Origin of the sequence: Neisseria iguanae (assembly GCF_003013245.1) — a bacterium.
GTDB classification, from domain to species: domain Bacteria; phylum Pseudomonadota; class Gammaproteobacteria; order Burkholderiales; family Neisseriaceae; genus Neisseria; species Neisseria iguanae.
Window position 1 is genome coordinate 1 of record NZ_PXYY01000006.1, and the last position, 52,156, is coordinate 52,156.

The window sequence follows — 52,156 nt, forward strand, 5'->3', positions numbered from 1 at the left end:
CCGTACGCAAACCGATTTATACGACCAATGCGGCAGAGGCGGTACACCGCCAGTTTCGGAAGCTGGCCAAAACCCAAGGCGCATTCCCCAATGAAACCGGCCTGCTGAAGCTTTTATATGGCGGTATCGGTAAGGCTTCGGGGAAATGGACGATGCCGATTGCAAACCGGGGGCAGACGCTCCTGCAGTTGGCGGTTTGTTTTGACGGCCGGACGGCATTATCCGGTTGTAGAATTCAAGCTGACACAGGATTTTGAACGGCCTCTGAAAATCACACATTAAACAAGAAGTGCATCACATCACCGTCTTTCACCACATATTCCTTGCCTTCCACACGCATTTTTCCTGCCTCTTTGGCTTTGGTTTCGCCGCCTAAGGCAACGAAATCCTCGTAGGCAATCACTTGGGCACGGATAAAGCCGCGTTCAAAGTCGGTATGGATTACGCCGGCGGCTTGTGGGGCGGTATCGCCTTTGTGAATCGTCCAAGCGCGGACTTCTTTCACGCCGGCAGTGAAATAAGTTTGCAGATCCAAAAGGTCGTAACTGGCACGGATCAAGCGGTTTAAACCCGGCTCTTCCAAGCCCATTTCAGCTAAGAATTCGGCTTTTTCATCATCTTCCAACTCAGCGATTTCGCTTTCCATGGCGGCGCATATGGCAACCACAGGTGCATTTTCTTTGGCGGCCAGTTCTTTTAAGCGGTTTAAGTGCAGATTGCTTTCAAAACCGTCTTCGGCGACGTTGCCGACATACATGGCCGGTTTGGCCGTAAGTAGGAATAATGGGCGTAACATCGCCGATTCTTCGGACTCAAGGCCGAATGAGCGTACCGGCTTGCCTTCGTCCAAATGCGGCAGCAGTTTTTTACACAAATCCACTAATTTCTGTGCATCTTTATGGCCGCTTCGGGCGCGTTTTTCTTCGCGGATAATGGCTTTTTCCACGCTGGCCAAGTCAGCCAATGCCAATTCGGTGCCGATGGTTTCGATGTCGGCAATCGGATCGACTTTACCGGCAACGTGTACGATGTTTTCATCATCAAAGCAGCGCACCACATTCATAATCGCATCGGTTTCGCGGATGTTGGCCAAAAATTGGTTGCCCAAGCCCTCACCTTTGCTGGCGCCTGATACTAAGCCGGCGATGTCGACAAATTCCACAATAGCAGGCTGTATTTTTTGCGGATTGACGATTTTTGCCAATTCAGCCATGCGCGGGTCGGGCACTTCGACAATGCCGACATTCGGTTCGATGGTGCAGAAAGGGTAGTTGGCCGCCTCAATGCCCGATTGTGTCAGGGCGTTGAACAGGGTGGATTTGCCGACATTGGGCAGACCGACGATGCCGCATTTTAAGCTCATGTTTTTTCCTGTTATTTGCTAAAATTTTCAAACGGGCAATTATAGCATAATTCGTTTGTGTGTTAGCCTGACAAGGCCGTCTGAAAGAATGGTTTGCTTTTCAGACGGCCTTGTGTGATTAAAATGTAAGGGCTGGATGATTCATGGCGGTTAATAAGGAACCTAGGCAGTCTGAAACCTAATTGTTCAGACAGCCTGCTTTTATTTAAAAATCAAAATCAGCAGCAAAGCAATGGCAATCAAACCGAGCCACAAGCTTTGGCGTTGCTGTACCTTAATCAGGTGCAGATAGGCATTGTGCATTCCCTGCCGGTGGTTTTCATCGGCCAGCGCGTTGAGTTTGCGCGGCAGACCGGGTAGGATTTGCGCCCAAGCGGGTGCTTCGTTTTTTAGATTGTTGAACAGGGCTTTGAGGCCGATTTGTTCGTCCATCCATTTAGTGAGAAACGGCTTGGCGGTTGCCCACAAATCCAAATCAGGATCGAGCTGGCGGCCTAAACCTTCGATATTGAGCAGCGTTTTTTGCAGTAAAACCAGTTGCGGCTGGATTGAGACATTAAAGCAGCGGCTGACTTCAAACAAGCGCATCAGCACCAAGCCGAATGAAATCTGTGAAATCGGTTTGTTGAAAATCGGTTCGCATATGCTGCGCACAGCGGCTTCAAGTTCTTCTGCGCGCGTGCCGGCGGGTACCCAGCCCGATTCGATGTGGGCGGTGGCAACGCGGTGGTAGTCTCGGTTGAAAAAAGCAAGGAAGTTAATCGCTAAATAGCGTTTGTCGTAATCGGTGAGGCTGCCGATAATGCCGAAATCGAGGGCGATGTAGCGGTTGTCGTCAGCAACCAAAATATTGCCCGGATGCATATCGGCATGGAAAAAGCCGTCGCGAAAGACTTGGGTAAAGAAGATTTCCACGCCGTAATCGGCGAGTTTTTTCAAATCAATGCCTTTGGTTTTGAGCGTGGGAATGTCGGATACCGGTGTACCTTCCATCCATTCGATGGTTAACACGTCGCGGTTGCAATAATCGTAAAACACTTTGGGAATAACCAGCATATCGCTGCAGGTGAAATTGCGGCCAAGCTGGCTGGCATTAGCGGCTTCGCGCATCAAATCCAATTCGTCATGCAGGTATTTGTCGAATTCGGCCACCACTTCGCGCGGCTTCAGGCGCTTGCCGTCGGCGAACAACCGTTCCAGCCAACCTGCGCCCAAACGCATCAGTGCCAAATCTTGTTCGATAACCGGCAGAATATTCGGACGCAATACTTTCACTGCCACTTCTTCGCCGCTGTGCAAACGGGCTTTGTGTACTTGGGCAATGGAGGCACTGGCGACTGGTTCGGTTTCAAACTCGGCATACAGGCTTTCGATGGATTGGCCTAAGGCTTTTTCGATTTGGCGGCGTGATAATTGCGCGTCAAACGGAGGCACACGGTCTTGCAGTTTAGCCAGTTCGGTGGCGTATTCATAAGGAATCAAGTCAGGGCGGGTAGATAATATTTGACCGAACTTGATAAAAATCGGGCCAAGGCTTTCCAAAGCCAAGCGCAAGCGGACGGGAAGGGATTGGTCTTGATATTCGACAGACTGCGGCAGTTTGCCGACTAAGTTGCGCAACCAGTCTTGACGGATATGGTGGGCGAATAAGTCGGTCAGTCCGTAAAGATAGAGAGTACGAAAGATGGTTTTAATGCGTTTGAGCCATTTCATGGTGGTCATTCGGTTGCGCTGAAGATGGACGAATTATAAATCATTGCATGGGTTACGCCAAAGCTTCTATTGGGAATAATGCAATAATATAAATACAATAATATAAAAAAGAAAAGCCGTCTGAAAAATGACACTTTTCAGACGGCTTTTTTCAAAAACCTTACAGATATTTGGCAGCAAAATAGCCGACTGCGATTAATAAAATCATGAAGATAAAAACAATAATGCAGATTAATATATTTTTTCGTTTGGCGGCGAAGGCGACTAAGTTTGGATTTATACCCAATTCTTCACGCAGCTTTTCTTCCAATTCTGCACGGATTTGTTTACGTAAGATTTTTTCTTCACGCTCGCGATCTTGCTGGATTTTATGGGCGATTTCGGTTTGCTTTTTATGCTCAAAGGCCAGTTTTTCCTGCCATTCGATACGTTTACGGTCAATGGTTTGCTGGTTTGCAGTAGAAAATCGGAAATCACAGACTGTACAATTGGTTGCGTCGGGATCTTCAATAATGGTCATACACACCGGACATTGAGTGATTTCTGCGGAAGTTGTTTCTTCAGATTCAGGATTAACCGCACTGGGCGTAAGTTTTAAAGACTGACGTACGATGACATCCAAACCTAAGTAGTTGAAGTAATGGTGGGCATTTTCACGCTCTTCTTGAGTACAGCTTTCGGCAATAATGGCTTGTGGGCGCTCAGCCAATGCCTGTACTAAGTCTTCTGCTTCGTTTTTTGGCAGATTGTCATACAAACAGGCATTAATCCGATCGCGATCAACATCGGGCGGATAAGAAACATACACGTCGTAAAATTTATCTTTTTGGTTCATCAGTATCCCATTTATATAATTGATAAAACGGCTTATTTCGTTTTTAGTGTGCGGATTATCAGGAGAATTTCTATTATTATGGAGTATAAGTGTTATAAGGTTGTATGTCTTCTGTAAAGGATAAAGGGTAATTTCTAGGGTTAAAATAGTTTAGTGTAATGAAATTGAAAAAAAGTGTTTATAAACAGCAACTTATTTTTCGACAAAATTGTTCAATACATAATTTGGTCAATTGCTATATGTATCATAAATTACACAAAACAGATACTTTTTTTGAAATGAAAAACAAGATTCAAAGGCTGTCTGAATCATTTGGGACGGCCTGTTGTCGGGAAAAATTTCAATCGATGGAAAAAGGCAACCGTTGCGATTGGTTGAAATTTTGGGGTTTGATATGTTAATAAATTTATCTTAAGCGGCCATTAAACCGAGAATGATGAACCGCAGCCGCAAGTAGTTTCGGCATTAGGGTTGCGAATTACGAATTGGGAACCGTGAAGGCTTTCGGTGTAGTCGATTTCTGCACCGACCAGGTATTGGTAGCTCATCGGGTCAACCAAGAAGGTCAGGCCGTTTTTCTCAATCTCAAAATCATCGTCGTTTTTGATTTCGTCAAAAGTAAAACCGTATTGGAAGCCGGAGCAGCCACCACCGTTCACAAAAACGCGCAGTTTGAGTTCGGGATTGTTTTCTTCAGCAATCAGGTCGGCTACTTTGGTGCAGCAGCTGTCGGTGAAGAGGATAGGGCTTTCATCTGACATGGTGATTCCTTTTATATGAATGTTATGCATATTGTCGCTCAAACTGCTCAGTTAGGCAAGTTGGGATAATGACTTAAAATTCAATACCGGCATAAAAATTAGATATTGCGCCCAAACCATTCCACACGGCCGATAATGGCGATGTCGTCACCCAGCTGCTTTAAATTGATTTCAAAAGTCGGATAGGCTTCGTTTGCGGAAATAACATTCACAATGCCGCCAGGCATTAATTGTAAGCGTTTGACCAACAGGTTTTCGTTGAGCCGTAAAACATACAGCCCATCGCGCGGTGTGGTTTCGCTGTGGTTAATCAGAATCGAATCACCGTCATTGAGCACTCCTTCCATTGAATCGCCTTTGACGGAGATAACCGATAAATTTTTGGTGTCACGGGTGACGTAGTTCTCAATCCAGTAGCGGCGGAAAGCCATGGTAAAGACGGGTTTTTCATCGCCAACCAGTTGGCCGTGGCCTGCGGCAGCTTGGATATCGTAGCGAGGCACAAAAATAAATTCTTCGACATCAACCGGATTGCCGAGCGTGTCATGAACGGTGGTGTTGGGCGCGGCTTGTTCCGGGAATGGTTCTCCTTCTCCGGTAAGCAGCCAATCAATGCTGCAACCTTTTAATTGTTTGATTTTTTTTAAAGTTTCTGATTTTGGCAAGCCGCCTTCATTCCAAATACGGCTGAAGCCGGCAATGGTCATGTCGATATCAGCTGCAATTTTGGCTTGTTTGGCTTCGCCCTTCCATAAAAAGGCCAGTCTGTCTTTAAAGGTATCCATACTATTCCTTAGGTGAAAGTGTGATTTTGGATACACACTGTTTAATTGTTTTATATTTTACTTCATTTTTTGAAATAGTGTAAGAAAAAAATTAGCAATAATAAGAAAAAATATTGCATTTTTTGTTTTATCTTAGTATTATGTCGGAAATTAAAGGTTAACTAAAGTTTCAGGCAGTATTTTTGAGTTTATGCATTGTATTTGTTCTGTCATATACGTTGCGTATCGTACATGAAGAGAGGCTTATGGGCTTAATCTGAGTGATTTCAAAGAAACTAAATTATTTTTAATTATTTAATTAAAGGAATCAAAATGACAGGCTATCGAAGAAATACTTGGTTGGCAGTAATGGCATTGGCTTTAGGCTTGATAGCGTTTCCTGTCAGCTATTCGGAGGCGCAATCTTCCAATGTGTCATTTTCTGCACTGGAGTGCGAGCATTTAAGCCATTTAGTTTTGCAGAACATGGATGTCAAGCAGCGTAAGTTTGCGCACGAATGTGACATGGTTGAAGCATCGCACGATTGGGAGCAGCAATACGGAGGTCTCAATGAGCAAGAATTTGTGGCAGGGGTGGTTTACGAATAAATCGATTGATATCGAAAACCATGAAAACCATGCAGTAGAAACCCGCAGTAAACTTGAGGCTGTCTGAAACATGCTGTAATTTCAGACAGCCTCAAGTTTGTTGGCGGATGAGATACCTAAGGTTAAGGCAGTAATGGTGCGGCTTGTAAGCCTAAGCATTCATCCAAGCCAAACATGATGTTCATGTTTTGAACGGCTTGTCCGGCGGCACCTTTCACTAAATTATCAATTGCTGACAATGCCACCCAAAGCCGGCTTTGGGGTGCTTGCTGCACGCTGATGCGGCAAATATTGGCCCCGCGGACGCTGCGGGTTTCAGGTGTGGCTCCCGGTTTCATCACGTCAACAAAAGGGTTGTCTTGATAGAATGTACTCAAGATTTCGTATGGGGTGACGTTATCCTCCAAGTGAAGGTAAATGGTGGCGTGCATGCCGCGAATCATCGGTGTTAAATGCGGCACGAAGACAAAGCCTTCAGCCACATCGGCTTGCAAGCCGCTGATGGTTTGTTTGATTTCCGGTAGGTGACGGTGGCCGCCTATGCCGTAAGCTTTAAAGTTGTCGCCTGCTTCGCACAATAACGAGCCGACATTGCCTTTGCGGCCTGCGCCGGAAACGCCGGATTTACAGTCGGCAATCAACGGCATATTGGCTTTCAGACGGCCTTGTTGCAGTAAAGGCAACAGAGGCAAAGAAACGCAGGTAGGGTAGCAGCCCGGATTGGCAACAATTTGCGCATGTGAAATGGCATCGCGGTTCATCTCACATAAGCCGTAAACGGCTTGCGGCACTATATCCGGACAGGCATGCGTCATACCGTACCACTGTTCCCATGTCGGAATGTCTTGGATGCGGAAGTCGGCAGACAAATCTATAATACGTATTCCTTTTGCCAATAATTCCGGCGCTTCCTTCATGGCTACGCCGTTGGGTGTGGCGAAAAACACTACATCGCATTGATTAAGGCCGGCTTCGTCAGGTGTTTGGAAAACCAAGTCATAAATGCCACGCAGACTCGGAAAGTAATCGGCAATGGTGATGCCGGCTTCTCCGCGGCTGGTTACGGCTGTCACTTCAACGTTGGGGTGCGCGGCCAGCAGGCGCAATAATTCGACACCGGTGTAACCCGTTGCGCCGACAATGCCGGCTTTGATTTTAGGATTCATCTGTCTCTCCAGTAGGGCAGGTTTGATAGAGTTGGGTAGGTTAAGGCTTAGCAGACCGTCTGAAAAGGATAGGAGCAATGAACTGTCTGTTTCATCAGGCCAGTTATGATTAATGTTTTGCCGAACATTAAGAATTGTCCGCATATAATAATGGAATATCCGACAGAAACCGACAACGTTTCAGACGGCCTGCAAACGCCACTGTTCATACATTTTTATTTATGCCATTTTTTTGCCAATCAGCAAACCTGCCGCTACAAACACCAGCCCGACCTCCCTCCCGGCATCAGCATGCGTGTTTCAATCGCTGCGGTGCTTTCCACAAAGAAGCCGAGCGAGACATACAATCCGGCAGCAAACAGCAGCAGTGCCGCGGTTTTCTGTAACCAGCACTGAATCGGCACATAACGTCCGCAGCTAATGTTCAGTAGTGCGATTAACAGCAGATAGATATGATTGGCGCGGTTTTGCATGCGGATATAGCTGTAGGTCTCGAATTGGGGCAGCACAGTGTTGAGCAGGTAGTAGCCGGAACATAAAAACAGCAGTAAAAACGCCAAGCCGCTATAGAAACTTAATTTCTTCATTTGCTCTCCCTTATTTTGCAGACACGAATGATTTGATAATGAACTCAGGCAGATATCCTGAATTTATTTTAATCAAAACAAATAAAATATGCAGTTTTGTTTTTAACGGTTTTTATGTGCAAGCAGCATGGTGGGCAGACAATAGCGCGCTTGACAGACAAAGCCGTCTGGATGTCTTTTCGGATAAAAAGTGCGGTTCAGACGGCTTTGTGTCTGATGGCCTGAAATGCTTAGGGAAATCAGGTATGGCAACATGTGAGGCTCATTTCCCAAGCCGTCAGTCAGCAGGTTGCGCTTGCCACACATAGAAAGGAAAGGTTGTCTGAAAAAGGTTTGCCGAAGCGTCCTTTTTCAGACGGCCAGTATGTTTTATTCAATCATTAAAACAGCAATTCGGTCGGCTCGGTATCTGCCGGAATTTCCTGTGTCGGATAAGCAGGTACCGGAACATAGCTTGAAGCCGGTGCGGGCACGCTTGCTGCAGAAGCTGCTGCATTGGTTGGCACAACTGATTGGGTGGTTTGCGGGGTAACCGGTGTTGGGGTGATTGGTTTGGCCGTATCATCACCGGCATCGATTTCGATTTCCGAACCCGATGGCAAAACGTCATCTTTGACCGGAACTGGTTTCGACATAGCTTTTGGTTTGCTGTATGCGGATGAACCGGTTGTCCAAGCAAGTGATTTCAGCGGGCCTTTGAGCTTCACGCCTTTGGTACAGGTCAGGCAGTTGGCTTGGCCGGTACGGTTTTTCAGGATGGCATTAACGCGCCTGGTATTGATGCTTTTGCCGTGTGCTTTTGCCCATGCGGTAATACTTTTTTCCAGAGCGGCGGTATCCAGATTTTTTTTGTTATATGGGTCGCGGTAAGCGGCGAGCCATAAATTTTTATTGGCATCTTCGTTTAAGGCAGCCATTTGGTAAATCACGTAAGCGGGCGAACCTGTGGCAATTGTGTTGGCAAACTCCAAGGCATCGGGCGATTTCATGCGCACGCAACCATGACTGCGTACGCCCGGTACGCTGGATGGGACGTTGGTGCCGTGGATGCCTAAGCCCAATTTCGGATCTCCAAAGCGCACAAATACCGGACCTAGAGGATTTTTAGGTCCGGGTGGGATGGTTTTCACGTTGTCGCCACGCTCTTTTTGAATAGATTTTGGGATATGCCAAGTGGGATTGAAGGCTTTTACGCCGATTTTGTGTTCGCCCAAATTGGTTTGGGTTATGGCTTTGCCAACTGCCACAGGATAGGCTTTGGTCAGCTCGCCGTCGGTGTATAAAAACAGGCGCTGTTGTGGGATATTGATGAAAACGTGTTGGCCTTCGGTTGCCGGTGCGACATCAGGAAGCGGCGTGTTGGCGAATGCGGCGGTAGTCAGTGTCAGTGTAAATAAACCTAAGCTGATTTTTTTCATGTATTTGTCTGTATTTTAACAAAGGGTTAAAAGATAATTTTAGGAAATCATACCTTAATATAATGTCAACTGTGCGAAAATATGCCCTTTCGGTAAATAATAAGCGATAAACGTTTATTTAGGATGAATATTTGAATGGCAGTAAGAAGATGGACAAAAGTGAGTATGTGAAGGATGTGGCGGACGTTTTTTCTTTAGATTAAGAAGAGTACGGGGTGGCGTGATTGGACGGAAAAACGGTTTTTATCAAAAGTGCCATGCCGTCTGAAACTGCCAGTTAAAGTGTGACCAATATCCAAGAAAATAATTTGACGAAGCGGAATATAGAATCTGTCTTAAGGTCGTCCGGTAAACAGGTAAAACCAAAGTGTCGTTATTTCGATACATGTGGCGATTGCGTATTGCAGTATATCGAGCCGAATGCGCAGGTGGCGTTCAAGCAGGGAATGTTAGAGGAACAGTTGACGCGTATCGACAAAGTGTTTCCGTAACAAATTCTACCGCTGATTTATGCCGCGCCGTGGCATTATCGCGATCGTGCCGGATTTAAGCGTAGCAGTTGTGATGCATTAAACCGGGCAAACCCGGTTTTTAAACCAAGCGTAGTCATGATGTGCGGAATTGCTTCATGCGAAGTGATGCTGCAACCTTTTGACGCAGGTTCCGGCTGTAAAAATATTATTGCAAAAGCAGGTTGATTCAGATGCAGCGTAAAATTTGTCGAGTTTTACTACAGCAAAAAGTTAACGGTGTTGAGCCTGTGTTTTTTTAAAGGCCGTCTGAAAAAAATGTAAGCGAATTAAGAAAATGGTTTGATAATAATTTGCAAGAAAAACAGTGTATTGGAAGCTTTGGATGCAATATGGCAAAGAATCGGCAACGGATTTTTGCCCGAGCTATTCTTCTTGATTCGTATTGTCTGATTTATCAAAATTCAACCGTGCTTTACCGGTCGGGAGACTTTGCTCGGATTAATGTCGGGCTGAATGCGCTGATGATTCAGTCAGGCAATCAAGCTGCCGGATATCCGTTCAGGCGGAAGAATTGCCGATTTGTTCTTCAGGTTGGATAATTTCGGTTTAATTATGGTAAATCAGTTTAATTATGGTAAAATGTAACGCAAGCGCGGTTGCCATTGAGGTGCGGATTATTTGCTCGATCGTGCACGGCAAAGGGCTGCGCAGGCGTGGTATTGTTTAAGGCATCCGACTTATTCGAAACGAACGAAGCTGCGGTGGTGGCTTTGGGCAATTCAAAAAAAGCTGCTTGACCCGTCGCGCAGGGGTGCTTATGCTGTCGTCAAATCGCTACATTTGCCTTATCTGTCCAAATGCATAGTTAGCATGTGTCGTGTAATCCGGTAGCATGCGCGTGTGATGCTGCTGGTTTAATTGAGAAAGGCTATGCTTTAAAATCTGCCGGTGTAATGAACATGTTTTTGCAAACCGCCCATGTTGAATCTATCGGGGCAGTTGGGCAGCGAGCTAATAGAATAAGGCCGTCTGTAAAACGGGTTTTAATGTAATTATCTGGTGAATCATGCTATCATTAATCCCTAAGAAGATAGCATGATTCGATAGCATCATTAAGTGTATGTCGAACATATTAAACATTGGCAGTGTGATGTACATTCGTGCATCATCGGGAGGTGTTCTTGAATTATTCGCTTTTAATCATCTTGCTGGCACTTTTGTTGCTGGTCTTGTTGTTCGTGCGCTATAAGCAAGGCGGTGCGAAGGTAAGAAAACCGAGCAAAGCTGCTAAAGAATCAAGACAAAACAATCATCAAAATCAAGCTGACGAAACTTCTGATGGTGCAGACTGGGTGGATAAAGTCAACCAGTCTATTTCCAATGCCGACCACCAAGATTGGGTATGGGGTACAGAGGGCGGCAATGGCGCGTCTACGGCTTCCGTATCCGCTCAGGAAGTTGATCCGTTAACCGAATATCAAGTCTATAAGCAATTCGGCTATGAAAGTAAAGCAGCCGAATCACTAGCAAGCTATTTGAACAGCATGACTGATGGTGCGCCTGAAAAATTAGTCCATGAATTGGTCGGCTTAAACCTGCGTGTCGGAAATGTCGATAAATTAGCCGAAACTTTGGAAAACCACAGCACCGCTTTGCCGGAAGAAAGTTTGGCAGAATATGTCAAACTGGGCTTGATGGCTGAACCTACCCACCTACACCTGCGCGTGCTTGCAGAAAGCAAATTAGGTTGGAATATGCAGGAAGTCGCCCGTCAAATTGATGAGAAAACCGGCTTTGAAGAAAACATTGTTACCAATCATACCCTTACAATAGATTCAGCCAGTCCGCAACAAGTAGCCAACAGCTTCTCCAAACGTACACCGATTGTTTTGGGCAAAAAAGAATTCAATGATATCAGTCCGGAAGAGATGAGTGCAGTTATTGGCTTTGTGAAGCCTGAGCAAAGCGCTAAAATTCTGAAAGACAAAGTCAATTATAAAACGGCGGTAGAGCAATACAACCGCGCTATTCATCATTCTATCAAACCGGCCAGTTTGATTATCGATGCCTTGAAATTGGACTATCAAAACGAAGAAGTTGGTCAATTTGCCAAGCATTTGTGGAAACTTTATTACTCTTTAGGAGAGTATGGCCGACAAGTTAAAGAGCGTATGCTGGGTTGGGGTTACAGCTTGGGCTATCATGAGCTTTTTGATGACTTGGAACAAAGCCCGAGCGAGCGACAAGTGCGTGAAATCGGCTTAGAGCGCGGCTATTTGCAGCCAACTGCCTTACAGGTGAAAGCCAAATACCGCGATTTGGTTCAAAAAGATTCTTCCATCATCAGCACGAATAATTCACCCGCCGATGAGGCTTTGGAGGAAGTGGAATCTTTACTGATGTATGGCCAGCTGGATCAGGCAATCGGTACTTTGGAGCAAGCGGTATTACAATATCCGAAAGAATCCCAGCTTTATGTGATGCTCTTTGACCTTTACGAACGTGCGGAAGATTGGGCTCGTTTGGAACAATTCTTATGCTTATTGCGCGAACGCGTCGTTAGTTTGCCGGAAGAAGTCATTTTGGCCATGAGCCGCTTGTTGCAACGTGTCAACCAATATTCTAAAAAATAAAATAACCAAGAGAGTGCCAATATATGGACAATCTGTTACCTAAGATTAAAACCATACGGGTTATGCTGCAAGAAATGGGGGAGCAGCAAGAGGCTGTATTCCGTATGGCTTTTAAAATGCATAATACGACGAATTATGAAATTATTACCCCTGAATCCGCAGAGAAACCGGATTTGATTTTGGTGGATACAGACTCACAACAAGGGATAGAAACATGGAAGGCATCAACAGCCGCCTATCCTGATACACCGGTGGCAATGTTTTCCTCATCTGAGCCGACAGTTACCACCCCTTATCTGCCTAAACCGATTAAATTTGATACCTTATTCCCTATTTTGCGCGGCTTGTCGCAAGGAGGGCAGATTTTTACAGTTTCGGACGGCGTGACGTCCAGCCAGGAGGCAGGCCAAACCCAAGCTGATGGTACGCGCAAAGCGACCATCCGTCGCTTTAATCCACAAAAAGGCTTACTGGGGGCGTTGAAATTTGCCAGCCAAGGCCATCAAGACATTGCCGTCTTGCATCAAGGTAAGCCGATATTAATTGTATTCCCCAACATTCAGCGGGTTTTGTTAACCGTTAATGCCACTGAGTTAGAAAAACTGTGTAAAGATGATAATCTTGCCGTGGTGTGTAAGGCTGTGCCGGATAATCCGCAATGGAAAGAAAAAGCCAAAGTTACCATCATGTCTTGCTTATGGCAGATGGCCATTTGGACAGCGCAAGGTCGCCTGATTTATCCGATGACCCCTCAAGCCGTCTTTACCTTGAAACGCTGGCCGAATTTAACACGGTTGGCACATGTTCCCGAATCGATGCGCTTGTCTGCTTTTTTAACCAAAACATCAGTTAACTTGAATATCCTGTATAAAGTCATGCCTTTGGAAATGCCCGATATTTTGAATTATTTGGCGGCCACTTCGGTAACAGGCTTTTTGGTAACCGACACCGAATATACAGCGCAAACCGCACCGGCTCATATATCCGAACGTGTCAACGTCAGCAGTGATGTACCGGACAGCAAAATGGCCAAAGAAGCCGAAAAATTGGCTGGTCCGTCTCAAGAGCAGCCGCGCGGCTTGTTGCAACGCCTGATGCGTAAATTGCTTGGTAAACGATAATAAAAAGGACATGCCAATGAAAGAAAATAAAATTATCTTTACCGGCCCGGTAGGCGTAGGTAAAACAACAGCCATTTCGGCATTATCCGATGAGCCTCCGATTCAAACCGATGCTTCCGCTTCCGATATGACCTTGGTGCGCAAAGGCTATACCACCGTTGCCATGGACTATGGCGTGATTCATCTGGATGAAGAAACCAAAGTGCATTTATATGGCACCCCCGGTCAAGAGCGATTTAATTTCATGTGGGAAATTTTAAGCCAAGGCAGCATGGGTTTGGTGTTGCTATTGGATAATACCCGCACCAACCCATTAAAAGATTTGCAATTTTTCTTAGAGGCTTTTCGCGAATTGCTGAAAACCGCTCCTTTGGTGGTCGGCGTGACCAAAATGGATATCCGCTCTCTTCCGGGGGTGGATGTATATCAAAAATACTTGGCTCAAAACAATTTTAATGTACCGGTTTTTGAAATTGATGCCCGTCGTGAAGACGATGTTAAGCAGCTGGTTACAGCGATGTTATTCTCAATTGATCCGGGTTTAGAGGTATAAGATGGAATCGACACTCTCTTTGCAGTCAAATTTGTACCCCAAAATTACACCGGCAGGTGCGTATTATGCCGTTTCTAACGAAACGCCAAGCGCCAGCCGTACCCTGTTATATGGCTTATTACGAGCAGAACCTTCCGAAACCATCAGCAGCCAAAGGGTTTTGGCTTGGGCCGATACCAGCGACATCAATACTGCATTAAATTTGCTATATCGTTTGCAACGCTTGGAATTTTTGTACGGCGACGAGCAAATGGGTACGGATGATGCCAATCTGACCGATGAGCAATTACCGCAATTATTGGCGCAATTGTCAAATTCGGGCAAAGCATTGTTGGCTGATGAAAATGGGCTTTATTTTGCCAATGCAGGCTTTCATCATGAAGCTGCGGAAGAATTAGGTTTGTTGGCCAGCGAAGTTGCCAAAGTCGAAGACAACCACCGCTTGTTGATTCGCAATAATCTGCATATCAACAACAGCGCATGGGGTATTTGTGATCCTTCTGGCCAAAGCGAGCTGACCTTCTTTCCGCTTTATGTCGGACAAACCAAATTGATTTTAGTCATTGGCGGTATGCCTGATTTGAATAAAGAAGCCTTTGTCACCATGGTTAAAGTATTATATCATCGATACGGCAGCCGTTAATTTGGCTTGATACAACCGCACTACATTTTGAATGGATAAAATATGCAACAATTATTACTCTCCGTATTGAGTGATTTGAACAACACATCTACCGATATTAACGCGTCTGCCGTCATTTCCCCCGACGGATTGCCGATCGCAACGCTGTTGCCAAGTCACCTGAATGCCGACCGAGTGGGCGCCATGTCGGCAACTTTACTGGCTTTGGGAAACCGATCCGTCCAAGAATTGGCTTGCGGCGAGCTTGACCAAGTGATGGTAAAAGGCAAAAACGGCTATATTTTGTTGAGCCAAGCCGGTGAAAATGCTGTGTTGGCTTTGATGGCCAATGAAAGTAGTAAATTAGGTTTGATTCTGCTGGATGCCAAACGTGCAGCCAAGCATATTGCCGAAATTTTATAATTTAAAATCATCGGATTATAAAAAATCAATAGACAGTTGACAGCTGAATCTTCATTAATTATGATTCTCCTCCTATTCCCTGATAGCTCAGTCGGTAGAGCGACGGACTGTTAATCCGCAGGTCCCTGGTTCGAGCCCAGGTCGGGGAGCCACATTTCCCAAGCCTAAACAATTGTTTAGGCTTTTTCTTTTTATAGATGTATTTTCAGGTTGTGTCCAAATTGTGTCTAAAACATCCGCATGGTGCAGCAGGTGTTCAGACGACAGATGGGCATACCGTTCAACCATCTTGGCATTTTCCCAACCACCCATTTCCTTTAAAACGGCAACAGGTACACCACGCTGTATCAGCCAGCTTGCCCATGTATGGCGCAGGTCATGCCACCGAAAATCTGCGATACCTGCCGTTTTCAAACAGCTTTTCCAAATCTTGCTGCTGATACCGTTCAACTTTTGACCGTTCGGCTTGGTAAAAACGTAGGCAGAACGGTGTGTTTGATTAAACAGTACCTGCAATGCGGTTTGATTAAGCGGGACGGTTATGGCTTGTCCGCTTTTGGCTTGATCGGCATTAACCCATGCAGTACGGCGGTTCAAATCCACCTGTTCCCATTTCAAGTCCAAGACATTACTCTGACGCAGACCTGTTGCCAGTGAAAACGCGGCCAAATCATGCAGCAGCGGGTAGGCAGACAGTGCATCCAACAGTCGTTGTGCTTCTGCTGGTTTCAGCCAGCGTACCCGTTTTTTCGGCTCACGATAAGACGTGAGTGTGGGAACGGTATCAATCCAGTCCCATTCTTTTGCCGCTTTATTCAGTATAGCGCGTATCAGGGCAATATAACGGTTCTTGGTGCTGTTGCCGCACGGTAACTTTTCCACTGCTTTCATAATAAAACGGCGGTCTAAACTACCTAATTCTTTGCCACGCAATGCAGTAAGCTGGCGCAAACGGCTAATATCGTCCCTGATACTTTTTTTATTGCCTTTCTCACTAATCCACTTAGCAGCAGCTTCATCCCAAAGGTATTTGGGACGAATACCGAGCTTTTGCTGCTGCCAAAGTTCGTGTTTTAGTTGTTCGCACACCGCTTGGGCTTTTTGACGGTCTTGTGTGCCAGTAGAGCGTCTAATTCTTTCGCCGCTTTCTGTCCTGATGTCAATATACCAAGTACCGTTGCGTTCGTAGATTCCCGATTGAGGGCGGTTTTGTCGTTTAGGCATATTTTTCTGCTCCTGTTTTGAGCCGATGCCTGCACGGCATCATTTTCTTTGTCTTCCAAATATGCGTCAAGCACTTGGCGACGTATAACGAAACGCCGCCCAACTTTGGCAGCGATCAGTTTGCGGGCACGTATCAGTTCGCGCACAGTTTCAGGATGACATTTGAGAAATTCTGCCGCTTCTTGTACATCAAACGTCGGTTTATCCATCATTGTTCCTTACAAGAAAAAGACTGTCTGAAAATTGCCGCAGATGCGGTTTCAGGCAGTCTTTACGGTTTGCTCGATTTCCATCAAATCATCATCGCTTAAATAACAGAAGACTGGATAGCGGGAAGTTATCCATTCCCATTCCTGACCTTGCAATCCCATACCTTTAATCAAAGATGCAAGAGAATGTCCTGCTCTACCGTGAACAAAACCAAGTATTTGTGCTTCGGCCAGTGATGCTTGGATTTCTGCTTCCTTCGCATCAGATTGCTGTTGACGCAGACAGTCCAATTTGTTCAGAAGAGTAGCATGTAGGGACGTATCATCGTTTTCGTGATTGTAGGCATAAAAAACATCTTGGTTCTGCGCCAAAAAATCAGCAAGCAAAGCGGCTTCCTGACGGTTAAACATGATAGCCATTTCTTTATCCTATCGTTTCAAAAATTTCATAAGGGGCATGTTCTAGCATTCTGCCTAAGAGTTCCTGCATACGGCGGCGTGGTGCGGATGCTTCCAATATCAGGTAATGTTCGGTGCTGATATGAAAGAACAGGCAGTAACGGTTATCTGTACCTGTCAAAGGTACAAGACGGTAATGCGGATACCGTCCCGAATCAGGCATGATGTCGGCAGGCAGTTTGACGGTACGGACAGTAACAGTATGATCGGTCAACATTTGTTTCCTTTCGTCAAAATCCCTTAATGGCCAAACCACCATACCAAAGCTATTTGGACAAGCACCCATACTATCAGCCAAGCGACAGCAGCTTTAAGCAGCAACATTTTCAGACTGTCTAAAAATGCCTGTTGCTCCTGTCCTACCTTTTTCTGCATATTGTGGCCGACTATACCGAGCAGTTTATTTTCAATTTGATTCAAATCGGCCGCATTTGCCTGCATAATTTCCGCCAGCAAATATTTTTTCTGCCGTTCCAACTGTTCGGTAGCGGCAATCACAGGGGCAGCGGTTTCGGCAAAAGCAACCTGAAAATTTTCAGTTGTCTGTCGGTTTTGCTCCGCTTGCTGTTGTTGGAAGTTTTCCAATACTGCCGCCATCACTGCCTGCTGTATCAGCATATCGTGGATAGCAGGGTCGTCCGCATCTATTTTCAACCCCGTCTTCGCAAATACCCGTGCTACCAATTCATCAGCATCAAGCAGTTTCATGTTTGGTGCCCTTGTCTGCTTTTTCCGGAACAGAAGCAGTAGCCAAGAAAGGTACGGCATCCAACTGTTCCCAAATGGTATCGCGTAATTTGAACATCCGATTACGCGCCCAGCGACCGAATTCGCCAACGGTAATTTCGTTAAATGTCAGGTTGCGTTCGGTCATGTCTGAAATGTTTTTGCCGTAGGTATCGGCATTAAGCGTTGGAATTCGTATAATGCCTGCGATACGTTTTTTATATTGTGCGTACACTTTGAACTCATCAAACGGCTTGCCGTTATCGTGTATCTTGCCTTTGTGTTCGTTCAGCCATACCACCGCTTCGCCGTCTACGGCGTTCAACACCTGTACCAATCCTTTCAGACAGTCATCTCTCGCCTGTCCGCCGTTGAGTGGAACGTGCAGCACCAAACGTACACCTTCGGCAGCCAGTTCGCTGCCAACATCGTTTTCGGCAATATAGGACATGAGCGGTCCGAATGTTGCCGTACCGTTGTCCACAACACCGATGCCTCCTCCGTCAATCAGGCTGTCCATCAAACCGTCAAAATTGGATGTATCGATGGTTTGTGAGGTTTCGTCCAAAAGCTCAATGATTTTTGCATTGAGTGCAGCGTAGTTGGCCAGCGTGTGGTTGTTTGGATCGGTATCAAAACAATGCACCGTATCTTTCGAACGGTCGCGCAAGTATTGCGCCAAGAGCATTGCCACAAACGATTTACCGACACCCCCCTTTGCCTGAATTACAAGGTGTACTTCTTTCATTTTTAAACCTTTCTTTGCAAGAAAAATGGTTATTCACAAGAAAAAACCGCTTACTCAAACGGTTTTTCAGTTGCAAACAACTTGAAAAAAGCCGCACGCGGTATGCCTGACCGCCTGCGGCAAACCGTACGAGAATTCCGCACGGGAACAGAAAATAAAGGCTATCTATTGGTTTACCCAACGCCCGCCGTCTTTCGGGTCGCCAATATAGCGGACGTTTTCGCCTGCCGTCGTCCATCCGTGTTGATGATAAGCCGTACAGTAAGCCGGCTTGGCATTCAACACTATGGCTTTTTTGACATTTTGACAAAAAGATTCTCCGCTTCGGCGGCTTGAGAAAGTATTGTTTTTCAGATTGCCGCATTCGCGCACAGTTACAATGCGCCGCATTACTCGGTTAAGCTCCGCAGCATCACAACGTCCCGCTCCGTTAGCTAGGGCATCAGTTAGCCCCGACATATCCTTTTCGCTGGAAGACGGACACATATTCAGAAAATCGCGGCGTGCTTCAATAGTACGGTGCATTTTTTTATGTCGAATAGAAAAATAGCGGTGTAACGAAGGATGGCACTCATTCGGACGTGTACCGCTTGATAAACATAAAATTGCTTCGCAAGCCAGTTTTTCATCGCCTTGCAGCAGCTCTTCTTTCAAACTGTTTTGAGCGACTGCGGCCAACGGAAAAAATACAGTTGCAGTTAAAACCGCCGTTAGTATTCTTTTCATGGTATTGCTCCTAATCATCAGATTTGGTTGGTAAAGATTGCTTTTCAAAGCAAAAAGACGGATAATCCAAGCACCCCTGCGAGATTATCCGTCTTGATTTTCTCCCTAGAAAACCGCTTTGGAAACAAAGCGGTTTTCTACTGCCACTTTACCGACTGAACCGTATAGCCCTTTTCCGACTGCACGATATTCAGACAAATATCGGCATCTCTGTTGAGCAAAAACAATTCAACCTGCCGTTCGGCTGCTTGTACCGTCGGATAAGTGCCAATAATCGATTGGGGCACAGGCTGTAAAGGCTGTTTATAAAAAAACATGGTTGTCTCCTTTCCGTTCAAGAGAGATTTTCCAATTTGTCGAAAACGGCCTCCGCATAACCCGCTTGGCCGCGATCCTCACACCAATCTACAAACATCTGCCAGTTCTCGCCGAGAAAATCGGCCAACAGGCGTTTTTCAAAATCTTCCAACATAAAAGTCCCTTTTAGTTTTGGATAGGGGAAAGCCGTCTGAATAGGTTTTCAGACGGCTTCTGTTGCAGAGCTCCCATCTGCTCCCCGACACTGTTGCCGGTAGTCAGCCTTATCAGGGCAACACGAAAATAACGGCAACGGGCTGATAAGGCCCGAAACCGCGATTGTTCAAGGCTGCCGCTACTGCTAATTGATTCACGGCCAAAGTGCTTGTACAGGACATCACACACGCTACGGTATCGTAACCGCTCAGTCTTTTGTACTTCAGCCGCTGAGTTGCTGTCCCGTCTGATGACGGCAGAGAAAAAAAGGCTGTCTGAAACATACTTTCAGACGGCCTTTGCCATAGGCGGACATTTCACTGCCCGTGTTAAGATTTGATTTCCACATCTTTTCTCTTCACAAATAGGAAATGCCCATGAAACCCGAATGGATAAGCCTGATATTGTCAATTTTTGCAGTGATGTTTACCTATGTAGGCTACCGCCACCAAGTCAAACCAAGCATTAAAATCATTGCCGTAATCAGTGGAAATGATGCCGATACGGTTGTTATTGAGCTGAAAAGGCTTAAACACGGCTATCATTTTTACAGGGTAGAAACCATCAGCCCCGAGACATGTCTGATTTATGATTACGGTGAGGGAAACTATACACCACATATACCATTACACCTGATTCATAGCCGAGTGCTGGAATTGAATTACTGGATAAATCCCGAATCTGACAGGTCAGGAGCATGTCGTTTCTGGTTTACTGTTTCCAAAAACGACAAAGGCCGAAGCCTCAGATTGTGCTTCAAAAACGCATTATTCCCGTATAAATCAAGCAGTGTGATACCTATTGGCAGCGAGGGCTTGACTGTCATTTGAGTTCACGCCAATAAATGAAATTATCTGCGCAATGGTAGGCCGTTTTCCCATATTCACCGTTAATCGGCGTACCACCCCATTGTTCAACAATCTTGCAACGATGCCGTGTTACAAAGCTCTCCCACTCTTTCTGCTCCCTCCAATCCTCCACAAAAGAAAGCAGGGAGAGCGCGACAGCCCAATATAGCAGGCAGGCAATAAAATACTGTTCGTCAAACAACCGCCGGTGGATAAAGAGCAACAGCCAAGAAAAGCCTATAGCCGTTACCAGCCAAGAAGCATAGTAGCAGTAATCGTAATCCTGCATCACTAAACCCTCCCCAAAAAATACCTAACCATCCGCCGCTTCATTTCCGCAAACTCTTCCGTTCCACGCTCCTCGCCGATGAATTCGATGAAGTCATCAAACGGCATTCCGTCCACTTCTAAAATCAGGCCGTCTGAAAGTTTTAATTCACCAATAACCCACAACGAATGACGGCCATTAGAAGAAAACGGATCACCTCCGTATTTTCGCGCTTCTTTTTTGACAAAAGCCCAATCATCGGCAATTTTGCTATCCGTCCAGCCCATTTTTTTTAAAATATAATATTCGGCCAACTCAAGCGTATCGAATAAACCATAACGGTTGCCGTCGTGAGAAACAAAATACTTGGTTTCCATTTTTTACTCCTAAAACGAACCACGTTTCCGATACAAATATCGTTTAGCCGGCGATAGCCGAGCCACAATATCAATCGGCGTAAATTCCAATTCCACCAGCCCTTTACGGCGTGCTGCTATCAAACATCGGCGTTTCTGACGGTCTTTCGGGTCTTCACGGTTGGCAGAAACAAATTTCCTGTATGACAGAACACGCAATAACTTGTATTCGTCCCATTTCCGTTGCCACATCATCGACTCCTTTAAAAAAAAGCTCCTACATAGAAGCCTGCTTAACCAAACAGGCTTGAATGTATGAACAGTATTTAGGCTGTCATTATTTCAGCCCAAGTAAACTGCTTATAACAGAAACTATTTTGGAAGCCCGCCCTTGTGCAGGCTTCCTGAAATTTATCCGCAGGCTGTACCGAAAGCGGCAGGGAAACTGCGTTGGAGCTTGTCCTTAGATTAGCTCCTTCATCGGGGATACGCCCCGATTAAAATTACGTTCAACTGCCGCCTGTCCACGGACGCTACTGCGCTACCCGTATGCACGGCATTTTTAATTTGGCAGGTTGAATGCTGCCCGCAGCCATTGATACGGCTTCGCCAAAACAGATAAAGGCTTTGGACGGCTGCTGCGCTGGTCGGATTGTTAAAGAGCTTTGATAGATGTAGTATATTTCAAATACACAAATATGTCTACAAATAATCTACAAAACACTATCAAAACAACTTACTCCTTTGAATAATAAAGAAATTATTAACAAAAAACCTGACAACAGATATATCTATTGTCAGGTTTTCCGCTTATTTTTAAACTATATTAAGTAAAGCTACGTTGAAGTTGGATTACTGCACCAATAATAATCATATCATCGGGCATAGATTCGGGTTCGCTGGAATTGTACTTTAGCCAATATTGATTTTTCAGGTCAACAAATAAACGTGCCACCACTCCACGACCAGAGGCGGAAAGCACAAGAATGAAATATCCATGTTTTTCATTGATATTTGGATCAATGGTTAGTAGGTCATTTTTAAATATGCCCTCATCACGCAAATCATCATTAGAGACACGAACTAAAAATGGTTTTAGAAAGTTTTTCTGAGAAACATCCTCTAAGTTAATAACTTGTCTGCTACTCTCAGCAACATGGTTAAGCGAAACGTCCCCAAAGTTATTTCCGCCTACCTGTATATGAGTTGCGTTATTATTTATAATTTGGTTTTGATAAGGCAATGGATAATTACACACTTCTGAAATTTTCAGCATAACGTCAAAAGTAGGTTTATTTCTCCCTTTTTCAATTGCAGAAATACTTCCCTTACCTGAAAAACCAACTGCTTCGGCCAACTCTTCCTGTGTCAGATTTGCTTGTCGTCTAGCGTTTGTTGTCCATTTAGCCAAATCGTAATGCATAGAAGAAAAATCCTAAATTATTCAATTCTATACATGAGTTTTAGCATTGTCGTACCTGTTTTATTGACTAATTTGTACATTTAAAATACACTATAACTTTTAAATGTAGAGAACTAAAATGCAAAATGCAATTCTATGTGCGGTACATTTCATTGGTAGCCAAGCAGCGCTAGCGCGAAAGTTGGGGGTACAACGGTCAACAGTTAATAGTTGGGTAAAGGGTAGAAACAAAATACCTCCAGATGTTGCTGTCAGAATAGAAAAGTTAACTGATGGTGCTATCAGAAGACAAGACTTACGTCCTGACTTGTATACTTAAAAGCAATGCACGTCCACACCCTAACCGCCACCCTAAACCGTGAATTCGCTGCCGTTTACCAAGAATTTGCGGAATTGTGTCGTGGCAATCTGCCCGCCGCCTCGCTGCTGTCAAAACTTCTGTATTGGACAGGCGTAGCCGAATCTACGCCTGAAAAATGCGGTTGGATTTACAAATCCGCTGCCGATTTGCGGCGTGAATTAGGGTTAACACGACGCGGTTACGAGAAGGCACGCAAACTGTTGGTGGGCGAATTGGGCGTGATGCAGTACCGCAGGGGCGGTGTTCACGGTGTCATGCACTGGCGTATTGAACTGCCCGAACTGTTGAAGCAGGTCTATGAAAAAGTCAAAAAACAGCCTGTCCCTAAAAATCTGCCCCAGCGTCAACGCGATAAAGACGGCTGGTGGCTTGAAGAATACATTCCGGCTGATTTGTGGAATACCTTTTTATCCATGCGCGAAGCGGAAGGCAAACCTGTATCTGCCAAATATAAAGCCCGACTGTTTCAGCAACTGAAAGTTTTACGGAAAAAAGGAGCAGACTTAAGTATCGTTATACAGGCATCTATCAACAATAAATCAGGCTTCTTTACCATTCCAACCGAACACTGGCAGGAAATCAACGCAAAGAAAACGCAACAAGAACAGGCAGAGAAAACGCGAAAAGAATTTCAAGCCTATCTGAAAGCCAAGAAACAGGAAGAAGAGGCAAAACGCTCTTCGACTGACCCTCCTGACAAGGCATACGGCCAAAGTATGTTGGACAAACTGAAAAATCAGCTCAAAAAGCAAAAATAACCAGATTGCAAGGCACAGGCACGATGTGAGAGACCATCGTGCTTTTTTTTGCCTTTAAATTTAAAAAAACTTAAAAAAAACCGACAGGCAATTTGCAATGGCTATTATTGCAGGGGAAATCTGTGGCCGTCTGCATTTCTCAAGCCCAACCTGCCGACGACGACGCCGATTTTCAGAAAAGCAGATTATTTTGCCCTTTATCAGGCATAAAAAATAACCCTTAAAAAACATATCTTTGTACATTTCGGACAAAGTACACTGTACAAAACGGGCAAAGTTCTTTGCTCAAAAGGGGCAGACACTATACAAAGAATACCCCAAAGAATACATCATACAGTTAATGGGGCAGCCCGCCCCGATTGGCCGTCTGCGTTTCCTTTTCCCAATGACTGATTTGATGAAAAAATAAGCAGACTGTTTTCCAAAAGGAAAATATCCGCTTACGGAAGAAAACAACCGCTTTATCCACAAAAAAGGGGGATAAAGAGGCTTGAGTAAGTCAAATCTGCCAATTCCATTCCAAAACTGAGCCACAGTTGTGGTCTAAAATTGAGCCAGATAAACGGAGAGTGGCTCACTTTTGGAGCACAACTCCCCGTTTCCCTGGCTCAGTTTTGCACGATATTTAACAGTCAAATCGTTGACATCAATATTCTGTGCCGGTTGAAATGTCCTTTTGCCGACATGGACATTCTACAGCCGCTCGATGTGATCTGCTCCGTTCTATTCATCGGTTCGTGCAGTTTGAGCAACCAGAAACTGGTTTGCTGCTCATTTGTTTAATGCAGTTTGACAACAGCAGGTTCAGTCCGCGGCTTGGAATTTTCCGCCTGCTTCCTGCATGAGCGAATATAGCGGTTTAGCCATTGCTGGCTGATCTTAACCCCTTTCATTTCTTCCAAGAACCGGACAATGATTTTGTCCGAATAACCTTTCTCTTTCAATTCCAGAATTTCTGCCTGATACGGCTCTAGAACAGATGTTTTTTTCTGCTTGTCTGCCAACTGATGCTTGGTCAAGAATGTTTCAATATCATTCATAATTTTCCAAATCGCTCCAAAAAATAACCATAAACACTAGGTTAAATAACATTCAACTTGTTGAATTATTGTAAAAATAGCCACTTTAATCCATATAAAAAAGAGAGTAAGGGGCTTGATTAAGTCAAATCGTTGACATCAATATCCTGTGCTGATTGAAACTTTCTTTTGCCGACACGAACATTCCGCAACCGGTCAATGCGTTCTTCATCTGCCGTCATGTCCGTATCTTCACGCATTACAGATGACATATTAACGGCAGTCTCCCCGTTGTCCATAACTCGAGTAATGGTTGGTGCTTCGGAAACCCGTAATGCCCGCATCCTGTTCCTGATAAAAGCATTGAGTGCCGTTTGACTGATTTGCACACCGTTTAACGATAAAAATTTCAAAATCTGAGCCTGCGTATAGCCATTCCGTTTCAAGGTCAGGATTTCGTCATGCCAAGGTTCCAGCCTAGATGTCCTAGACAAACCTTTTTCTTGCTCCATAAATTCTGCCAAAGAAACTGTCTTATCCATTAATTAAGCATCCTGAAAACGTTTTAAAATCGTGCGTTTATTAAACTATAGATAATCATAGATTATCTAATATAATTGATGACTATACATTAGATGACACAATTAGTCAAGAAAGATATCAATAGATATTTGGTAAAATCCATAGATATATATTTTAAATATCTATATTAGACCATAACAAATAAGTTATTATTTCTTTGCAATAATTGCAATTATCGTCAATATATCGTTATTAAATCTATTAATATCCATTTATATAGAGCATAAATCTAATTAGGACGGAATTTATCACATGAACGATACGTTCCTTTTTTGCAAAATAAAGAATAGGGAAGATTAGGAAGAGAAGAAAATTAGAACGAAGAATAGGGAAGATTAGGAAGAGAAGAAAATTAGAACGCAGGATAGGCTTTCGCCGACAAAAAACGCCCTAAACCGTTTTTTGGTGTTCTGCCTGTCAGCAGAAACGCCGCAAGCGGCTATTATGGAAATTTCAAAAGTGAGAAAGCTGTCCATTTGCAGTAACTTCTAAACTTATGTACAATAATCCGTACATAATTTGAAAATGGAGAATTCATCATGGATGTAATGAGCTATACCGCTTTTCGTGCCGAGCTTGCGGGAACCTTAGACAAGGTTGTAGAAAACCACAAACCCGTTTTGATTACCCGACAAAACGGCAAGCCCGCCGTAGTCATGAGCTTGGAAGATTTTCATGCGTATGAAGAAACGGCTTATTTGACAGCAAGTCCTAAAAATGCCGAACGGTTAAACCGTGCTGTTGAACAAATCCGTCAAAACCAAGCAATCCGCCATGAATTGATTGAATCATGATCTTGGCTTGGGCAGATACTGCTTGGGAAGATTATCTCTATTGGCAGGCGGTAGATAAAAAGAATTTGAAGCGCATCAATTTGTTAATCAAAGATATTCAGCGTAATCCGTTTACAGGCGTGGGCAATCCTGAGCCGTTAAAACATAACTGGCAGGGTTTTTGGTCTCGGCGTATTGATCTAGAACATCGGTTGGTTTATCAGATACGCGATGAAATGTTGTTTATTGCTCAATGCCGCTACCATTATTCGTAAAGGCTGTATGTAATACGGACACCGTCTGAAAACAAAAAAAGCCTGCGGCCGCATCCCAATTCAGGAATGCGGCCGCAGGCTTTTCACGGTCGGTAATCAGCGTCCTATTTCATCGTTTTGCTGTGGTATGGAAAGGTTTTTGGGCGATTGCTGCTGTTGATGCTGATTTTGCATCAGTATAGTATGCAGTTTGTCGTACTGCTGCTGCATACGGGTATCGTAACCTGCATCGACAAGCTGTTGTGCGAGCTTGGAAATGTCCTTTGCTTCCGTTTTCATTCCTGCTGCATAGAGCTGTCGGGCAAGCGTTTTATAGCGTTTAAGCAGAGCGGTACGGGTAACTTGGCTTTTGTCCTTATAGAGATTGACAGGACGTTGTCCGGTTTTGACAGCATTACCCAGTGTGTGCAGTTTGGCAGCAGTAATATGAGAATGCGGACGGTATTGTTCAGGCTGTTTTTTATGTTGTTCGTTCAGCCGTCTGTCAATGGCCAATACGGTACCGTTATGTGCTTTCGGAGTTTTACCCCTGTGTTGGCGGCGGGTAGCCGCACATTGTATGCCTTCGTCGCGCAGTTTTTCGGCGAATCTGACGCGCCATTCAAACAAATCGTTCTTGCGCGGATTGATACGTTGTCCCAAATCATCGCGCATCAATACGCATAAATGGACGTGCGGATGAGGCGGTTCGTTGGGATTGTCTGATTCGTGATGCAGACCGAACGCATACTGGTGTCCCTTGAACTGTTCTGCGGCAAATTCGCGGGCGGCATTCAATACAGCCTGTGGTGGTGTACCTGCTGGCATGGACAGTACGATATTTAAGGCTTCGCGATGTTTGGTTTCTTCATCGATACCGAATGCGTTCCGCCAAAAATCAAGCTGCTTTTTCACTTCTTTTTTTCCGTTTAGTTTGTCACCGTTTTGGTTTTCCAATTCCACTTTGCCATTACGTGATACATAATCGAGATGGTTTCGTATGCCTTTCATGCCTTTGGAGTTTTGGCTGTGCCGTTTGGGGATTTTAACCATTACTTCGGGATGTTTGCGGGCGGCCGCACATAGGTTGGCCAGTGCAGTTCCCTGTTTGAGCGGTTTTTTGGCTGAACCGCCGAATAGGGAATTTTTTCTGCCTTGTACGGCACGAGTATCATATTGCAGAAACCATTTGTCTAAATTGTGATTTGTCGGCATGGATTTTCCTTTGTGGATAAGAAAAAGGCTGCCTGAAACTTTTTCAGTTTCAGGCAGCCTTTTGTTTGTAGTGATTACGGCATAAATCGATCTTCCTGCCGTTGTCGGTGTTGGCGGATGATGTTACCAACCTGCTTGATGTGGCCGTTAATTACGGCTTCCAAGTTACTGATATATCGGGCAGTCAACGATACACCTTCCCCTGCATTCAGATGACGGGCAATTTGGTTGAGATTACGGCCGATGGCACCGAGTTGTACATTGGACTGGTAAAGGGCGGTTATCTCACTGTCGGTAAGAATGGGGTGGTTTTCCATGTATTCGGCCAAAATATACAAGGCACGGCGGTTGGCCGACATTTTTCCCTGCTCTGCGGCCGTGGTCAGATAGGCAGCCAAAGGTGGGGGCAGTTTCAGTTCCAGCCGCATTTTGCCTTGCGGCAATGGTTCGGACGACATATCCTTACCGCCCTGATCCAAGTCGGATGACCACTCTTCGCTAAGCAAGGATTTCAGGGTATTTTTGGCCAACAGGGATACACTGGCTTTGCCGTATTTTTGCAGGGCAAGTTGGCGTAGAGCCAACGTTTCTGCATGGCTCAAACCGAATACGCGGATAGGTGTATTATTTTTGTCCATGAAATTCTCCCAAAATAAGGCTGCCTGAAACCGTTGGTAGGTTTCAGGCAGCCTTATTCCGTCAACGTTCCATTTCTATCTCTCCGCTGCGGGAAGGCATCGCACGGGTGTTGTCCCGTGGTTGTTCCGCAACCGTAGGTGCAAGCATATCCAGCTTAGTACCGTTCATCCGTTTCTGCATCGATGTATAGAAATGAAGCATGGCGGAATCGCGGTTCTTCGGCGGCATTCTTGATATGGCATCTGTAAAATCGCGTTCATGGTCAGCCAATCGGTTCTTGGCGGTTTTGGATAACTTATCTGCCTTAGACAGATAAGCTGCTTTTGCCGCTTCCAGTTCGTGATTGACCGCTACGGGCTGAGTTTTGTGTTTGGCCGTGTCGGTTACGGGTTTCGGCATCCCATACTGCTTGTTCGCCGTCTGCGCAACAAATGTTTCCGCCTGATTAGCTTCCACCGTTTCTGCGGGTGTATCCGCCTGCATTTTCAGGGTTTCGGCTTCGGCACGGAAACGTGCCGTTTTATCCGGTAAAACGGGAGATTCTGCAAGTGCGGCAGGTTTTTGCTTCGGTGCGTCGGAATTGGAAAAATCTGTCCGGACGGTTTCTGCTTTGGTCTGCTCTGGACGGTTACGGGCTTCTATGTTGTTACGTTCCCGACTTTCGCGCAACTGGTCGCGCAAGGCCAAATCTTCTTTGTTCGGTTTGTAGCCTGTGCTGGCGATGCCGCGTAATTCCGCTTCCAGCCACATCTGCCGTCTGAAATCGTGGCTGCCTGAAATATTGATACTGTCCCAGTTTTTTGCCTGAGCCGTATCCAACATATCGCTGATAGTTTGCGGGTCATTTTTGGCGGTTTTGATTTTTGCGCCCTTGTCTTCAAACATCACAGTTTCGGCATTATTGATGTCAAGATATTTGCCCTGTAACCTTACATAGCGGCCAGACAGTCGTGTAGGCGTCGCATAACTCAAATCAAGTACAGGCTTGGATTTGGGGAAAGGGGTATGCCCGTGTTCCGCTTCCTGTCCGTCGGTCATGGGATTGGCAGACGTTGGGATTGTATTTTCAGACGGCCTACCGCTTTTTTCCGCACCTGTATCCGCAGTTTGGGAAGCGGTTGCGGCCTGCTGTATTTGTTCCTTTACCCGTGCGCGTTGCAGATTGGCTTGGGCTTCTTCAAGGGTAATGGTTTCCCGTTCAGGTGTTTCGGTATCCTGTATTTGACTGCGGCCGCCGTATTCGATGCCGTTTTCAGCTTCTTGGGATTCAGACTGATTCATATCGGTTTCCTGCTGTTTTGGGTTTCGTGGAAGTTCGTTTTCAGACTGATTATGTCCTGCGCTCTGCGCTTTCTGCCGTGTCTGCAACCATTCATCTGCCTGTTTCAGCAATGCGTCAAAATCATTGCCGTAGGCATAATCCATAATTTCATTCCCTTCATAGAATGAAACCGTAAAATCTCGGGCAGCTTCTTGTGCAGACATACCGTCGTGGTTTTTGAACGCTCCGTCGATTTCCACCCGATATGCCTCGTTTTCTGTTGATTTTCCTGCTTGAAAACGTCCCAACGAAGCATGGCGGTCTTCAATATAGACCGCAAAACCGTTTGCTTCGGCTTTGGTATTGAATCCGGCCAGCATGGTTTCCGTCAACGGGACACGCATTTCCCAATCGTCTGCATTTCGGCGTACTTCATCATCATGTGCTGCATAAGGTGCATAAGGATTGTCGGCTGAATAGGATATATCTGTCGGTTGCTGTGCCATGTTTTGCTCCTTCTGTGAATGCAAAACCGCCGCTTCCTGTTCGGTAGCGGCGGTGGGGTGTATTTCAGGCTTTAAGGCTTTGGGGCGTTCTTGCTGCCCTGAGGATAGGGGTTGAGGCTGTTCATTTCGGCCAGTGATGCCTCGAAGTCTTGCATCATTGATTCTATCTCGGAGTTGCTCAACATTCTCGGCGGCTCGTAGGTGTCCTGCTTCGCCTTGGGTAAGTTGGTCGATTCCATAACCAAATTCCTTTGTCCAGTAGTTGTTCATGGCATCCCCGTGCTTACGGGTAATGTCATCTATCATAGTTTGTTTAACGGGTAGGGTCAATGCGCCTTCGTGCGCGGTCATGACACCTGCACCGATGACACGACCGCCACGGTTTTCAATATAACCGCGCAGCCCAGCTATTGTGCCGCCGACGGATAGGGTATCGTCCACAATCAGGTAATTCCTGCCTGCTTCAACCGTTCCGTCAAACACGGGTTGGAAGGCAAAGCGGTGGTCTATACCTGCTCCGGTGCGCGATACTTTGTTGATTTGGCGGATAGACATATCCACCTGCAAACCCAAACGGCTGCCCAATGCCTGTGCCATTGCCAGCGGGATTTTGTTGTTTCCCAATGCTTCGGTCGCCAGTACGGAAACAATCAGCGGGTTGCGGTCGCCTGCCATTTCTCGGAAATGCTGAACGGTTTCGTCGGTCAGCAGTCTATTGACCAAGTGGACAGCTTCGGCATTACTGCCGCTTTTGGCGGCGGTGTATTCCGGTTCGTTTTTCAAATCGCCTAAACCGCCGTTACGGATCACGGGCGGAAAATTCCGCCACGGTGCGCGTTCGGATTTGCGCCATTCTCTCAGCCGTACAGAGCCATCAATGGCGGCATCATCCGACACCCGTAAGGCTTCAGTTGTCGGAACGTTTTCAGACAGCCTTTCCATCACTTCGGCAAAGTCGGCACGCACACGTTCCAATCCTGCCAAATGGTGCAGGTCGTTGAAATCGCTGGGCAGGTTTTCACGGTTTTTGCTGTCGTTCCATACTCCGAATTCTGCCTGATAACGCTGAACCATCTCAGGGCTGAATTCGGGCATCACGATACGGGCGCGGTTGCCCAATGCGACTGCCGCATTTGCAGCAGCAGCCAAACCGCCGCCCGACGGGTCATTGTCGGCCGCCAGTATCACAGTTTGGTTTTCAGACAGCCTTTGCGCCATGTTTTCGGCAATACGTACCATATTACCGCCGTCGAAAGCGATAACCACAGGCAATCCCGTTGCTTTGCGGATGCTGGCGGCTGTGGCAAAACCTTCTGCAACGGCAATGCCTTTGTGTGCTTCTTTATCCAAGTTGCCGAGTACGGCATAACTTCCGCTTTTCTGACCGCCTTTCAAAAAATGTTTGCCGCCATTTTCATTGATAGTTTGTACGGAAACAAGTTTGCCGTTTTGCCAAAGCGGAATAACCAACTGTTTCTGCCCTTGGTATTCGATTTGTCGGATATTACGGACTAAATCCGCGTCGGCGATACCTTTCTTTTGCAGATAGTCGTGTGATAAATCCACAGTCTTGTCGGCATTTTTCCAAATGCCGTAGGCGCGTTTGGCTGCCTGTGCGTGGATTTCTGCCTGTTCTTTAGCTGTAGCTTCTGCCCGTGCGCGTTGTTCGGCTTCACGGGCGGCAAGCTGTTCCGCTGTGGGCGGAATGTATGGCTTGTCGGGACGGTAGCCATTATCGCGGGCAAGTTTGAATAGGGTTGCGGCAGTAATACCGCCTGCTTTCGGAGTCGCGGATTTCCAAGTGGATTTGGCTACGCTGCTGTTGTAGCCATCTCCTTGCCGAGACCATTCGTCCCACAACTCGAAACCGTTTTCGCCTAATGCGTCTTTGATGGCAAAGGCCATCGGATACCATTCGTCATGGCTGGACGGTGTAGGAATATAACTTAATGCCACACGGACTTCTTCATAGGTGGGGTCGGGATAATCATGTTTTGATGCTGCCATAGCACTTCTCCAAAAGAAAACCTGCCTGAAAACATTCCGTGTTTTCAGGCAGGATAAAAATTGGCTTTTAGCCGTATCAATCGTCTATATTGTCAAACAAACCGCCGCCATTTCCGGCTTCGCTGTCGGCATTCTCTTCGTCCGCTTCATCGGCAAACGGCATTCCGCCTGATACGTCTTCAGCCAAAATACTGCGTACCGTCGGCATCATTTCCAGCTTCCAATCGGAATACAATATCTGCCCGAGCATGACTGCGGTTTCGGGGTCGGCTATCAGGTCGGTAAAGACCTGTGCCAGTTCCTGTTTGTTTCCGTATTCGGACGGATGAGTATCCGCTACCTGCTCCTGCGGAATGGTCTGCGGCGTGTCATCGTGCTGTTTCAGGCCGCCTGAAACAAAGTGCAGTTCCGGAATATGCGGTATCGGCCTGCCTGCGCGTTCTTTGAATGCAGGGTCGTCGTAGTATCGGATTTTGTCGGCATAGATCGGCCGTGATGCCGCCATATCCAAAATACACTTATCCATCGGCATCTGCTTGATTTCGCTGTCGTACATCAAAGCACGTTTTTGGTCGCTCACGCTTTGGCTGCGGCTTGTCCCTTTGCCGCGGCTACGCGAAACCGATTTGGCTTTAACCGTCTCGCTGCCCAAAATTTTGCTGTACTCTTCTGCTTCTGTCTGGTCTCGCGGTGTGAACAGAGCACGGGCGGCAAAGTTGGTAAAGAAGGCGCGGGCGTTTTCCCGACCGTACACGGCTTCAATCTGCGCAGGGGATTGGGCGATAATCATCATCCGCAATCCGTATCCGGCCACATACGACACACCTTCCTGTATCGCAGGGATATTGCCCAAAGCCGGAAACTCATCCATCAGCAGCAGGCATTGGAACGGCAGTTTGGTTTTGCCCGTGTCGGGGTCGATATTGTTTTCAGGCAGCCCTTGACCTACATTGACCTGTATAAACTGGCTGAAAAACAGATTGGTCAGACGTGAAAAGGTGGAGGTTTCGGTCGGATTGATACCGATGTAGATAGTCATACGCTGGCGGCGGGGTTCATCCAAGCGGAAATCGTCGCCTGATGTGGCCGCTTCTACAACAGGGTCTAAAAATATCCCCAAGGGGGCGGTCATGGTGGCAAGAATATCGGCATTGGTTTTCGCATTACCATTGGCAAAACCGTCCAGCAGGGTTTGGCAGGCATCCGACAGCGGTCTGCCTGTTCTGTTGCGTCTGTCCAGTTCGTCCCTAATCCATTCGGACAGATTTTTGCCGTTTTTCGGGCTGGTCAGACGGTAGAGATAAGACAAGGTACTGCGCTCCCGATAGTCGGTATTGCGGTTTTCACGCTCATCTTCGGTTTCCAGCATAAAAAGTGCCAAACCGACAAACAGTTTACGGGCGGATTCTACCCAAAAACTGCTGTTACCGTCGCCGCCGCTGCTTTTGGCACTCATCGGCAGCATGATGGCCGCCATATTGCTGATGTCTTTGTACATAAACAGCGGATTACGCGATACATAGCTGAACGGATTCCAACGGTGGCTGCGCAATCCCTTAATCAGTTTGGCCTGCTTGAACAGTCTTTCGGTATGTGCCGTATCGCCGGAATCGAAATCGGCTTTGCTCATACCCGGCATCAAGCCGCCCGGATTGAACAGAAAAATTTTCTGTCCGACGCTGGCACGGTAGCCTGCCGTCAGCAGAAAGTTTTCAAATTTCGGATCATAGATTGCCATACTGTCGCGGTAATGCAGGCAGTTCGGAATAATCAGCGATACACCCTTACCCGCACGGGTACGGGCGGCAACGAACAGAAATTCATTGCCCGCCCAACGCAGGAACTTGCCCCTGTATCTGCCCAATAACAGACTGGGCATCGGCAGAGGCTCGGACGGTTTATGCTTTTCGGGCGGTTTCAGCAACCCTGTTTTGGCTATTTCGGCAGTATTGGCAAAACGTGCCGACCCGTGCAATTCCCGCTTCGGTTTCATAAACAAAGCCGCCAGTATGGCGGCAAGCGGGACGGCAGCGAGTAGAAGGGCAATGACGGATGTAGCCTGCAAAGGGAAAACCATGTTTTCAGGCAGTCTGTCGTAATATGGCCAATAGCGCGGCAGCATCAATACGGACGGCGCACTTTTCAGAGACAGCCAACGGGTAAACAGCCAAGAGGCAAGATACAGGCCGCCTGCTGCGGCAAAAGGGGTAAGACCCAAGCCGAACAGGACGGCGGGCAGTTTTTTGGTGTCGGACATATCTGTTTTACTCCATAAAAAAACGGCTTAGGCCGTCTGAAACGCCTTAGCGTATCGGACATCAGCCCAAATACGCTGCCGCGCCATCGTCTCCGGTACCGTTTTCCGATGTTTCGGACTGTTTGGCCGAGATGAATTTCACTTTATCGCCGCGTACTTCATACACCGTGCGTTCGTTGTTCTGTTTATCGGTAAACCGTCTTGACCAAAGGCTTCCCCAAACCGATACGCAGTTGCCTTTTTTCAGATAGTTCAGGGCAAATTCGGCTGCTTTGCCGCGCAACAATATGGGAAACCATTCTGTGTGTTCTAACTGTTCTCCGTTTTTACCACGCCGCTTTTCGTTGACTGCCAACGATAATTTGGCATGAGCCGTACCGTCGTTAAAATAACCGCCTTCAGGGTCGCTCCCGAGAAAGCCCATCAGGTGCAGGGTGTTGTCGTATGGCATAATGAAACCTCTCTCAAATGTTGGTAAGGAAAATGAATGGATGATTGGAATGAACTGGATGCGGCGGATGTAGGCCAACTGTTTGTTGAAAAAATGCTCGATGAAATAGACAGTCTGCGAACGGAACTGCATGAGATACAACATGCAATCCGTATAGAGCAGACCTTGCAAGCAAAGCGCAACAAACTATTTGGCGAAACAATGCTGTTGTCGGTTCTGTTACTGAGATATATCAAAGATGAAAATGAATCAGACCTGGCCGCCGCAGAAACAAAATTGAAACAGCTTATTAAAGAATCAGAGGTATTTGAAACCCAATGCTCAATGTCTGCCGAAGTTTGGAGGGAGTTGGTCGAAGCCTGCGGCAAGATGGCAGATACCCGAGTATTGAAGAATCTGAGCAAGCCGCCAAAAAACGTAGATTGACTAGCGTCCGGCCAGCAACTGTTCTGCCTTCGGATACAATTTGTCCCGCAAGGCCTTGTTATAAGCGTAAGCGTTTTCAGGTAAAGAAAAATCCAAACCTTCGCGAACGGTTAGGTAATATTTAACCAATATCGTCTTATCTTCTTGGCTGTATGCGGCTTCAGGAATAAAGCCAAAACGTAGGAAACCGTCAAATAATTGTTCGGTTTGAGAGAAGAAAATATTCATTACACATATCCTTTGGATTGTTTTCAATAAATAAAACCGCACTCAGACGGTTTTATTTGCGCTCGTTTTGTCTGAACTCGGCAGGATCAATGGGATTCGTGTCCCACCACAATCCCTTGCGGGCAGATTTGGCCACCGTTTCATCTGCCTCATACGCACTGCCGTATCGGTGGTATGCCCATGCGTAGCCGTCTTTGACCATTTGCCGGTTCACGTTCAGGCTGCCTGAAAACACAACGGCAACTGTGCGGCCATAGCGGTCGGTATCGGTAACGTCGAGCATGACCGTTTTGCCGTACACCAAGTCTGACAAATGCCGCTTGGCTTTTTGCCCGTAGGCTTGGGCTTTTTCGGGTGCGTCTATACCGTGCAGACGCACTTTGATTTGCCGTTTCTGTTCGGTCAGGCAAGTAAGCGTATCGCCGTCCGAAATGCCAACAATACGACAGGAAACTGTTTGTTCTTCCGCAGACGGACGAATCGCCGACGGCTCTCCGAACAAGCTCCAATCGCAGGCAGCGGACAGTAGAGCAACCGTCAACGAGACCACCGAACGGCGGCAGGATTGGACACGGAATTTCACGGCATATCCAAGCGTACACCGTCGGCGGCATCATGCCCCGCCCAATAGTCGCCGAGACCAATGTTGGCTCTTACATCGCGCGTTTTGGCCTGTTTCATCATGCCGTACTTCTCGATTTTGTAACGTGCGAGCAGTTCGGCTTCCGCTTCGGTATAGGCAAATTCCTGTACGGTGTCCCGAACATTGGCCACCCAGCCTTCGCAGAATTTGTCGGCACGGGCGGTTTTGTTTTTACCGATGCGTACCCGAGACAGTTCCGTTTTCATATATTTACGCCGTGCGGCTTTGAGTTGTCGCAACAAAACTTCGTAGGCATATGCAGCCAGTTCGGAGCGGCCGTTAATGCCGCAAAAGACAAATCCGCCACCCGTATAAGTTTTGCGATGCCATCGTTCGCAGCCGAACGCATAGGCGCAAAGATGGACCAAATTCCAATGCCATTGCGGTGCGATCAGCGGTGCTCCGATGTAGTGTTCCATTACTTCCGCCAGTTCCACGTCCGAAGCGGTCAAACCGTATTTGTCCATCAAAATCTGTGCATGTTTTAGTGCCTGTGCTGCTTCGTGTTCGTTGGATGATTTACCTAATGCCAAACATTTTTTTATTCGTTGCAATGCTGACTCTTTATCCATAATATTGCTCCTTTAAAATTCTTAAAAATACAATCTGTTATGCCTTCCCCCTCAGGACTTGATATTTTTCTACCGGGTCGAAATACAGTTCAGTCATATACGTCCGACGAAAAAAGCACACCACGTCAATCGTGGTACGTACTGTATTGAGAATATAGTCATATGGCATGGACTTGCCCGCAGGCGATTCCATTGCAAGCTGAGCAATCCGGTAATGCACACTTCGGGCATCGTTGGCATGAACTGAAGTCAATCCGCCAGGATGTCCCGTATTGAGTGCAGACAGATAATCCCATGCTTCGTCGCCGCGCAATTCGGTAAGCAGGATACGGTCGGGCTTCAGACGCATACAGGCGGCAATGATTTGTTTGGCCGTGATATGCTCGTTGTAAAATAAGTGGGCATGGTTGGGATGATTGGGTGTGTCCAATTCGTGCGTGTCTTCAATAGTAATGAGACGGGTGCCGAACGGAATTAAATCTACAAGTGCTTTGGTAAACGTGGTTTTGCCTGACCCAGTACCGCCTACCATACAGATGTTCAATTTCTGCTCAATGGCGATTTTGAAAAAAGTGCTTAGATCTCGGTTAGCTTTCGCCTCTAACATTTGGTACTGCCAAGATGCAAGCGGCACATCATGCGGCAGTTTCATTTTGTCGCACACATCTCTGAACTGTGAGCCGTCTATTTCCACACCGCCATCTATGCTATCTGCGTTTCCGTAGCGGGAATAATCAGTAAAGCCTTGCAACCGTTCGGTATCAATATAGCCGTCTAAAGAAAAACGGCTGGTAGATGGTTTTCTGATGGCAAAAACAGCAGTACGGTCTTCACAACTGGGTGGCAACATGATATGCCCGCGCTCACCGTGGGGTAAAGTTACCGAATGGATGGGGTTTGCAGTAGAAATATGCTTGCCATTCAAATTGCATAGCACATTGGCCAACTTGTTGAGCCTGTCCAAGGATAATTCGGGAGCATCCAAACGCTCGACACCGAAACTGCCCTCTACAAACATTTCAAATGGGCGGTTTATCATAACTTCGGTCAACCCTTCTCGAGCAAGCTGTTTGCTAATACCGAGGTTATCCAAAAAATTCAGGGCTGAAGCATCTGCCTTGATAGTGTTATTGTTCATTTTCGTTCCAGTAAAATATCGTGCAAACTGAGCCACTCTCCGTTTATCTGGCTCATTTTTAGACCACAACTGTGGCTCAGTTTTGGAATGGAATTGACACCTATTTTCTAGGCTCAGTCTATGGAATTAACAGTGCCCATAAAAAAGCAGTCTGAAAACACTTCAGACTGCCTAAATCAGCTTGTTGCAAAACAAGTTAATCTGTGGGCAATATCGACGTTTCCAAAGGATTAACACGCTCATATACCCTGCTGAAATCAACATCACGGGCAACAATGATGTTAATTCGGCTACCTTGGTTTACATAGCCTGTCGGCGGGATATTAATACTGTTTTTCAAGGCTTCTGTCGCCATGTCCTGTGCGGATTCCGACGTAGTATCAAAATTGAAAGTCTGACCTTCGCCATGACTATTTCGGCGGTTGGCGGCATAATCGCCCAAGTCGCCAATCAGACTAATCATGACTGCACCGCCGAAACGTTGCCAAAAATGATTATTGACCCGTGCACCGATGCCGGCTTCGCCAAGCTGTCCCGCAGCAGGGCTGGCCAAAGAAACTCTTACGCCGTACGGTGTTTCCGCCTCATTCCAAAGAGCAAAAACCCGCGCTTGGCCTTGAAGCAGCGCAGCAGTCTGCTCACCCGTAATTTTGGTTCCGCGTTCCAGTAACAGCACTTTGCCGTTGGCAGAGTAAACATCTTTATCTACGATACAACGTGTAAAGCCGGGTTGGGTGGTAACGATTTTAGTCTGCATGGTGCAGGAAATATTCGTACCTTTGGCCAACAGGTAGTCGCCAGACGGGCTTCGTGATGCTTGTACAGATGCGGTTGACGTGGGATTTAACTTGTCCGCAAAACTGCCTTTTTGCAGCGTATCTCCATCTGAACGCAAACCCGACAACTCCGAGTTATCCAAGCCGCTGATAACAGGTTCTGTGAATGCACTGCCCGAAGCCGCACCCGCTGCCGCTTGTGTTGCCCCTCCATCTGTCGCTACCAAAACATCGCCAGTTAATTTACGGTCTTTAGGTGGCGGTTCGGTAGGAGGAGAAGCAACAGGCTCAGATACGGCTTCCACCGTTGCAACGGTCGAAGCTGCCGATGCAGGCTGTGTCGTTGTGATACCTTCAGGAGCAGATGCCGCAGAAACTTCCTGCTGTTGTTGCAGACGTACTTGGTCGGCAGTAAAATCATATTGGCTATCGCTTGAAATTTCAGGTTTTTCTTGCGGTTCTTCTTCAACAGCAGGCTCACGGTTCAGCCATACCATGAGCCCCGCAATTGCCAAACCCGAGCCAAGTAGTGCAACACCCAGTAAAACCAACTGTTGCGGGCTTTTAGATACACCTCCGGACGATTGGACATCGGGTACGCCGCCTTCCAATTCAGGGTTATCTACCTTGTCGTACATTGTTGTACTGTTGGCCACCTGTTCTTCTACTGAATTACCGTCATCTTGGTTTTTACGACGACGGAAACGGTCAAAAAAACCCATATTTTCTGTCCTTTCTATTTCAATAGGCGCACACTTGCGCCGTCATCTGTGCCTGTTCGGTTAAATGTACCCGTACCATCATGACTACGGTTTTCGATTCCTAAGACGGACTTACCCGAACGCAGCACAAATTTTTCAGCAGTTTCATGAACGATAACGGTGTCTTTTTCCACATGGAAATCCGCTAAACTTTCCGTTCCATCGTTGTTGATGCGGTAAATCACAGGCAAAACGCGACCGTTATCAAAACGGAAATAGGTAAAGCGGCCGTTATCCCATAATTCGGTCGGCGCAAGCGTTTTGTCGCCGCGTCCCCAGTAATTGACGTTTGATTTACCTGTCGGCCTCACACCGCCTGCCGCAGCCAATGCAACCATTGCGGTACGGCGTTTCCCTGCCTGAGCTTCCCTGATACGGCGGATGTCCTCTGGATAGCGGAAGCGAAGTACATAAGTTGGCGGTTGCTTGGCCGTGGCTATCTTCAAGTCAAACACGTAAGTCCGCTTATCCGAAACCACAATCATGTTGGTAGCAGGCTTCGCTTCAGACGGTTTGAACAGGATATTGTTGCCACGAACCGACATTTTCCAAGCCAGTGCATCTCCCATGCCGAGAGCTGACGAACGGGAATCCAAATATTCGCCATCTTGAAGCTGCACCAATGCCGCCCGTCCAACTTTGGCATACACGGTATAAACACGCTTTTCACTGTAATTTTCCGTACGTATACGCGGATCGGCGACAGCTTGGCTAGAAAACAAAACCGCCCAAGCACTCAATGCAAAGGCGGTCATATAGCTGTTTTTATTTCGTTGTTTGTTTTCAGATGATCTGAACTTTCGTTTTACAAATGAGGAAAGAAACATCATTGTGCAGCCTCCTTATCGGTGCGCCAGCTTGTTACCGTAAAACCGAGCGGATTAACCAGCCGTGCCTCATCAGACATGGACGCATCACGGTATTCATAACTGATGGTAGCTACATAGCGTTGCGGCGGTATCACGTTTTTGTCCGCAGTAAGCGGTATCATGGTTTTTTCGTAGCGTACCTGCGCAGTTTTACCGATAAAACTGATAGACAAAATTTTGACATTGATACGGAATTTGTCGGTCAACATCCTATGAGGAGCATTCGGGCTGTCTTTATAAAGCCGTACCAATTCAGATTGTAGCGAGCTATCCGACATCAGGTTTGTCGCATCAAACATATCCTGAACCGCATACCAATCATAGCCCTCACGGCTCTTCACATAGAAGGATAAGTTTGCTTTATCTATCACTTCTCCATAACTTTGCTGTTGGTTCTTCAGCGTGGTAACAATATCGGTTGCCCCTGTGTTGTTATCCACCCGCACTAAAAACGGTACAACGGTTTTAAGCGGTGTCAAACCGGCTACCGCACCGACTGCCAACCCTGTTATCAGAAGAGAGGCGGCGGTAATGCGCCATGCGGTTTTAGCGGTTTTGCGGACACGATCTATCTCTGCCGTCTCAAAAGCACGTGCAGCTTCAATGAACTTAAGCGGCGGCATCGGCTTATGGCGTTCGGCCTGTTGTGTGTTCTTGGTCATCGAAATTCCTTAATGGTTGAAACCCCGCCGTTCACGGCGGTAGTGTTGGGTCTGTCTGCGAGAGGCGTAACCTCTTTCCAAAGAAGGACAACACATAGAGCGATGTACTTCTATAGTATCGCCCTGTGTGTTGAAACATGATGTAGGGTCTTGTGTGTTGAATCGGCTATCTGTTTGGCATTAATCGGGAACGGTTTACCGTAGGGTTTAGGCGCACGGTGGGCGCAAGCGGACAATAAAAAAGCTGCCGTCAACGCAGCGGTACAGGTTTTGAAAAACATAAGTTTGCCTTTCGTGATGAAGTAAAGGTAGAAATAAAAACAGCCGGATCGTTTAAACGTTCCGGCTGTCGGAGAATATTGAAAACTTACATCTGACTTGTAAGGAGTGGAGGCTTTCCTCCAGATAACAGAAAACCCGCAAATCGCTTTACGGGTTTCTCGGGTATAATTGCGTCGGGGCTGGTAGCAACAAAGCCCCATTCGCAGTGGGGCTTTGTGCTGAAACCGCCCTAGAAAGGATGGTTTCAAGTATGAAACGTACCACTCGCTCTGGTCGTTCATGGCTGAGACTGCGGACAGTCGTTAAGATTATCTTAGCCCTGTTCCTGCTCTTAGTCAACTAAGAACGGCAAACAAAAAACCTTGCGTTTCCGCCTGCTCTGTTAAGAGTGGGCGGTTTTCTTTCCTTCAGAAAAGTTAAATACAACAAATGCCGTCTGAAACATCTTATTTTCAGACGGCATCAGATTATCAGGAATACAAACCCGATAACTCGGCCAATTTCATTTCAAAACACCTGCGGCGGCAGGCTTCGCTTTCCGTCCATGCCTGCCAGCGCAATTCGTCGTCGGATAGTGGCGCGGCCTGTTTCAGATAAACGGCTAAATCAACCGCAGAACTTGGATCTGATGCAAACGGAAAAGCAATTTCTTCTTGGTGCGACAAAACCGCAGTTAGAGTGTAACGTGCCATTTTACTGAAAAAGCCTTCTACATAACCAAACCCGTTACCGCCGTCATAAAGTGCGGTATGCACCGCCATCAGACGTGTTGCGTGCGTAAGAGCATGGAATGCTTCTTCGGGATTGTTTTTTGCCAACTCCCTTACTTCATCAAACCATGCCTGCCCAATCATATAGGCATCCTGCCAATAAATACCGTTTTCGCCTGTCGGCGGATGCCAGTTGATGAACCTGCCCTGCACATCGCGGCGGGTAAAAGACAAATCGTCTCGGGTTTTGATGCGGCGTTTGATTTTGGCGGGAAGCTGTTTCTTTTCAGACAGCCTTTGTGCTTCGTGCAGCCTTTTCTCGCACTCAATGAAGTAGCGACGTGCGGCGCGTCCCTGTTCGTTGCGCTCGACCATCGCCAGCTCTTTCGCCATGTCCAGAGTGAGGTGGTATTCCGATACGGCTTTACGGTTTCCGCCACGTCCTGAATTTTTGGTTACTGAAATTTTAGTAACCAAAAAATCCTGATTTTCCTGAAAACCATATTCTTCAATGCGACGAGAAATCCAGTCGTTGAACCGAGTTTCAACTTTTAAAAACTCGTGCAGTTTACGCGCATCGCACAATAAGGTTTCGGAATTGGAAATTTGTCCGTTGAATACTAGGATGAGGTTTTTTGAGTTCATTTTTTGCTCCAGTTGAAGTCTAAAACTCCGCCAACCAACCGACCAAGATTGGGTGAGGCGGAAACTAGGCAGGTTGGTCGACTGCTCAACTGGAAACAGCACACCTCGCGGTGTCCTGCCTAGCCCGCCCCATATTTGATTTGGTTACTCAAATTTGAGTAACCATTTTGGAGCAAAAAATTAGCCGCGTACGCGGCAATTTTGCCAGTTGAAAAAAACAGACGACCAAGCCTGCGCTGCTATTGAACAGCGTATCCATGGTAACAAGTTTCTTTTTGTCAGGCAATAAAAAAACCGCATAACGCGGATTTTAGGTGGGCAGGCTTTAACTACCACTCATAGACAGCGGAACTTATTCCCCTTGAGGGTATTATATTAGGTTCTCTCGACCCGTCATTGAAAGATGGCGGCCTGAAACGGAAATTTCAGGCATAAAAAATCCGCAACTGACGGGTGCGATATCAACCGCTATGAGATTTAGTAGTGAGAACATCATACCCCCTTCTGCAGCGGTTTGTTAATCGATATGTTAATACAGTCGGTCAGACCTAGTATATCTATTAAAAGATACATTATTTCTAAATAGCTTTTTACACAGAATACCTATGAATATAGGTAAAGGAAACATTAGATAGAAACCTAACTCTATTTCATATTTTGCCGACATAAACATAATTAAAAATGGAGAAGTAGCAAGTAGAAAAATTAGGAAAGCAGGTGTGCCATATGAAACCTTTGCTTGACAACCTGTACACACCTTTGCACGGTATGGCACGGGAGTATGGCAATACTCACACAAAATAGTCTTACTCTCCATCGTTTTGTCCTCTCTCTTAAAGGCCGCAAATATAATTTAGGGGCTTAGGAAGCAAAATTCATTTTAAAGGATCTTTCCGCAACATTCCCAACAGCACTTTGTACAAATCATCATGCCAGTGATTGAAGCGGAACTCGGTTTCTTTTAAATGCAGGTAAAACGTATGTTTCGGCACCCCGTTAAATTGTACCAGGCGATGCTTCGCGTAGCTCCAAAAAGATTCGATACCGTTGATATGCTGAGTACCACGGGCAAATTCATTATCACCATGACACACTCTGAAATGCTTCGCGAAGCCCATATCGACCAACCCCTGATAACCGCGCCATCCATCAGTATTGATGACGCTCTCAACAGAGATATGTCCTCTGATAACCTTTTGTAACGTTGCTTTTGAAGCATCGGAAACGATTTCGGTATAAACCTTGTCACCTCGTTTAAGTATGCCGAAAACAATCGTTTTACCGCCCGCACCGCGCCCGCGTTTGCCTCGGATACGTTTTGCGCCGAAATAGGATTCGTCCAACTCCACTATGCCGCACAAAGGTGTCTGCCGCTCACATTCGTCAGCCAATCGTCGCCGTAGTTTCAGGTACAGGCTGTTGATGCTTCTGACGCTGATTCCTGTCAGTCTGGCGGTATCGGAAGCGGTCAGATCCAAGGAGAAAAACCGTAGGATTTGACGGAATTTAGGCTCGGTAATTTTGCTGAACTTTTGGTACTTGTTTTTTAATTTTATTTCAGAAGCTTATCACTATATTTGGTGATTTTGCTTCCTAAGCCCCTAATTTATAATTCAAAGCTCATTTAGGAGAAATACCGCCTCCTTTATTGCTATTACCAAATATTTTCGTAAAAGCTTGAGTAAAGGCTTTTCCAATATTGGCAGGCAATCTATTTATGGCTTGTGCAGTACGGGTATTGCCAGCCATTCTTCCTAAATTGCCACCAAATCCTTCCATACTGGCTCCCCCTGTTAAAGCAGAAACCATTGCAGGTAGTTTCCAAACTGCTAATACAAAAGCGATAGTCATTGTCATAAATATTGGAATTAATGCGGCTGCCGTCCCTACTGCACCAGCAGCTCCTAAAGAGGTTCCCATATCATTTGTTAAGAGTGTTGCATATTCGTCTATTTTTCCTGAAAAATATTCCATTTGCAAACCAGATAATACCGCTAACAAGGCAATAGTAATAATACTGTTTAGACATTGCCCTATCCAATTCATACCATACTGTCGTGTTGCGGGGAAAAGCATTGCTCCAACAAACAAAGGTCCAACCATTAAATTCAGTGATAATAATATCTTACCTACAACATAATAGGCAAATATTACACCCAATAAAAGATAAGCTAAAATTTTTATGGCATACTCAACTCCGAAAAGCATCAATACATAACCTAACTCATCTAAATCATCAAAAGGCTCACGGAGTAATTCAAACTGCACGGAAATCGCTTCTATCTTATCAGTAGCTTTATCAAATAATCCCGCTTCTAAGTTTCCACCAAATGCTGCTGCTGTGGCATCAGGTAATCCATAAACCCACTCTGCAATCACACCATATTGCGAAGCATTAAAAGCAGCAGCAATAATTACCATCCACCCAAACATTCTTTTACTCAAATCCACGGCACTTTCGTCTAATCCCCTGTTATAGGCATCTAAAGCAATAATGCAGATATATATACCGAAACCTGCTGCAAATAGTGGAGAAATATGAGAAATAAAATTACCAATATCTTTGAATAAATCAGCTCCGAATTTAACTACAAATTCATCAGCAATCCCTTGAAATACACTACTGGCCATATTTTTTTCCTTGAAAAATTAGTATGCGCTTCTACATGCCGACATAGGTTTAGAGTGATTTAATTACATGATTGCCCCCGTCTCTAATGCCGTACAATATTTATTTTCGTGATTGTTTTCTTTGGCTTCGTTACAGGACTCCTGTAATTGGATGCAAAGATTTGAATCTTGTACATCTACTTTCTGAGCATGTACACAACCAGCCACACGTCGGAGAATACGCTTATCTAGTTCTCTAGCTTCTTCTGCACTTAATTTTGGCTGGCAACCCGCGAACAGAATAAGCATCAAACCAACTGGAAAGATTAGAACTTTATTCATAAATATTATCCTTATGAAATTGGGATTCAGACAGCCTCAAATACATTAAGACCGCCTGAATACGTCATAATATAATTACTAGCAGTCATTAACCTTTATATCTGCTCGTTTAGCCTTAGAGCAACGCACAGCCATACGAAGCTGTTTACGGTTGTTTTCTTTCTGCATCTCAAACATCCGCCACATGGTATCCAAATTGGTCTGATTCTGAGAAATAATGGCACGCTCAACAGCAATACGGTTGCCCAAATCAGCAGCCGCCTTTGCATCTTGGGTGCGGTTTACTTCAGCCATCAGTTTGTTCAGATTGTCCATGCGGATTTCGGAATCGCGTGCCGCTTTCAACATCAGGTCAAACTGTTTGCTCAGATTGTTTGCTGCTGCTTTTGGGTCATAGCTTTTGCCTTTAAGCAAGTCTTGGTTATTTGCTTTGCCCAATGCATCGTAAAAGTCTTTCCAATCGTTCGGCAGTTGCTCTCGGGCTTGTGTGTTGAACATATTGCCGTAGTTGTTACGACTGGTCAGTGCTTGAGCCTGTTTTTTCAACTGTTCAATTTGCTTGACCTGATTTTGGATTTGTTCGGCCATTTGAATACCCTGCTGAATTGCTTGGGCAACCGCCACACCATCAAATACCGGAATACCTCCCGCCATAACAGGCAGGGAAACGGCAAGGCTGCCTGAAATTAAGACGGCGGCTAGTTTGCGGACAAGCGGTTTTTTGGTATTTTGCATAACAATACTCCTGTTTAAATGAAAAAAGCCGCAAATGCGGCAAAGTAGGCGGTGTTACCCGCCTGCGTTGTTCCGCAGAAATCTGCGGTTTTTTCAGACGGCCTGAAACGTAAAACCGAACGTTAAGACATTTCGGCAGCAGTTTCAGACTGTCTAAACTCAGCCCGACCTTTGGTAGCAGCTTTGATAAACGGCTCGTACCAGTCCCGCACGTCATTTCCGTACTCGTCCATAGTGCGGTGCAATAGCTCCACATTGGCGGTATTACCGGATAAAACAGCAATAGCTTCGTGCATACCGTACAAATCCAGTTTGGCAAAAGCAGACTGTTTGGACTGTTTGACCAAGAAAGTACGGCTCTCCAATGGCAATTCCACAAGTTGCTGGTATTCTTTTTTGGAAATACCGCAACGTTGATAGCTGCCTTCATACTCGGCATCGGGATTAGGCAGAAACACCTTGGTTGGCGTCTGCTGCACAATAGCAGGAAAAATACGGCTGTTGATGGCATCTTCGGGCGACTGTGATACCAAAATTAAAAAACCGCCGCGTTTACGGTCGGTTTTCAGGATTTTCAGCATCAATTCTTCCGTTGCCGAAAAGCGCAACGGCCACCAAAATTCTTCAATAATACTGGCAAGCAGTCCGTTTTGCTCCGCTACCTTATCCATCATGATATTGCGCAGATGGAACATATAGGCAAGAACAGGCGCGGTCGGCGGATAGCCGTCTTTCAGGATGTCGGTTAAATCGAAACCAACACGCCAAAAGTCGGCAGGGTCAAACAGGTTTTCGGGATTATCCAAGCACCATGCAAAGCGTCCGTTTTCCGATTCACACCATTTGGCCAAACGCACATATAGGCAGTCAGGGTCAGGCAGGCTGGGAATATGTTGCAGCAGATGGCTGAAGCGGCGCATTGGCCAATCCAAATCCATCAACGCGTCCACAGCATCCTGAATCTGTTTCTCTTCCGCTGCCGCCAGTCGTCCCGCTTCATTCTGTCCGCAGATGCCGACTAAGGTATAGAGAAATTCCCTGTTGGACGGGGTATCGGGCAGTTGGAACGGATTCAGCCCAGTCGGCATACCCGCATCCAAAGCAAAATAGCTGCCGCCGATGGCACGGATGAAAATTTCCATACCCCTGTCCAAATCCAAGGCGAAAATATACGGCTCAAATCTTTCGGCAAAAGCCATCAGTGCGCATTGCAGTGTGGTTTTACCCGCTCCTGTCGCACCTAATATCAAGGTATGCCCTGCGATTTTCTCGCCGACATTATCGTCTTTCGGATTGGTAAAGTGAAAATTGAAGTCATAAACCGTTTTGGATAAGGTCTGCAAAGGCATAACCGCGCTGCCGTCGCCCAAAGGATTACCCGTTTTCTTGCCGTGCGAATAATTGTGGATGCCGAAAGTGCAGGCGAGGTTTTCCGTGGTTTTTGGGAAACTGCGCGGCTTGTCTTTGCAACCGGGGATTTGGCTGAACCAAGTGGACGGTGCAGAATAACCCGCTTTCATAAAACGGAAACCGCCCGAATTCAAAAAGGCAGAATAGGCTTTTGCTCCGTTGCCAGATGCTTCTTCAGGTGTACGCCCAAATACGGTCAAGGCAGACGAATAATCGCCAAACATGATTTCGCCTGCTGTCAATCTGCCCAATGCGCTTTCCAATTCTGCCTGTTGGTCAGCAGCTTTATCATTTACTGACGCGAAATTATGCAGTTGCCGTTTGATTTTCTGCTGCATATCGTACGGATTGATGAATATCAGGCTCTGTGTGAGCGTGAATTCGCAAGGCAGAGTAAGAAGATTGGTCAACACTTTAGGTTTGGACAACCCGAAATCGCGCAAATCGTACATCACGGCATATTTGCGACCACCACTTTCCGGCCGAATTTCGCAAATATCTGTACCAAAGTGTAAGCTGGCCGCAGGGATGCTTTTATAGGCCGATTGAGGCGAAAGCGGAATATTGTCTGCTTTGCCGTTAATCAGGCTGCCATAGAAACGATATACATCGGAAAATGCCACTTCTTCGGGATTTTGCCATGCACTCAATACTTGTGGAGAATAAGGCTCTAAGGCACGCAGAAGAATCTGCATTTGCTCGTTACATTCTTTGATACCTGAATCCATATCGCTGTTTTTAATTAAGACTGTCAGATAAAAAAGGTTTTCGTAATAGTCTTCTTCACGGAAACGCTTCAGGTAGTCGTTTGAAAAACGGCGGCTGAACTCGGTTGTAAAGCCGTATTCGCGGTCAAAATTAATCCGCTCGCGTTTAAGCGTTGTCCATATCGCACCACGGTTGCCCAAACTCTTGCCTACCCCCGTTAAAACTTTGCGCAAGTTGGCAAAATAAGCGTAAAGACGGTTGTCGTCCACGCCGTCAAACGGCAACCCGTCCATTTTTAGGACAAAACCGTAATGTCCTGTTTCGTAATAAACAATTTCATTGGTAACGTGTTGGCAGATTTTCGGGACGAAATCTGCCATTGCCGCTGTGCGGTTGAGCGTCTTGCTCCAATAGTCGCTGGTAATCTTTGTAGTCATCAGAATGCCTTCCGTATTTGCCTGCGTGTAAAGTAAAAGTGGCCAGTTTTGCACCCGCAGCAATCCGCCGCAGTAACCACTTGGCTTCCAAAGCATAGATTTTGAATGCTTGGTCATCGTTTTGGCTGATGGTTTTAAGACCGAAATAAATCGGAATAATCAAACCTGCCAACAGTAACCCTGTTTTGCCGATAATCAATTGCGCTATCATGGCAATCATCATCAGAATAAAGATGGCAATAACCATCGGCATTAGTGGTGCGCCAAACATCATGGCCGGACGGTTCATGCCGTTATAGGTTGGAAATTCCGTATGGATGTTTTCATCTAGCATAATTAGTCTCCTTGCTGGGAAGCAGGCATTCAGGCTGTCAGCAGTCACTGTTTTCCGTTAAACAGTTTTTCCATACAACCTGAATGGCCAACAGGCGGTATTTAGCTGAATTTCATTTTGCCGCCAGAGGTAAACAGATAAGTTGCGAATGCAACGGCAGCACCTGCTCCCAAAATCCACAGACAAGTTCCCATCACATCCGGCCACTCTTTCTTATTCATAAAACCCAAAGCAAACTGCCAAAGTAGTGCAATAGTGGCAATTACCCCAACAATCACATAAATCGTGTCTCGGATTTTTTCAAGGATATCCGTACCTTGGTCGAATCCACCTGCCGCCATTGCATACTGTGCGCCGAAAGCTAATGTACACATCAGTAAGGAACGCAGAAAATGTGTCCCCATCAATTTGCATTTAGCCGCATCAAACAGCCGTAAAGCTGCATTTTTCTGTTTCATGTTTAACTCCAAATAAATAAAATAAAAAAGCCCGTTACGGGCGGGGAATACTTTCAAGCCGTCTGAAAGCATTTAGCCGCCTGTAGGTCAAACAGGCGGCTAAATTAAGAGAATGAGTTACTCTATATAATTTAAAAATCGCCAAACGCATCCCAAGGCTGACGCTCAGGCTGATGCAAGGCGATTTGCTCTTGGCGGACGGCTTTGGCCACAGCGGGTTTCATCGCCGGAGCAGACACACGAACCACACCACCGTTCAATCGGGCATAGCGGGCTTTGACCAGCCTCACATATTTTTGCGTCTCGCGGTAGGGCGGGATGCCCCTGTACTTGTCCACCGCACCTTCGCCCGCGTTATATCCGGCTAGCATCAAATCAATGTTGCCTTTGTACCGATCTTGCAAAAAACGCAGATAACGCGTACCGGCGATGATATTGTGTTCGGGTTTGTACAAGTATTTGGGATTAACCCCCATCCGCGCTGCCGTTGGAGGAATAACCTGCAACAGGCCGCGTGCGTTTTTGTTAGACAGGGCGTAACGGTTGCCGCCGCTTTCGCGCGCCATAACCGCCCATACGAGATTTTTATCTAAACCCTGTGCCGCTGCGTGTTTTTCGACTAAATGTTGATATTGCGGATAAGGCGCGGAGACACAGATACCAGATGCTAATGCCACCACAATTGCGAACAGATTTTTAGCGTTCAAAATTTAATCTCCTTTAAAAGCAAAAAGACCGACTGAATTTCAGACGGCCTTATTTAGTTTGAATTTAGATATTCCAATCCGCAGCAATATCTACCTGCTCGGTTGGAACATATCGGATTTTGTTACCCTCAATTGATTTATATCTTTCTCCGTAAACACGGACTTTCAAACGATTATTGGGCATTTGCTTTATCACGTCGCACTATTCAATGAGTGGGTACACTTTAAAACATATTTCCCCTGCCAATTTTCTGGCTGTTCGGTAAAAATCCTGCGAGATAAAGTTATCATTACTAGCTACTCCCATACAGTGTGTCCTATTTGTGTCCGTATATAGTGGTTTTTTACTGTATAATACTGTGTTGTGCAGGCATCAACATTATATTTATCAAATAGTTACATATTTAGTTTCGGACTGTTAATCCGCAGGTCCCTGGTTCGAGCCCAGGTCGGGGAGCCAAATTTAAAAAGACCGCCTAATAAGCGGTTTTTTTATTTTTTATTTATGGCAGATAATTAGATGAAGCCTTTGCCACACTTGGAATTTTATTCCAAAGCATTTATTTTCTATTTGAAAACAATCAGCAGAATGTATCGCATGCCATCTGAAAAAGTATTGCCCATATTCTGACAACCACACTCGCTTTAAAACACTTATTCAATATGAAGAACCTTACAACATCCCGATTTAAATTTGCGCTGAAAAGCGCAGGTTGGCACTTACTCATCAGCCTTCTTTTGGCCGGTGCAGCGGCATTATTGGTTTTTAAACTCTGGTATCCGCATCCTTATGAAGAATTAACCGGTGGTTTGGCTTTGTATCAATTAGTGGTTGTCGTTGATGTGATATGCGGCCCTTTATTAACCCTGGTTTTGGCCAGTCCGAAGAAATCCGCCAAAGAGCGGGTCGTCGATTTCAGCTTAATCGGCACAATTCAATTGGCTGCTTTGCTCTATGGGCTTTATAGTGTCTCATTGGCTCGTCCCGTTGTGGCGGCATTTGAGCAAGATAGGATTATGGTGGTCACTGCTGCTGAAGTTGATCATGCACAATTAGCCAATGCCCCTGAAGGCTTGCAGCAATTATCATGGTTTGGCGTTAAGCGTGCCGGCCTGCGCGAACCGGCGAATACAGAAGAAGCCAATCAGCGCTTAAACCTTTCTTTGCAAGGGGTTGAGCCAAGTATGCGCCCAAATTGGTGGCTTGAAGATGATGAAAAAGAACGCGCAAAAATCCGAGCAAAGATGAAACCCTTATCGGTATTGGCACAAGCGCGCGGCTTAAGCGAAGCGCAAATTCTTGCAGCCGCTGCCGTAAAACCTGATGAGCAGCTTCATTACCTGCCTTTTACCAGCAGCTTGAATAAAGGCTGGATTGTGTTGTTGAATCAAAATGCAGACTTTGTGGCTTATGCACCGATAGATGGTTTTATCAGCAATCAACAAACGGAAGGCAATTAAATACCAAATAAATAACCTATAGGCATATTTAATCTTTATTCAAAATTTAACCCAATAAACGATTCATCAAATTGGAAGAAAGTAAATGTCTAATTTTGGCTTATTCATTTTAATGATTGAAATAAATTGATTAAAAACAGTAGGAGGGAATTTGTTGCCGGGTATCGCTATTTGTTTGTTTCAATTTGACCACCGTTTATCCGGTTTGTTTCAAATAATTACAAAGCTGACAAAAAATGTCACGTGACAAAAAGTGTCCAAGCCTGATATGACGAGTATTAACGGAAACTGACAAAAAATGTCATTGTAAGATTTTTAAATTTTCTCAAATCGGTATCGGTTGTGCCGTCTGAAAATGAGAAATTAAACGATTTAATCATTAAAACAATAAGATATAAAAAATAATTTCAAAAATTCTAAAACAGCCAAAAATGGCACATCTATTGCATGATAGGTTATGTCCGGCAAAGTTGAAGCGCAACAGATACCGAGCCGGAAGCTGTATATTCCTTCTTCTTTAATGGTTTTACTCATAAACAGCAAAAAGTGCCAAGCACATTACGGATTTTTAAAAGATAGTACAAAACTGATTATTCACAAATTTTTAACCGGAGTTAA

At 45.9% G+C, this 52,156-nt stretch carries 57 protein-coding genes, 1 tRNA gene and 1 pseudogene; 15 read left to right on the plus strand and 44 right to left on the minus strand.

Going from position 1 to position 52,156, the window contains the following annotated elements:
- The coding region (locus C7N83_RS01725) for a transposase (protein WP_146135073.1) at nt 1-257 on the plus strand (257 nt) is incomplete at its 5' end.
- Between the two features lie 14 nt (nt 258-271).
- On the opposite strand, the gene ychF is transcribed toward C7N83_RS01725, so the two are convergent.
- The 5 genes from ychF to C7N83_RS01755 form a co-directional block, all read right to left on the minus strand.
- Nucleotides 272-1,363: a redox-regulated ATPase YchF gene (gene ychF, locus C7N83_RS01730; protein WP_106740176.1), complete on the minus strand. Its 1,092-nt coding sequence runs from the start codon at nt 1,361-1,363 to the stop codon at nt 272-274.
- 201 nt (nt 1,364-1,564) lie between these two features.
- Entirely contained in the window at nt 1,565-3,076 is a 1,512-nt protein-coding gene (gene ubiB, locus C7N83_RS01735; RefSeq protein ID WP_106740177.1) for a ubiquinone biosynthesis regulatory protein kinase UbiB, read from the minus strand.
- A gap of 160 nt (nt 3,077-3,236) precedes the next feature.
- The gene (locus tag C7N83_RS01740) at nt 3,237-3,911 is read right to left on the minus strand and encodes a hypothetical protein (RefSeq protein ID WP_106740179.1); all 675 of its coding nucleotides are present in this window, start codon (nt 3,909-3,911) and stop codon (nt 3,237-3,239) included.
- A gap of 422 nt (nt 3,912-4,333) precedes the next feature.
- On the minus strand, nt 4,334-4,672 hold the full coding sequence (gene erpA / locus C7N83_RS01750; protein WP_095502099.1) for an iron-sulfur cluster insertion protein ErpA: 339 nt from the start codon (nt 4,670-4,672) through the stop codon (nt 4,334-4,336).
- Nucleotides 4,673-4,770: 98 nt separating this feature from the next.
- Nucleotides 4,771-5,457: a S24 family peptidase gene (locus tag C7N83_RS01755; RefSeq protein ID WP_106740182.1), complete on the minus strand. Its 687-nt coding sequence runs from the start codon at nt 5,455-5,457 to the stop codon at nt 4,771-4,773.
- Nucleotides 5,458-5,769: 312 nt separating this feature from the next.
- On the opposite strand from C7N83_RS01755, the gene C7N83_RS01760 reads away from it, so the two are divergent.
- Nucleotides 5,770-6,045: a hypothetical protein gene (locus tag C7N83_RS01760; RefSeq protein ID WP_106740184.1), complete on the plus strand. Its 276-nt coding sequence runs from the start codon at nt 5,770-5,772 to the stop codon at nt 6,043-6,045.
- Between the two features lie 122 nt (nt 6,046-6,167).
- On the opposite strand, the gene argC is transcribed toward C7N83_RS01760, so the two are convergent.
- From argC to C7N83_RS01780, 4 genes are all read right to left on the minus strand, one after another.
- Complete coding sequence (gene argC, locus C7N83_RS01765; protein ID WP_106740185.1) at nt 6,168-7,211, minus strand: N-acetyl-gamma-glutamyl-phosphate reductase; 1,044 nt, start codon at nt 7,209-7,211, stop codon at nt 6,168-6,170.
- Nucleotides 7,212-7,465: 254 nt separating this feature from the next.
- Nucleotides 7,466-7,798, minus strand: a complete 333-nt coding sequence (locus tag C7N83_RS01770; protein WP_106740187.1) for a hypothetical protein — start codon at nt 7,796-7,798, stop codon at nt 7,466-7,468.
- Nucleotides 7,799-7,900: 102 nt separating this feature from the next.
- Nucleotides 7,901-8,053 carry a hypothetical protein gene (locus C7N83_RS14460; protein WP_170064764.1) on the minus strand — a complete coding sequence of 51 codons (153 nt, stop codon included), beginning with the start codon at nt 8,051-8,053 and terminating at the stop codon, nt 7,901-7,903.
- A 125-nt stretch (nt 8,054-8,178) separates the two neighbouring features.
- Nucleotides 8,179-9,216: a L,D-transpeptidase gene (locus tag C7N83_RS01780; RefSeq protein ID WP_106740190.1), complete on the minus strand. Its 1,038-nt coding sequence runs from the start codon at nt 9,214-9,216 to the stop codon at nt 8,179-8,181.
- A 1,648-nt stretch (nt 9,217-10,864) separates the two neighbouring features.
- On the opposite strand from C7N83_RS01780, the gene C7N83_RS01785 reads away from it, so the two are divergent.
- The 6 genes from C7N83_RS01785 to C7N83_RS01810 all read left to right on the plus strand — a co-directional run bounded on the left by C7N83_RS01785 (nt 10,865) and on the right by C7N83_RS01810 (nt 15,193).
- Nucleotides 10,865-12,322, plus strand: a complete 1,458-nt coding sequence (locus C7N83_RS01785) for a tetratricopeptide repeat protein (protein WP_106740191.1) — start codon at nt 10,865-10,867, stop codon at nt 12,320-12,322.
- Nucleotides 12,323-12,345: 23 nt separating this feature from the next.
- On the plus strand, nt 12,346-13,443 hold the full coding sequence (locus tag C7N83_RS01790; RefSeq protein WP_106740193.1) for a response regulator: 1,098 nt from the start codon (nt 12,346-12,348) through the stop codon (nt 13,441-13,443).
- Nucleotides 13,444-13,459: 16 nt separating this feature from the next.
- On the plus strand, nt 13,460-13,996 hold the full coding sequence (locus tag C7N83_RS01795) for a GTP-binding protein (protein ID WP_106740194.1): 537 nt from the start codon (nt 13,460-13,462) through the stop codon (nt 13,994-13,996).
- A 1-nt stretch (nt 13,997) separates the two neighbouring features.
- Nucleotides 13,998-14,639 carry a peptidase M23 gene (locus C7N83_RS01800; protein WP_106740196.1) on the plus strand — a complete coding sequence of 214 codons (642 nt, stop codon included), beginning with the start codon at nt 13,998-14,000 and terminating at the stop codon, nt 14,637-14,639.
- Between the two features lie 42 nt (nt 14,640-14,681).
- Nucleotides 14,682-15,041 (plus strand): roadblock/LC7 domain-containing protein, encoded by a 360-nt coding sequence (locus C7N83_RS01805; RefSeq protein WP_106740198.1) that lies wholly within the window; start codon nt 14,682-14,684, stop codon nt 15,039-15,041.
- A 76-nt stretch (nt 15,042-15,117) separates the two neighbouring features.
- A tRNA-Asn gene (locus C7N83_RS01810) sits at nt 15,118-15,193 on the plus strand.
- A 28-nt stretch (nt 15,194-15,221) separates the two neighbouring features.
- On the opposite strand, the pseudogene C7N83_RS16715 reads toward C7N83_RS01810, so the two are convergent.
- The 9 genes and pseudogenes from C7N83_RS16715 to C7N83_RS14465 form a co-directional block, all read right to left on the minus strand.
- Nucleotides 15,222-16,232, minus strand: a pseudogene (locus tag C7N83_RS16715) (tyrosine-type recombinase/integrase); the annotation flags it as partial.
- On the minus strand, nt 16,115-16,474 hold the full coding sequence (locus C7N83_RS01820) for a helix-turn-helix domain-containing protein (protein ID WP_106740203.1): 360 nt from the start codon (nt 16,472-16,474) through the stop codon (nt 16,115-16,117). The gene C7N83_RS01820 and the pseudogene C7N83_RS16715, both read right to left, overlap by 118 nt.
- A 51-nt stretch (nt 16,475-16,525) precedes the next feature.
- Nucleotides 16,526-16,894, minus strand: coding sequence for a hypothetical protein (locus tag C7N83_RS01825; protein WP_106740205.1), 369 nt, complete (start codon nt 16,892-16,894; stop codon nt 16,526-16,528).
- 4 nt (nt 16,895-16,898) lie between these two features.
- Entirely contained in the window at nt 16,899-17,150 is a 252-nt protein-coding gene (locus C7N83_RS01830) for a lipopolysaccharide heptosyltransferase (protein WP_106740206.1), read from the minus strand.
- 23 nt (nt 17,151-17,173) lie between these two features.
- Nucleotides 17,174-17,641: a hypothetical protein gene (locus tag C7N83_RS01835; RefSeq protein ID WP_106740208.1), complete on the minus strand. Its 468-nt coding sequence runs from the start codon at nt 17,639-17,641 to the stop codon at nt 17,174-17,176.
- Complete coding sequence (locus tag C7N83_RS01840) at nt 17,628-18,407, minus strand: nucleotide-binding protein (protein ID WP_106740210.1); 780 nt, start codon at nt 18,405-18,407, stop codon at nt 17,628-17,630. Before C7N83_RS01840 ends, C7N83_RS01835 begins: the two co-directional genes overlap by 14 nt.
- 165 nt (nt 18,408-18,572) lie before the next feature.
- A complete protein-coding gene (locus C7N83_RS01845; protein WP_085363019.1) occupies nt 18,573-19,133 on the minus strand; it encodes a TrbM/KikA/MpfK family conjugal transfer protein in 561 nt (186 codons plus the stop codon).
- A gap of 137 nt (nt 19,134-19,270) precedes the next feature.
- Nucleotides 19,271-19,450, minus strand: coding sequence for a hypothetical protein (locus C7N83_RS01850; protein ID WP_106740211.1), 180 nt, complete (start codon nt 19,448-19,450; stop codon nt 19,271-19,273).
- Between the two features lie 17 nt (nt 19,451-19,467).
- Nucleotides 19,468-19,605: a hypothetical protein gene (locus tag C7N83_RS14465; protein WP_170064765.1), complete on the minus strand. Its 138-nt coding sequence runs from the start codon at nt 19,603-19,605 to the stop codon at nt 19,468-19,470.
- A gap of 418 nt (nt 19,606-20,023) precedes the next feature.
- On the opposite strand from C7N83_RS14465, the gene C7N83_RS01855 reads away from it, so the two are divergent.
- Nucleotides 20,024-20,476 carry a hypothetical protein gene (locus tag C7N83_RS01855; protein ID WP_106740213.1) on the plus strand — a complete coding sequence of 151 codons (453 nt, stop codon included), beginning with the start codon at nt 20,024-20,026 and terminating at the stop codon, nt 20,474-20,476.
- Here C7N83_RS01855 and C7N83_RS01860 read toward each other — a convergent pair.
- The 3 genes from C7N83_RS01860 to C7N83_RS01875 form a co-directional block, all read right to left on the minus strand.
- A complete protein-coding gene (locus C7N83_RS01860; protein WP_106740214.1) occupies nt 20,469-20,783 on the minus strand; it encodes a hypothetical protein in 315 nt (104 codons plus the stop codon). The two genes, C7N83_RS01855 and C7N83_RS01860, sit on opposite strands and share 8 nt — an antisense overlap.
- A 2-nt stretch (nt 20,784-20,785) precedes the next feature.
- A complete protein-coding gene (locus tag C7N83_RS01865) occupies nt 20,786-21,139 on the minus strand; it encodes a hypothetical protein (RefSeq protein WP_106740216.1) in 354 nt (117 codons plus the stop codon).
- An 805-nt stretch (nt 21,140-21,944) separates the two neighbouring features.
- Complete coding sequence (locus tag C7N83_RS01875) at nt 21,945-22,541, minus strand: helix-turn-helix domain-containing protein (RefSeq protein ID WP_106740220.1); 597 nt, start codon at nt 22,539-22,541, stop codon at nt 21,945-21,947.
- 118 nt (nt 22,542-22,659) lie between these two features.
- Here C7N83_RS01875 and C7N83_RS01880 point away from each other — a divergent pair, with 118 nt between their 5' ends.
- Both C7N83_RS01880 and C7N83_RS01885 read left to right on the plus strand, forming a co-directional pair.
- On the plus strand, nt 22,660-22,860 hold the full coding sequence (locus C7N83_RS01880) for a transcriptional regulator (protein ID WP_085363026.1): 201 nt from the start codon (nt 22,660-22,662) through the stop codon (nt 22,858-22,860).
- Nucleotides 22,861-22,865: 5 nt separating this feature from the next.
- Complete coding sequence (locus C7N83_RS01885) at nt 22,866-23,660, plus strand: hypothetical protein (protein ID WP_106740221.1); 795 nt, start codon at nt 22,866-22,868, stop codon at nt 23,658-23,660.
- Between the two features lie 779 nt (nt 23,661-24,439).
- On the opposite strand, the gene C7N83_RS01890 is transcribed toward C7N83_RS01885, so the two are convergent.
- Nucleotides 24,440-24,700 (minus strand): hypothetical protein, encoded by a 261-nt coding sequence (locus tag C7N83_RS01890; RefSeq protein ID WP_106740223.1) that lies wholly within the window; start codon nt 24,698-24,700, stop codon nt 24,440-24,442.
- 119 nt (nt 24,701-24,819) lie between these two features.
- Nucleotides 24,820-25,221: a hypothetical protein gene (locus C7N83_RS01895; protein ID WP_106740224.1), complete on the minus strand. Its 402-nt coding sequence runs from the start codon at nt 25,219-25,221 to the stop codon at nt 24,820-24,822.
- 579 nt (nt 25,222-25,800) lie between these two features.
- On the opposite strand from C7N83_RS01895, the gene C7N83_RS01900 reads away from it, so the two are divergent.
- Nucleotides 25,801-26,055, plus strand: a complete 255-nt coding sequence (locus tag C7N83_RS01900; RefSeq protein ID WP_085363030.1) for a type II toxin-antitoxin system Phd/YefM family antitoxin — start codon at nt 25,801-25,803, stop codon at nt 26,053-26,055.
- A complete protein-coding gene (locus C7N83_RS01905; protein ID WP_085363031.1) occupies nt 26,052-26,309 on the plus strand; it encodes a Txe/YoeB family addiction module toxin in 258 nt (85 codons plus the stop codon). The genes C7N83_RS01900 and C7N83_RS01905 overlap by 4 nt, the downstream gene beginning before the upstream one ends.
- A gap of 96 nt (nt 26,310-26,405) precedes the next feature.
- Here C7N83_RS01905 and C7N83_RS01910 read toward each other — a convergent pair whose 3' ends face one another.
- From C7N83_RS01910 to C7N83_RS01930, 5 genes are all read right to left on the minus strand, one after another.
- Nucleotides 26,406-27,503, minus strand: coding sequence for a relaxase/mobilization nuclease domain-containing protein (locus C7N83_RS01910; protein WP_106740226.1), 1,098 nt, complete (start codon nt 27,501-27,503; stop codon nt 26,406-26,408).
- A 74-nt stretch (nt 27,504-27,577) separates the two neighbouring features.
- Nucleotides 27,578-28,141 (minus strand): plasmid mobilization relaxosome protein MobC, encoded by a 564-nt coding sequence (locus C7N83_RS01915; RefSeq protein WP_106740228.1) that lies wholly within the window; start codon nt 28,139-28,141, stop codon nt 27,578-27,580.
- 61 nt (nt 28,142-28,202) lie between these two features.
- A complete protein-coding gene (locus C7N83_RS01920) occupies nt 28,203-31,916 on the minus strand; it encodes an LPD7 domain-containing protein (RefSeq protein ID WP_106740229.1) in 3,714 nt (1,237 codons plus the stop codon).
- 76 nt (nt 31,917-31,992) lie between these two features.
- The gene (locus C7N83_RS01925) at nt 31,993-34,173 is read right to left on the minus strand and encodes a type IV secretory system conjugative DNA transfer family protein (protein WP_106740231.1); all 2,181 of its coding nucleotides are present in this window, start codon (nt 34,171-34,173) and stop codon (nt 31,993-31,995) included.
- Nucleotides 34,174-34,234: 61 nt separating this feature from the next.
- Complete coding sequence (locus C7N83_RS01930) at nt 34,235-34,624, minus strand: single-stranded DNA-binding protein (RefSeq protein ID WP_170064766.1); 390 nt, start codon at nt 34,622-34,624, stop codon at nt 34,235-34,237.
- A gap of 36 nt (nt 34,625-34,660) precedes the next feature.
- Between C7N83_RS01930 and C7N83_RS01935 the strand changes: the two genes are divergently transcribed.
- Complete coding sequence (locus C7N83_RS01935; protein WP_170064767.1) at nt 34,661-35,050, plus strand: hypothetical protein; 390 nt, start codon at nt 34,661-34,663, stop codon at nt 35,048-35,050.
- Here the strand turns inward: C7N83_RS01935 and C7N83_RS01940 are convergent, their stop codons facing one another.
- From C7N83_RS01940 to C7N83_RS02015, 16 genes are all read right to left on the minus strand, one after another.
- Nucleotides 35,051-35,278, minus strand: coding sequence for a hypothetical protein (locus C7N83_RS01940; RefSeq protein ID WP_106740236.1), 228 nt, complete (start codon nt 35,276-35,278; stop codon nt 35,051-35,053).
- A 52-nt stretch (nt 35,279-35,330) separates the two neighbouring features.
- The gene (locus tag C7N83_RS01945; protein ID WP_245911089.1) at nt 35,331-35,861 is read right to left on the minus strand and encodes a thermonuclease family protein; all 531 of its coding nucleotides are present in this window, start codon (nt 35,859-35,861) and stop codon (nt 35,331-35,333) included.
- Entirely contained in the window at nt 35,858-36,493 is a 636-nt protein-coding gene (locus tag C7N83_RS01950) for a DUF2786 domain-containing protein (RefSeq protein WP_106740238.1), read from the minus strand. Before C7N83_RS01950 ends, C7N83_RS01945 begins: the two co-directional genes overlap by 4 nt.
- Before the next feature lie 37 nt (nt 36,494-36,530).
- Nucleotides 36,531-37,631, minus strand: coding sequence for an ATPase, T2SS/T4P/T4SS family (locus C7N83_RS01955; protein ID WP_106740239.1), 1,101 nt, complete (start codon nt 37,629-37,631; stop codon nt 36,531-36,533).
- A 196-nt stretch (nt 37,632-37,827) separates the two neighbouring features.
- Nucleotides 37,828-39,129, minus strand: coding sequence for a type IV secretion system protein VirB10 (virB10, locus tag C7N83_RS01960; RefSeq protein WP_106740241.1), 1,302 nt, complete (start codon nt 39,127-39,129; stop codon nt 37,828-37,830).
- A gap of 14 nt (nt 39,130-39,143) precedes the next feature.
- Nucleotides 39,144-39,923, minus strand: a complete 780-nt coding sequence (locus tag C7N83_RS01965; RefSeq protein WP_245911090.1) for a TrbG/VirB9 family P-type conjugative transfer protein — start codon at nt 39,921-39,923, stop codon at nt 39,144-39,146.
- A gap of 71 nt (nt 39,924-39,994) precedes the next feature.
- Nucleotides 39,995-40,699, minus strand: a complete 705-nt coding sequence (locus tag C7N83_RS01970) for a VirB8 family type IV secretion system protein (protein ID WP_106740244.1) — start codon at nt 40,697-40,699, stop codon at nt 39,995-39,997.
- A gap of 752 nt (nt 40,700-41,451) precedes the next feature.
- Nucleotides 41,452-42,336 (minus strand): antA/AntB antirepressor family protein, encoded by an 885-nt coding sequence (locus tag C7N83_RS01975; protein WP_106740246.1) that lies wholly within the window; start codon nt 42,334-42,336, stop codon nt 41,452-41,454.
- A gap of 875 nt (nt 42,337-43,211) precedes the next feature.
- Nucleotides 43,212-43,892, minus strand: a complete 681-nt coding sequence (locus tag C7N83_RS01980) for an IS1595 family transposase (protein ID WP_106740247.1) — start codon at nt 43,890-43,892, stop codon at nt 43,212-43,214.
- A gap of 64 nt (nt 43,893-43,956) precedes the next feature.
- On the minus strand, nt 43,957-44,967 hold the full coding sequence (locus C7N83_RS01985; protein ID WP_106740249.1) for a TrbL/VirB6 family protein: 1,011 nt from the start codon (nt 44,965-44,967) through the stop codon (nt 43,957-43,959).
- A gap of 63 nt (nt 44,968-45,030) precedes the next feature.
- Nucleotides 45,031-45,288: a hypothetical protein gene (locus C7N83_RS01990; RefSeq protein WP_106740251.1), complete on the minus strand. Its 258-nt coding sequence runs from the start codon at nt 45,286-45,288 to the stop codon at nt 45,031-45,033.
- 78 nt (nt 45,289-45,366) lie between these two features.
- Complete coding sequence (locus tag C7N83_RS01995; RefSeq protein WP_106740252.1) at nt 45,367-46,023, minus strand: type IV secretion system protein; 657 nt, start codon at nt 46,021-46,023, stop codon at nt 45,367-45,369.
- Nucleotides 46,024-46,145: 122 nt separating this feature from the next.
- Nucleotides 46,146-48,578, minus strand: coding sequence for a VirB4 family type IV secretion/conjugal transfer ATPase (locus tag C7N83_RS02000; protein WP_342747586.1), 2,433 nt, complete (start codon nt 48,576-48,578; stop codon nt 46,146-46,148).
- Nucleotides 48,478-48,960, minus strand: coding sequence for a VirB3 family type IV secretion system protein (locus C7N83_RS02005; protein ID WP_211296553.1), 483 nt, complete (start codon nt 48,958-48,960; stop codon nt 48,478-48,480). Before C7N83_RS02005 ends, C7N83_RS02000 begins: the two co-directional genes overlap by 101 nt.
- A gap of 53 nt (nt 48,961-49,013) precedes the next feature.
- Nucleotides 49,014-49,442: a TrbC/VirB2 family protein gene (locus C7N83_RS02010; RefSeq protein WP_245911091.1), complete on the minus strand. Its 429-nt coding sequence runs from the start codon at nt 49,440-49,442 to the stop codon at nt 49,014-49,016.
- A gap of 59 nt (nt 49,443-49,501) precedes the next feature.
- Nucleotides 49,502-50,077: a lytic transglycosylase domain-containing protein gene (locus tag C7N83_RS02015; RefSeq protein WP_245911092.1), complete on the minus strand. Its 576-nt coding sequence runs from the start codon at nt 50,075-50,077 to the stop codon at nt 49,502-49,504.
- Nucleotides 50,078-50,740: 663 nt separating this feature from the next.
- On the opposite strand from C7N83_RS02015, the gene C7N83_RS02020 reads away from it, so the two are divergent.
- Nucleotides 50,741-51,538, plus strand: coding sequence for a fimb protein (locus tag C7N83_RS02020; protein ID WP_106740259.1), 798 nt, complete (start codon nt 50,741-50,743; stop codon nt 51,536-51,538).
- Nucleotides 51,539-52,156 lie beyond the last annotated feature (618 nt).

Bases quoted from the DNA above. Each gene is read 5' to 3' on its own strand.
- ychF (WP_106740176.1), bottom strand. From the start codon at position 1,363: ATGAGCTTAAAATGCGGCATCGTCGGTCTGCCCAATGTCGGCAAATCC.
- ubiB (WP_106740177.1), bottom strand. From the start codon at position 3,076: ATGAAATGGCTCAAACGCATTAAAACCATCTTTCGTACTCTCTATCTT.
- C7N83_RS01740 (WP_106740179.1), bottom strand. From the start codon at position 3,911: ATGAACCAAAAAGATAAATTTTACGACGTGTATGTTTCTTATCCGCCC.
- erpA (WP_095502099.1), bottom strand. From the start codon at position 4,672: ATGTCAGATGAAAGCCCTATCCTCTTCACCGACAGCTGCTGCACCAAA.
- C7N83_RS01755 (WP_106740182.1), bottom strand. From the start codon at position 5,457: ATGGATACCTTTAAAGACAGACTGGCCTTTTTATGGAAGGGCGAAGCC.
- C7N83_RS01760 (WP_106740184.1), top strand. From the start codon at position 5,770: ATGACAGGCTATCGAAGAAATACTTGGTTGGCAGTAATGGCATTGGCT.
- argC (WP_106740185.1), bottom strand. From the start codon at position 7,211: ATGAATCCTAAAATCAAAGCCGGCATTGTCGGCGCAACGGGTTACACC.
- C7N83_RS01770 (WP_106740187.1), bottom strand. From the start codon at position 7,798: ATGAAGAAATTAAGTTTCTATAGCGGCTTGGCGTTTTTACTGCTGTTT.
- C7N83_RS14460 (WP_170064764.1), bottom strand. From the start codon at position 8,053: ATGTTGCCATACCTGATTTCCCTAAGCATTTCAGGCCATCAGACACAA.
- C7N83_RS01780 (WP_106740190.1), bottom strand. From the start codon at position 9,216: ATGAAAAAAATCAGCTTAGGTTTATTTACACTGACACTGACTACCGCC.
- C7N83_RS01790 (WP_106740193.1), top strand. From the start codon at position 12,346: ATGGACAATCTGTTACCTAAGATTAAAACCATACGGGTTATGCTGCAA.
- C7N83_RS01795 (WP_106740194.1), top strand. From the start codon at position 13,460: ATGAAAGAAAATAAAATTATCTTTACCGGCCCGGTAGGCGTAGGTAAA.
- C7N83_RS01800 (WP_106740196.1), top strand. From the start codon at position 13,998: ATGGAATCGACACTCTCTTTGCAGTCAAATTTGTACCCCAAAATTACA.
- C7N83_RS01805 (WP_106740198.1), top strand. From the start codon at position 14,682: ATGCAACAATTATTACTCTCCGTATTGAGTGATTTGAACAACACATCT.
- C7N83_RS01820 (WP_106740203.1), bottom strand. From the start codon at position 16,474: ATGGATAAACCGACGTTTGATGTACAAGAAGCGGCAGAATTTCTCAAA.
- C7N83_RS01825 (WP_106740205.1), bottom strand. From the start codon at position 16,894: ATGGCTATCATGTTTAACCGTCAGGAAGCCGCTTTGCTTGCTGATTTT.
- C7N83_RS01830 (WP_106740206.1), bottom strand. From the start codon at position 17,150: ATGTTGACCGATCATACTGTTACTGTCCGTACCGTCAAACTGCCTGCC.
- C7N83_RS01835 (WP_106740208.1), bottom strand. From the start codon at position 17,641: ATGAAACTGCTTGATGCTGATGAATTGGTAGCACGGGTATTTGCGAAG.
- C7N83_RS01840 (WP_106740210.1), bottom strand. From the start codon at position 18,407: ATGAAAGAAGTACACCTTGTAATTCAGGCAAAGGGGGGTGTCGGTAAA.
- C7N83_RS01845 (WP_085363019.1), bottom strand. From the start codon at position 19,133: ATGAAAAGAATACTAACGGCGGTTTTAACTGCAACTGTATTTTTTCCG.
- C7N83_RS01850 (WP_106740211.1), bottom strand. From the start codon at position 19,450: ATGTTTTTTTATAAACAGCCTTTACAGCCTGTGCCCCAATCGATTATT.
- C7N83_RS14465 (WP_170064765.1), bottom strand. From the start codon at position 19,605: ATGTTGGAAGATTTTGAAAAACGCCTGTTGGCCGATTTTCTCGGCGAG.
- C7N83_RS01855 (WP_106740213.1), top strand. From the start codon at position 20,024: ATGAAACCCGAATGGATAAGCCTGATATTGTCAATTTTTGCAGTGATG.
- C7N83_RS01860 (WP_106740214.1), bottom strand. From the start codon at position 20,783: ATGCAGGATTACGATTACTGCTACTATGCTTCTTGGCTGGTAACGGCT.
- C7N83_RS01865 (WP_106740216.1), bottom strand. From the start codon at position 21,139: ATGGAAACCAAGTATTTTGTTTCTCACGACGGCAACCGTTATGGTTTA.
- C7N83_RS01875 (WP_106740220.1), bottom strand. From the start codon at position 22,541: ATGCATTACGATTTGGCTAAATGGACAACAAACGCTAGACGACAAGCA.
- C7N83_RS01880 (WP_085363026.1), top strand. From the start codon at position 22,660: ATGCAAAATGCAATTCTATGTGCGGTACATTTCATTGGTAGCCAAGCA.
- C7N83_RS01885 (WP_106740221.1), top strand. From the start codon at position 22,866: ATGCACGTCCACACCCTAACCGCCACCCTAAACCGTGAATTCGCTGCC.
- C7N83_RS01890 (WP_106740223.1), bottom strand. From the start codon at position 24,700: ATGAATGATATTGAAACATTCTTGACCAAGCATCAGTTGGCAGACAAG.
- C7N83_RS01895 (WP_106740224.1), bottom strand. From the start codon at position 25,221: ATGGATAAGACAGTTTCTTTGGCAGAATTTATGGAGCAAGAAAAAGGT.
- C7N83_RS01900 (WP_085363030.1), top strand. From the start codon at position 25,801: ATGGATGTAATGAGCTATACCGCTTTTCGTGCCGAGCTTGCGGGAACC.
- C7N83_RS01905 (WP_085363031.1), top strand. From the start codon at position 26,052: ATGATCTTGGCTTGGGCAGATACTGCTTGGGAAGATTATCTCTATTGG.
- C7N83_RS01910 (WP_106740226.1), bottom strand. From the start codon at position 27,503: ATGCCGACAAATCACAATTTAGACAAATGGTTTCTGCAATATGATACT.
- C7N83_RS01915 (WP_106740228.1), bottom strand. From the start codon at position 28,141: ATGGACAAAAATAATACACCTATCCGCGTATTCGGTTTGAGCCATGCA.
- C7N83_RS01920 (WP_106740229.1), bottom strand. From the start codon at position 31,916: ATGGCAGCATCAAAACATGATTATCCCGACCCCACCTATGAAGAAGTC.
- C7N83_RS01925 (WP_106740231.1), bottom strand. From the start codon at position 34,173: ATGTCCGACACCAAAAAACTGCCCGCCGTCCTGTTCGGCTTGGGTCTT.
- C7N83_RS01930 (WP_170064766.1), bottom strand. From the start codon at position 34,624: ATGCCATACGACAACACCCTGCACCTGATGGGCTTTCTCGGGAGCGAC.
- C7N83_RS01935 (WP_170064767.1), top strand. From the start codon at position 34,661: ATGGATGATTGGAATGAACTGGATGCGGCGGATGTAGGCCAACTGTTT.
- C7N83_RS01940 (WP_106740236.1), bottom strand. From the start codon at position 35,278: ATGAATATTTTCTTCTCTCAAACCGAACAATTATTTGACGGTTTCCTA.
- C7N83_RS01950 (WP_106740238.1), bottom strand. From the start codon at position 36,493: ATGGATAAAGAGTCAGCATTGCAACGAATAAAAAAATGTTTGGCATTA.
- C7N83_RS01955 (WP_106740239.1), bottom strand. From the start codon at position 37,631: ATGAACAATAACACTATCAAGGCAGATGCTTCAGCCCTGAATTTTTTG.
- virB10 (WP_106740241.1), bottom strand. From the start codon at position 39,129: ATGGGTTTTTTTGACCGTTTCCGTCGTCGTAAAAACCAAGATGACGGT.
- C7N83_RS01965 (WP_245911090.1), bottom strand. From the start codon at position 39,923: ATGACCGCCTTTGCATTGAGTGCTTGGGCGGTTTTGTTTTCTAGCCAA.
- C7N83_RS01970 (WP_106740244.1), bottom strand. From the start codon at position 40,699: ATGACCAAGAACACACAACAGGCCGAACGCCATAAGCCGATGCCGCCG.
- C7N83_RS01975 (WP_106740246.1), bottom strand. From the start codon at position 42,336: ATGAACTCAAAAAACCTCATCCTAGTATTCAACGGACAAATTTCCAAT.
- C7N83_RS01985 (WP_106740249.1), bottom strand. From the start codon at position 44,967: ATGGCCAGTAGTGTATTTCAAGGGATTGCTGATGAATTTGTAGTTAAA.
- C7N83_RS01990 (WP_106740251.1), bottom strand. From the start codon at position 45,288: ATGAATAAAGTTCTAATCTTTCCAGTTGGTTTGATGCTTATTCTGTTC.
- C7N83_RS01995 (WP_106740252.1), bottom strand. From the start codon at position 46,023: ATGCAAAATACCAAAAAACCGCTTGTCCGCAAACTAGCCGCCGTCTTA.
- C7N83_RS02000 (WP_342747586.1), bottom strand. From the start codon at position 48,578: ATGACTACAAAGATTACCAGCGACTATTGGAGCAAGACGCTCAACCGC.
- C7N83_RS02010 (WP_245911091.1), bottom strand. From the start codon at position 49,442: ATGCTTTCAGACGGCTTGAAAGTATTCCCCGCCCGTAACGGGCTTTTT.
- C7N83_RS02020 (WP_106740259.1), top strand. From the start codon at position 50,741: ATGAAGAACCTTACAACATCCCGATTTAAATTTGCGCTGAAAAGCGCA.